The sequence below is a fragment of the Acetobacterium wieringae genome (assembly GCF_026646375.1).
In the GTDB taxonomy this organism is placed as follows: domain Bacteria; phylum Bacillota; class Clostridia; order Eubacteriales; family Eubacteriaceae; genus Acetobacterium; species Acetobacterium wieringae_A.
In genome coordinates this window covers 288357-346027 of the sequence record NZ_JAIPPU010000001.1, presented here as the reverse complement: position 1 = coordinate 346027, position 57671 = coordinate 288357, and the positions used below count along the sequence as shown (strand labels likewise).

The following is a 57671-nucleotide window of genomic DNA, read 5'->3' as shown; positions in this document are numbered from 1 at the left end:
TGAATATTGCCAGTATTGAAAACTTAAAAAAAACCTATGGGGTTAAAACCCTTTTTCATGATATTTCTTTTTCTATCGCCGATACCGACAAGATCGGGGTGATTGGGGTCAACGGATCCGGTAAAACCTCACTGCTTAAGATTATCGGAAAGCTCGATAGCCCCGATGCCGGTGCGGTTAAGTTTTTCGGCACCAAGCGGGTCGAAATTCTACCCCAGGATCCCGATCTGGACCCTGATACCACGGTGCTTTCCCAGGTCTTTTGTGCCACCTCACCGGAAATGAACCTGGTTCGGGACTATGAAGCCACGCTGGCGGTGCTTGATGATTCGCCGGAAGATGCTGTTCTGCAAAAACGGCTGCTGTCACTGTCTCAGCGCATTGATGACGAAAACCTCTGGAATCTCAAATCCCAGGTCGAAACGATCCTGTCGCAACTCGGTATTCACGACTATCATAAAAAAATCGGCCAGCTTTCCGGTGGCCAGCGCAAACGGGTGGCCATGGCCTCGGCCCTGCTAAAACCGTGTGATCTGCTGATTCTCGATGAGCCGACCAATCACCTTGATAACGACACCATTGCCTGGCTGGAAAACTACCTGTTAAACCGCAAAGGTGCCCTGCTGATGGTGACCCATGACCGCTATTTTTTAGATCGGGTGGCGACCCGAACCATTGAACTGGACAAAGGTCAGCTCTATGAATACAGCGGCAATTACTCAGCTTTTTTAGAACAGAAAGCGATCCGCCGGGAAGCTCAAACCGCCATCGAAGCCAAGCGCCAAAACCTCTACCGCCGGGAACTGGCTTGGATCCGGCGGGGTGCCCGGGCCCGAACCACCAAGCAGAAAGCCCGAATTTTGCGTTTTGAAGAGATCAAAGAACAGTCCACCGATCTGTCCGAAAGCCAGCTGGAAATCTCAGTGGGCTTTTCCCGGCTGGGTAAAAAAGTCATTGAAATTGAGCATTTAAGCAAGTCCTTTGGCCCCCAGAAAATTATCAGCGATTTTTCAATGATTCTCGGTCCCAGCGAACGGATTGGCATCATCGGAAAAAACGGTTATGGCAAATCGACACTGCTCAATCTTTTGGCCGGAAAGCTTAAGCCAGATGACGGCACCATTACACTGGGGGATACTGTCAAGCTCGGTTATTTTTCCCAGGAATCAGAGGATATGGATCTGAGCCTCCGGGCCATTGATTATATTCGGGAGAAAGCCGAAGTCATGGAAAATTCTCGGGGTGAAACCGTCACCGCCGCTCAAATGATGGAGCTTTTTCTGTTTGATAAAAATAGCCAGTGGGTCTATATTTCCGAACTTTCCGGCGGCGAACGGCGCCGGCTCTATCTGCTGGGAATTCTGATGATGGCTCCTAACGTATTGCTGTTTGATGAACCCACCAACGATCTGGACATTGACACCTTGACGATTCTGGAAGCCTATCTCGACGAGTTCCAGGGTTCGGTATTGACCGTTTCCCATGACCGTTATTTTCTGGATCGTACCTGTGAACAGATTTTTTCTTTTGACGGCAAGGGTCAGATCACTACCCAAACCGGTAATTATTCGGATTTTATTAATAAGCACCCCTTAACCGGATTAAACACCAAAAGCGAAAACCCCAATCTGCCAGCTAAAAAAAACCAACCATGCCTCAGTGAAAAAACAAAAACCCGCAAGCCGGGGCTGACCTACAAGGAAAAACGAGAGCAGGAAGCACTGCTTCTGGATCTTGAAGCCAAAGATCAACGACTGGATTTTGTCACCCAGAAGCTGTCAGAAATCACCAGGGATTACACCGTCTTAGAGGAGCTGGCCAACGAGAAGGCTGTACTCGAAGATGAACTGCTGGCCATCATGGATCGGCTCGAAACCCTCGAATCTCTCGAAAAAGGCGAGTAAACGACTCCCAAATTGCTACCAGACCAAAATCGTGCTGATTACCGGGCGAGCAATGCTTACTCCTACGAACCAGAAACTGCAGGTTTGCAAAATTTTGACAATTTGATCATCTCAGTTTAAAATAACTACTTATATTATTAATCAAATAGGAAGGTAACATATGAAGATTATCTCGTGGAACGTCAACGGCATCCGAGCAGCCGCCCAAAAAGGCTTTCTGCCCTTTATTGAAGCAGCCAATCCGGATATTCTTTGCATTCAGGAAACCAAGGCCCATGACCATCAGCTGGAGGACGATCTGCTTAATATCCCCGGCTACTCTGCCTATTTTCATTCCGGTGAAAAAAAAGGTTATAGTGGCACAGCGGTTTATTATAAACGAGCGCCCCTGACCATCCGCACCGGTCTATCCGATCCAACCTTTAACAATGAGGGCCGCACGATTATTATGGAATACCCGGATTTCATCCTCTATAATATCTATTTTCCCAACGGTCAGAAAGATGATGCGCGGCTTGCTTATAAAATGGACTTCAACCGCTGCCTGCAAAAAGATGTGAACGAACTATTAGCAGCTGGTAAAAACGTCATTGTCGGTGGGGATATCAACATCGCCCATCGGGAAATTGATTTAAAAAACCCCAAGGAAAATGCCAAGCGCTCCGGTTTTCTGCCGGAAGAACGGGCCTGGATCGATGATTTCCTCAGTATCGGCATGATTGACAGCTGGCGGGTGCAACATCCCGAAGAAATCAAATACAGTTGGTGGTCCTACCGCTTCAATGCGCGTGCCAACAACGCCGGGTGGCGGATCGATTCCTTCTTCGTGTCCAAAAACCTGATGCCCCAAGTTATTGGCACCGATATTCTCGATGACGTAATGGGTTCTGATCATTGCCCCATTGTCTTAACCCTAAAATGAAAAAAGCACCCGCTGGGTGCTTTTTTCTCGTCGCTATCTAATTTATTGACTTCAGTTTCAACCGGGCTACGGCTTCCCGGGCGGTGTCCCATTCGTTATAATAGAGGGTCTCGTCTTTCATAATTTCCTGTTTTTCATGGCCTTTCCCGGCCAGCACCAGCACATCGCCCGGACCGCACAGGGTGGCACCATAATAAATCCCTTCCTGGCGGACTTCAACCGTGGCAACCTGATCGGTTTTCTCCCGAACCCCCGCCACCACCGCATTGATAATATCCATCGGGTTTTCACTGGCAGGATTGTCCGAGGTGACCACCACCATATCGGCATAGGTGCCAGCGATCCGGCCCATGATCGGCCGCTTTTCCTTGTCCCGATCACCATTGCATCCAAAAACTAATACAATCCGACCCGTAAATATTTTTCGCACCGACTGGAGCAGTTTCTCCAGCGAATCCGGCGAGTGGGCATAATCAATGACCACATCAAAGGGCGCTTCCACATCAAGAATTTCCATCCGTCCTTCAACCCCCGGCATTATCGCCAGGGCGTCCCGAATCACAGCCATCGGCACCCCTTCTTCCACAGCAACAATGATCGCCGCCAAGGCATTATACACCATGAACTCACCGGGAATATTTAAAAACAGCTTTTCTTCCGCCGCTGGGGTAACCAGCGTAAATTCCGTTCCCTGTGCGCTAAAAAGCAGATCTTTGGCATAATAATCACGATCCGCTTTTAAGCCATAGGTGATCACTGGCGCCGTCGATTTTTCCGCCAGCATTTCACACAGCTTCCGGCCCCAGGGGTCATCGCCATTGATTATATTGGCTTTTTTTACCTGAAAAAAGAGCTTGGCTTTGGCTTCGAAATAATTTTCAAAGGTTTTATGATAATCCAGATGATCCTGGGTCAGATTGGTAAAAATACCATAATCAAAATCCACCCCATTGACCCGATCCAGCGCCAGACCATGGGAGGAGACTTCCATAAACAGGTGACTGCAGCCGCCATCCTTCATTTCCTTGATGATCTCCTGGACTTCCAGCGATTCCGGGGTCGTTCGGCCACGATTATCGACCACCTGGTCGCCAATCAGATTATGGATGGTGCCAATCAAACCGCATTTCTTACCGTCGCTTTCAAAAATATGCTTAAGCATATAGGTCAGCGAGGTTTTGCCATTGGTTCCGGTAATCCCGGTGACCAGCATCGACTGCGATGGCTTCCCGTAAAAGCAGCTTACCAAGATACCCAGCGCATAGCGGGAAGCGGCGACTTTAATGTAGCAGACGTCCGGCTGATAGTCAGCCAGATCATTTTGATAAACTACGGCAACCGCACCGCCATCGATGGCATTACCGATATAGCAATGACCATCTGTGACGTAGCCAGGGATGGCTACAAACAAACTGCCGGGGACGACTTCCCGTGAATTATAGCAAATTTTTTTTATCTCACAATCCGGAAGACTGTTTCTTATTTCGATTATTTTTAGTTCGTTTAATAATTGTTCCAGTTTCATTGGTTTTCCTCTCTTGTTTATCATCCGTAAAACTCATTTATTATTATACTGTTTTCCCATTTGTCTGTCTACACCTGTATGACTGTCGGGAGTCAGCCCTTTGGCGCAACAATCTGCGGCAGCACAAAATAAAAAGAGAGACACGTTTTTCGTATCTCCCGAGTAAGTCAATCAAATCCGCATTTTTACATTTTAAACATATTGGCACAGGATGCCACGACACATTCCACTCCAAAATCGTCCTTCGTCACTTCCTGTCCCGGCTCAATCACGGCCACCCGGTGATCCCATTTAAGCGACAGAAACATTTCCAGGATTTCCACATCGCCCTGGGTGATTACAAAATCCAGTTTCAGCACCTGGCTTAGGTGGCGGGCACAATGAATCCACTCATCCAGATTATAGGCACCTGAATCAATCATCATCAGGGACTTGTAGTTTTTAAACATAATTTCCATGATCATTTCAGCCCGCTTGGGTCCATATTTGTTGATGGCATAATGATATTCTTCTTTTAAAGACTTTTTCCCCATCATCCAACCGCGGGTGATAAAGTAGGTTTCACCCCGGATCGATTTGAGTTTCTCCTTATTATGAAGCAGAATCTGGATACAATCCTCAGAGCGCAACAGCGCCAATCGGGCATGGTCACTACGCAATCCGATTAGGGCCTTGCCGCAATTCCCGTAGCTGAGCAGAATGGTGTCGTATTCCTGATGACGGTTGATCTCTTTTTGCAGTTCCTGATTTAGCATATCCGGGTTGTTATGAAGTTCTGCACTCATCCAAATGGTGTCATAATTGATGCCGGTATTCTTCATCGCCAAGCTCATCTCGTCCTGAATCATTCCACACGCAATTAATAAGATACTTTCTTTCATCCCATACCTCAGTTATTCATAACTAATCGAAGGAAGCGACTGCCTCCAACCCTGAATCGTCACCGGTAAAGTACATAAGACCCCATCCAATGGGGTGATCTTTTTCGTCCATCAGCTTCTGTTCCACCACCAGCACCGGATCACCTTCCATGATATCCAGCACCTGACTAACTTCGCCGGTTGCTGCCATGGCCCGAATCTTCAGCTTTTTGGTCATCGCAAAAATGGAGTTCTTTTTGGCCACCATTTCCGGAAAGGTCGCATAGCGAATCTCTTTCTCGACAATCGGAATGCCCCGGTAATACGGAATATACTTAACATCAAAGGCCTTTACCACCCCATCGCTGACAAATACCCGTTTGACCACGATGACATGTTTGTTTTCGGGGATTTCCAGGTTAAATCCCACCTCGTAGCTGGGCTTCACGACGTTGACTTCAATCAGTCGGATTTCTTCACCTTTTTTTTCAGTCGTCATCATTTCATCAAAATGAAGGGTGTACGAATCCAGATTCGGCTCACAGACATAGTTACCTTTACCTGGTATTGAGTAAATATACCCTTCATTGACAAGTACTGCCAACCCTTTTCTGACAGTCATGCGACTGACATTAAATTCTTCACAGAGAAGATTCTCAGATTGTATGGCATCACCCGGTTTAATTTCTTCACTGGTTATTCTATTTTTTATTGCATCGACTATTTTTAAATATTCGGGGGATCCCATTTCTCTACCACCTTGGTCTATTTTCTATTTATTGTTTTTTTCCGGTTTTTTCAATCATCCATAATTTGCATTTTTCTACCCCAGTCATCACATCTTTAGTGGCAAAATCGGCACCAACTATCTGAGCTGCCTTTTCATCAATGACAGCACCACCGATAATGACCCGATAATCATCCCGGATGCCCCGGTTAACCAATTCACAGACTACCGCCCGCATTTCATAAATGGTTTCCTGCTGCATACCACTCATGCCAATGATATCCGGTTTGACGGTTTCAATGGCTTCGATGACCTGATACAGCGATACATCTGTCCCTAAATCAATGAGTTCGAATCCGGCGGTTCTGGCAAAGGAACCAAAAATATTTTTGCCAATGTCGTGACAATCTCCGAACACCGAAAAAAGCAATAGTCGCCCGATCTTATTTTTAGGGGTTACCTTGGTAACTTCTTTTAATTCTTCCAGCTCCATCACTTCCTGAAAAATGATCCCGGCAAAAATCAAATCCGCAATAAAATAATCACTGGTTTCGTATAATTTACCAACCCGTTCCATTCCGGTTTGGAGCCAATTAAAAATATCAATTGGTTTAAACCCTTTTCGAATAGCAATCCGTACCAGTTCCAGGGTTCGATCCTCATATAATCCTTCGATGGATCTTACAATGCTATGTTTCATAATTTAAGTTCCACTCCCTATAAAGGTGTAAATTGAATACCACCGCTAAATTTATCAACCTGGCTTTTTCTAAATGATCACACCTGGAATTTCTAATTTAATATTTTTCAAAGTCCTTTTAATTATAACCTAAATTATTTTTTTTGATAATGGTATAATTGATATTTATCATACAAATTTTTATTTCTTTAAATTTAGAGGCCTTTGCTCTTCTCTAATGAAGAGCAAAAGTTACTAAACTGTGACGTTTTATGCCGCTGTTTTTTTAGCATAGATAAAATGATAGCAAGCGGGAATGATAATGGCCCCACCAATAATATTTCCCAGCGTAACTGGAAGAATATTGTTCAGGAACGCCTGAGCCCAGGTTATATCTGCACCGCAGAAGATTCCCATGGGAATAAAGAACATGTTAGCTACACTATGCTCAAAACCGGACAAAACAAAGAGCATAATTGGGAACCAGATCGCAAAGATCTTACCGATGATATCTTTGGCCCCGGATTGCATCCAAACCGCCAGGCAAACCAGCATGTTACAGAAAATCGCCCGGATAATCACTGGCATTAACGGAATCGCACATTTAGCTTCGGCAATACCAATGGCTTTTGCGGTCATTGCTTCGCCATAGAGACCACTTTGTGACATTAAATAAGCCAGTAAAACAGATCCTACCAGATTAGCTGCCCAGACTACACCCCAGTTACGCAGCATCGCACCAACCGTAATTTCTTTTTTAAATACCGATAAGGTCATCAGATTATTACCGGTAAACAGTTCGGCACCACACATGACCACCAGCATCAGGCCAACCGGGAAGACGCCGGCGCCGATGTATTTGGCAAAAGTGGCTTCAAAACCAGTACCAGCACCAGAAAGAATGACTGTAAAACCATAAGCACCGAAACCAATAAAGACGCCGGCAAAAATGCCCAATACAATCATTTTACCAATTGACAGCTTGGCTTTATTATTACAGCCATTTACCATGTTCTCGCAGATTTCTGCGGGACTAAAAAAATTATTCACCCTCTCCTCCTAAGCATAAAGTTTTCCGATTTTGATGAAATCGTTTGTCGAAATTATACCATACTTATATCGACCTGTATATACAAATATCTACAAATCTTTTAATTTAACGTGAGAAAAGATGTATTTTTTCAATCAAAAGTTATTGTACTCCCTTCTCGTGCAATTAAAAAAGGATAAAGATCAGAGCGATGCTCTTTCTTTATCCTCATATTTTCATTTTAGTTTGGGGTTATTAAGACTTAGACCCATCCCTGGCAGATTTTAACACCTTCTGCTGCATTGGTAGTAAATTGATCAGCACCCACATATTCACAGGATTCTTTAGTAACCGGATTTCCGCCAATGATAATTTTAGCATCGATGCCAGCAGCTTTCAAAGCATCGACCGTTTCTTTCATCGAATCGATCGCCAATGTTAAGACCCCACTCATCCCAATGATTGCCGGTTGACACTCTTTGGCTTTTTCCACAAAGATTTCTGGCGCTACATCGATCCCCAGATCGATCACTTCAAATCCCGCTGCTTCTGACATGCTTTTGAAAATATTCTTGCCGATATCATGCAAATCGCCATGAACCGTACCAATCACGATCGTTCCTGCAACTGTCGAATCATCACCGCCTAACACCGGTTTTAGAACATTTATTGCTTCGGTCAACAATTCGCCGGCGAAGATCAGATCGCCAACAAAGTACTCACCTTTTTCAAAAAGATCACCGACCAGCGCCATCCCCCCCTGACAGGCGGCAACCGCTTCCTGTGCTTCCGCTTCAGTAGGATTTGTCGCTACAAAATCATTGAGTAGATCCATTACCTCTTCTTCTTCTAAATCTCCAACCGCCTGTGTCAAAACCTTTAAGTCCAGCATTTAAATACCCCTTCTTTTTTAGAAAATCAGTTCATGAAAACTTGTGTGACTTGTGTGTACATGTTTATTCGTATAGTACACTATTTTTTGACAATTGTCAAGTAAACGCTATCACCTGTTCAATAAAAAATAGAAGGGGCACTATCGCACCCCTTTAATTAGACAACTTTTATGGTTATTATTTGGCAATTCGAACTTTTGACACTTTCAACGGCGGAATTTTTGCAATTGGATCGACTGTACCACCCGTCAGACAGTTCGCTCCGACATCGCCATAATGGAATGGCATGAAAAGATTATTTTCCATGATCCCTTCATTAAAACGAGTTTTCGCTGAAACGCTTCCCCGTGGAGAGGTAACACTAATGACATCACCTTCTGCGATACCATATTCCAATGCTTTTGCTGGATTGATTTCCACAAACGCATCACCGGCAATCTCTTCAATCCCTGGTGAACGTTTAGTCATGGTTCGAGTATGATAATGCTCAAGAATTCGGCCAGTCATTAAAATAAGTGGGTATTCTTCATCGGCCTGATCTTCTGGCGGGATATAGTCCGCAATCATAAAGGCACCCAGACCTCTGGTGAATTTTTCGGCATGAAGGAATTTTGCGCCTTCAGAGTCTTTACTTAAACACGGCCATTGAATCCGATCGCCATTTTCCAGTCGTTCATGAGAAACCCCTGCATAATTTGGGGTTACCGATGCAATCTCGTCCATTATTTCTGCCGCACTGGTAAAATCAAAGCCTTTGACGTCCATTGCCTTAGCAATTAATCCAATGATTTCCCAGTCATTTTTTGAAACCCCTGGGGCATCAACAGCTTTTCTTATAAGCTGAATCCGGCGTTCGGTATTGGTGAAGGTTCCATCTTTTTCAGCATAAACATAAGCCGGTAAAACAACATCGGCAAATTCAGTAGTTTCCGTCTGGAAAATATCCTGAACAACGATGAAATTGGCCTTCTCCAGAGATTCTCTGACATGATTGGTGTTAGGATCAGAAACCATCGGGTTTTCACCCATGATGTATAGGAATTTAATCGTGCCATCCCCAACACCATTAATAATTTCGGTTAAAGTTTTTCCAGCGTTCTGAGGTAATTTTAATCCCCAGGCTTTTTCAAACTTATCAATCACTTCCGGTACTGCTGTTTTTTGATAACCTGGCAGATCTCCTGGCAAGGCTCCCATATCACAGGCACCCTGAACATTATTCTGGCCACGAAGCGGATTTACACCACAGCCTTCCCGACCAATTTTTCCGGTCAGCATTGCCAGATTGGCCGTGGACATAACCCCATCCGTACCGGTGTTAAACTGAGTAACACCCATAGAATAGAAGATACCGCCACGATCTTTTGTTGCGTAAAGAACTCCTGCTTTTCTCATTTCTTCAGGGTCAACACCACAAATTTCGGCACATTTTTCGACAGTGATTGTATTCATGAATTCTAAAAATGCTTCATAGCCTTCGGTTCGTTCATTGATAAAAGTTTTATCTTCGAGGCCGGCATCTAAAATAGCACGCATTAGTCCATTAAATAAAGCAACATTCGTTCCTGGTTTGATTTGTAAAAAAACATCCGCGTAGTTTGCCAGTTCGATCTTACGGGGTTCGGCAACAATCAGAGTTGCCCCCTGAGCTTTCCGTTGTTTTATTTTAGCACCGATAACAGGATGTGTCTCAGTTGTGTTTGATCCCGATACGAGCATCACATCCATCATGGCGATTTCCTCAATACTGTTGGTCATTGCGCCACTACCAAAAGATTTAGCCAGACCAGCAACCGTGGACGCATGACACAAACGGGCACAGTGGTCGACATTATTGGTTTCACCCACGGTTCTGATGAACTTCTGGAATACATAGTTGTCTTCGTTAGTACAGCGGGCCGATGATAATCCGGCTACAGCCTGTGGCCCTTCAGCTTTTGCTTCTTTTAACTTTTTAGCAACTAATGAAATGGCTTCTTCCCAGGTTGCTTCCTGCAATACCCCATCTTTTCGGATCAAGGGTGTTGTTAATCGATCCGGACTGCCTACGAAATCATAAGCAAATCGACCTTTTACACAGAGTAAATTATCATTTACATTTCCTTCGGTACTAAATACATCAGTAATTTTATTATCAATTACTTTTAAATTCAAGGTACAGCCGACTCCGCAATAAGGACAGACAGTCTGTACATGTTTTGCATAACTAAACGGTTTAAACTTCTTAGGCGCTAATGCCCCGGTTGGACATACAGCAATACAATTTCCACAGCTGACACACTCTGTTGTTTTACCTCTTGGCAGATCATTAACAGTTTTAATAATGTTATCCTTTTCAGGATCGAATGCAGCTAAGACGTGATTACACTGCAAATAATCACAAGCTTTTATACATCGACCACATAAAACACATTTGCTGGGCTCATACGTATAAAATGGATTTGAGTCATCAATTGGTCGATCCGCATATCCCTCTGTTTCCACTGCCTTGTATGTATCATAGTCAATCAAATTAGCATTGTTTTCGACAAAGAAACACGCCTCATACTTGTAACAAGACATGCAATCAAATTTATGATCTGCCATCAATGCTTTCATTGCTTTACGTCGCTCATTTCTAACAACAAATGTATCGGTATTAACCACCATACCTTCAACCACTGGAGTTGAACAAGCTTTTTCAAATTCTTTAGAACCCTCTACCTCTACCACACACATCCCGCAGGTTCCCTCAGGAGTGAAATCTTTAAAACTGCACAGGGTTGGAATCTCAATGCCCACGGAACTTGCCGCCTTTAAAATTGTTGTTCCCGATTCGACACTGACACTTTGCCCATTAATTATTAAATTAACCATATTTTTCCCCTTTCTTTGAGTAAGTCAATTATAATTGAAAAACCCTCGTTTGTCATTGATACTTTTTTAACATCAAGTGTATTTAGGGATTTTGGTTTCTATCAGAGTTTGTCGTGTTTAAAACGCCTCACGCCCCCATTATTCATCATTTCAACTCTGACCGAAGGTTAATTTAACTTCTCTGATAAACAGGATCGATTTCCATTTTTTTTCTTTTTTCCTTCTATATCGATTAAGCTGTACTTTATTGTACTCAACTTGAATCATTCAACGAAAACCGTTTTTTTAACTTTATCCAAAGTGCTGATGTCTTTTTTATTCAAATTTTCCAGCAACTGTTTAATTCTACCAAATTATGATACTTTCATTTCTAAAACCACCTTCGAATTGTTGTTTACTTTCAAAACGCAACCACTCCAGTAATTCCGTCAGTAAACGAATCAACTAAAAAACTACTAATTTGCGAGTACGATAACTAAGTAAAGGATTAATTTAGTAAATACAGTAAAACATCAATGACAAATCTCAGAATATAGAATATAATAAAAATCTAAACCCAGAACAATTTATTTTTGGTTTACTCAACAACTGCTCCCCATTTTATTCCAAAAGGCGTTTACCAGAAAACAAATAGCTACCGAAAGGCATAAATAGTTTATGGAAAAAAAAACGATCATGGCGAAAACAAAGACTGCTGCAATTCTGGTGGGTGGATTAAGTCAGCGGATGGGATACGACAAAAAGAAATTGCGGATTGGTGGCGAGAATATTTTAAACCAGATCGTCAAACAGCTTTCTATAGACTTTGATGATATCATTGTTGTCGGTTGCCACCGCGATGATATTCCTGATATTTCTGGTTTAAGGGGAGTTTATCCGGACGCCCTGAAGCAATCGGCATCGCTAGTTGGTATCTATTCAGGACTTTTGCTTTCTAAATCAGAATTTCTCTATGTCACTGCTTGTGACATGCCATACCACAATAGCGATTATGTTAAATACATGGCCAGTATCATTCACAACAATCCCCATATTTTGGGCTGTGTGACTCGCTTTGACAAGTGGATTGAACCATTTAATGCTTTTTACAGTGTCGATCTGATCCCCCAAATCCAAAGCTTTCTTTACTCTGGCCGAAAAAGTATTTACGAGTGTTTTGAAACCGAAAATTTGCATTATATTGACGAAGCTGTTGCGCAAAGTTATAGTCCAGGTTGGGAAATGTTCAGTAATCTGAACACCCCGAAAGATTTAAAAACGCATATCCGTCGTTCTAAAAATGCTACAACAGAATAATCTTAACCATTAATCTGAATATCTGGCAAATTTAACAATCCTGATTCCTGACTTTGAAAACCAACCACGTATTAATTAAGGGGTAGAACAATGAGCTGCGTTATCAAATTATCTAAGAGCGTTGAAAAGGGACGTCCTGTTTCTCTTGAGCCATCAGGATTTTTTATCAAGGATTTTGGTGTCGAGGGTGACCGACATGGTGGTAAGAATCTACGACAGGTAAGTTTTTTCGGGATAGAAAGCATCCAAAAAATGGAACAACTTCATCTCTCCGGTTTGTGCACCAAACGTTTTAATGAGAATGTCATTACCGAAAATATTGAACTCTATAAACTGCCAATCGGAACTCTTTTGAAAATTGGAGAAACAATCCAGAAAATTACCCAAGTTGGCAAAAAGTGCTTCGGCTGTGAGATTTCTGATAATAAAGAGATCTGCTCGCTGGCAAATGAGGTCGTCTTTACTGCTGTCATTAAAAGTGGGGTCATTAAAATTGGGGATTCTATCGAAATCCTTGACCCATAAAACTGGTTAATATAAGCCTTGAGGGTTCGCATCGTTTCAACCGTCACTTGACTGCCCTCTTCCTTCAGATTCCCCGTCGCCGGGGATAACCTCCTTGCCTTAAGTTGTGCACTTGGCACTACCTACCCCTACTCGGGACTTTCACCCGTTAGATTGCGCCCATGCCAGGCGCACCACAACAAAAACACCGATCGCCATCACGGCGATCGGTGTTTTTGTTGTGATGCTATTTTACCTTCTGCCAGCTCCCCCGATACCGGAGAATCCGGGTGGTATTTAAAATAGTCAGAATGGCGGCACCAACATCAGCAAAAATTGCCAGGTACATCTCACCCATGCCAAAGAAGGTCATGGTCAGGACCGTAATTTTAATCCCCAGTGCCAGGACAATATTTTGAATCATAATCCGGCGGGTATATTTGGCAACGTCCACCGATTTGACAATATCCATGGGATCGTCCTTCATCAAAATGATATCGGCCGCCTCAATGGCAGCGTCTGAACCCAGAGCTCCCATGGCGATCCCGGCATCAGCCATGGCCAGAACCGGGGCATCGTTCATGCCGTCTCCGACAAAGATGGTTTTACCATCCGAATTGTCAGCCTTGATTTGCTCAAAGGCTGTCACCTTGTCCTGGGGCAGGCAATCGCCCATCACTTCATCAAGCTGGAGCTGCTGACCGATCTGGTTGGCAACCTGGGCATTATCCCCACTCAGCATCACGGTTTTTTTGACGCCCAGTTTCTTTAGCTGTTGCAAGGTGACAAAGGTATTATCTTTGACCTTGTCCCCCAATACCAGGTATCCGGCCAGTTGCTTATTAATGGCAATATAGACAATGGTACCCGCTTCATCATTTTCGGCCAGCGCAATCTGATGATCGATCATCAGACTCTTGTTGCCGGCCAGAATCACCTGATTGTCCACTTCCACCCGGGTACCTTTGCCGGGAATTTCGGCATAATTTTTTAACCGGGTTTCATCAACATTAATTTGGGCATGGGCCGTAATTGCCTTGCCAATGGGGTGGTTGGAATAGTGTTCCCCGGCAGCTGCGGCCGCTAACACTTCTGCTTCGCTAAAGCCTGGAGCCGCTACAGTTTTGATGACCTTGAATTCACCCTGAGTCAGGGTTCCGGTTTTGTCAAAGACAAAGACATCTGCCTGATAAAGAACATCCAGATAATTTCCACCCTTAATCAGCACCCCTTCCTTGGAAGCCCGGCCAATCCCACCAAAATAACTGATCGGAATCGATAATACCAGGGCACAGGGACAAGACACCACCAGAAAGATCAGGCTCTGGTAAAACCAGGTTTCCCAGGACGCACCGGGAATCAGCAGCGGCGGAATAATGGCCATAGCAACTGCTGAAAAAACCACAATCGGGGTATAATAATGAGAAAACCGGGTAATGAATTTTTCGGTTTTACCTTTTTTATCACTGGCTTCTTCAATCAGGTGCATAATTTTCATGGCCGTTGAGTTTTCGTAGTCTTTGGTCACCAACATCTTCAGCACCGCATTACCATTGATCATCCCGCTGAGGATTTCATCCCCCTTTTGGACCTTCCGGGGATAGGATTCACCCGTCAGCGGTGAGGTATCCAAATGGGAAATCCCTTGCAGGATGATCCCATCGGCAGGGATTTTTTCGCCGGGTTTGATCACCAGCACATCACCCACCTTGACTCGTTTAGCATCAATAACTACCTCACCTTCGGGGCCGACCTGATTGGCAGTAATCGCATTAAAGCTGATCGTTTCAGCAATCGAACGGCGGGCATTGTCGACAGCCCGATCCTGGAAATATTCGCCGATGCCGAAAAAGATCATAACCCCAGCAGCTTCCGGCCATTCGGTTAAAACCAGGGCCCCAAAGGTAGCGATGGTCATCAGAAAATTTTCATCAAAGATCTGACCCTGTCCGATATTACGAAAGGCCAACAGAATCACCCGATACCCGGCCAATAAATAGGCCCCCAGAAAAACTCCAATCGTGACCACTTCCAGATTATCGGGCAAAAACGCCTGAAACACGAAACCCAGAATAAATAATCCAATGGCTGTAATCAGTTCCAGTTTCTGCCGTTTATCCATATCGCCCAGAGCTCCTGCGTGGGAATGCCCTGCGGATTGAGATTTCTCACCCGAATGATGGGCATGTTCGTGACCATGCCCATCACAACCACAGGGTTCGACTGCAGCCGTTGATTTACGATTTTTGGAAACCACGACATGGGGCTCCAGCGAATGCACCAGTTTGACAATGGCATCATAGGTTTCGTCCTGAGCAAATCCCTCCCCTTCATCAATCACCAATGATCCGGTGGCCAGAGACAGACTGACTGCCTGAACATTTGGCATTTTACCAACCAGTTTTTCAATTTTTCCGGCACAATTGGCACAGTTAAGTCCTTCTAAAAATAGCTTCATGCTGATACCCTCTTTCAATAACTCCTAATGATGGCTTAAATGGGTGATGGTTAAGAGGACAATCACTTCCACGTGGGCATCATCCAGATGATAAAATTTCATTTGACCTTCTTTTCGATAACTGATGATCCGTTTGTCTTTAAGAATTCGCAATTGATGGGATACCGCCGTCCGGCTGACATCCACCAGGTTGACAATATCGTTCACACACAACTCGCCATTTTCAAACAGCGCCGAGACGATTTTTATGCGGGTTGGATCACCCAGCACCTTAAAAAATTCAGCCACCTCAAACAAGGTTTCTTCGGTATGATCGTTTTTCAAAACTTTATTCATTGCCTCTCCTCTGTATGTGAACACTTGCTCACTTATTAACATTATCGTAGCACATTCCGGTGCCCGAATCAAGCCTTATTTTTAAACACTTTTCAACTTAATAAAGATTGACAATTGTCAAAAATAATGATAATTTGAACACATATAATATTTCAGCTGATTTCAACGCAAAAGGATAAAGGTCGCGATAAATGAGTGATGCCAAAGGACTATTGGACGAACGATTGATCCGTATTGAAAAAGCCGTAAATCTGGAAAAACCAGACCGGATCCCTATTTTTGCCTTAAACAGCCCGGAAGTGGCGGTGGACTATTGTGGTCAACACCTGAAAACAGCCACCTGGAATCTGGAGATTCTCCGGGAATGCCTGCCCGTTTACTATCAGGATATGAAGGTCGATGCCGCCTTTGCGGCTTTTTTGCGCTGTCCGGGAATGTACACCATCATCGAATCCCAAAATTTCGTACCCAATAAAGATGGCTTCATGCAGCATCCTGAAGTCTGCGGTATGCTGCCCAGTGAGTATGAAGAGCTGATTAAGGATCCCTTTAAAACCCTGGTAGAAAAGGTTCTGCCCCGGCAGTACAAAGCCTTTGCAAAACCCGGAATGCTGGGCGGACTCAACCTGGCCAAAGGCGCCCTTAGTTATCTGCGCCACAGCCAAATTCTAAAGGAAATTGACGCCCATTGCCGTGATACAGCGGAAGTTCCGATTATTTCTGACAATATGATCGAAGCCCCCTTTGATTTTCTGGCCGATCAGCTCCGCAGTTTTATGGGCATTTCAGTGGATATGCACCGCTGCCCCGAACTGGTGGAACAGGCCTGTGAAGCTCTGTTTCCGCTGATGCTACGCTGGGGGGTGACCAGCTATTCCGGTCCGCCAAAAAGAATCCCTGCTATTTTTATGCCCTTGCACATGCCGGCTTTTTTAAGTCCCCAGCAGTTTGAGCGTTTTTACTGGCCGACCTTCTCCCGACTGGTCAATACCCTCACTGGGCTGGGTTACACCGTCGCCTTATTTATTGAGGGGAATTGGGCGAAGTTTTATGATCATCTGGCCAGTCTGCCCCCCCATGTGATCGGAATTTTTGAATACGGCGACATGAAGACGATTAAAGAAAAGGTCGGTAAAACCATGTGCGTCATGGGCAATTATCCCATTGAAGTCCTAAACTCCCACCCCACCGCAGAATGTATTGATATTGCCAAAAAGATGATCGATGCCGGCGCACCCGGCGGCGGCTATATCTTTACCACCGGCAAAGCAATTATCCGGGGCAAAGGCCTGGATCTTAATAAACTCCAGGCGGTTCATCAATATGTAATCGATCACGGAAAATACTAGCGAGGTATGATATGGAAACCATCGACTCTGAATATCTGAACTATTTTAAAACCCATGCGGCCCAACATCCGGAATTAACCGAAGCGGATGAAAGCATTATGGCGGATCCCTGGGACATTAACGAAGACGTCCTATTGGGTTATGTATTATCCTTATTAATCTAACTCGATACAAGTCACAGCGCCAACTAAGAATTGGCGTCAAACAACAAAAAACAGGGATGGCTCAGCCATCCCTGTTTTTTGTTGTTTGACGCCGGATTTTTCCCCGAATCTAAAAAGATCGGAGCAATTCAATTTCTTTTTGATAATCCTGATCTACTTCCTGGGGCGTTTCCAGAAAAAAAGGCAGGTCTTTCAGTTGGGGGTGAGTGACAATCTGCTTAAAGGCATTAATCCCCAAGGTTCCCAAGCCAATCTTTTGATGGCGATCTTTGTTGCTGTTAAACGGCATCATACTGTCATTTAAATGCAGGCATTTGAGATAGTTCAAGCCAATGATCCGTTCAAAATCTTCCAGTACTCCCTCCAAGTTTCCGACGATATCATATCCTCCTGAGTAAACATGACAGGTGTCCAGACAGACCCCTATCTTATCGTTTAATTCGACCTGATCGATGATCATTTTCAATTCGTCAAAACTTCTGCCAATTTCAGTGCCTTTGCCGGACATGGTTTCCAACACCACGGTGGTCTTCTGCTCAGGCCACATTTCCTCATTGAGAATCTGGGTGATCCAGCTAATACCTTGCTCCACCCCTTGTCCGGTGTGACTGCCAGGGTGAAAATTATAAAGCTCACAGGGCAGCTCTTCCAGTCGCAGTAGATCTTCTTTAAATGCCATCCGGGCAAATTCCCGGGTTTCCGGCTTGGATGAACACATATTCAAGGTATAGGGGGCATGGGCCAGCAGCGGGCCAAAACACCGCTCCTCGATAATCTGCCGAAGTCCGGCCACATCTTTGGGATCAAGAGCCTTTGCCTTGCCGCCCCGGGGGTTCCGGGTAAAAAACTGAAAGGTATTGGCTTCAATTGCAACCGCTTCTTGACCGGCTTTGGTAAATCCACCAGCAATGGACAGGTGAGGTCCGATTATTAACATTTTTTGCCTCCTTCTATTTTTATTGCTATTAAATATCTTTTAATGAATTTAGTTTTCTTATTATTTTTTTATTATTCTCAAAATTCTACATTTCTTATATTTAACTTGATTATCTTCTCCGCTTAATATAAAATTGAGTCGACATAATTTACACTGAAATTTATTTTTGAAAGGAAAAAAGATGAATGATTTTTTAAAAATGTCCAAAACACTGGGAATTGTTGTTGCTGTCCTGATGGTTATCCTCGGCGGTCTGATCTTTTTTGCGCCAATGTTCGCAGCCCAAATGATTATGTGGTTTTTTATTGCCGGTCTGTTTATTTTCGGTATTTTTCACATCATTATTTTTACCAAAAGCGAAATCAAAAATGGCTGGAGTCTGACATCCGGTATCATGGCAGTCCTACTGGGGATATTATTGATCTTCTCAGATCCATTGTCCCGGGCCAGTACCTTAGCCTTTATGTTGGCGTTTATTGCCTTATCCACCGGTATGAATCAAATTGCAGCTTCTTCGGCAATGAAAAAAAATGGGGCCACCGGAACCGGTTGGTTGCTGGCATCGGGAATCATTAATATCTTCTTATCGGTTTTCCTGATTTTCAACCCCTTTGTAATGCTGCTGGGTTTTGGCATCATCGCTGGCGTTTACCTGATTTTTGGCGGCATCGCTCTCTTTGCCGAAAGCATGTCCACCCATTTCTAATCAGTCAAAGGATGTCTCCACGGAGACATCCTTATTTTTTTATCCCAAAGCCACATCCAGAATCATCATCAAGGTGAAACCGAACATAACACCGATGGTGGCAATATCACCCTCATGACCCAACCGTGCTTCCGGAATCAACTCTTCTGCCACCACATAGATCATGGCACCGGCGGCAAATGCCAGGGCGAAGGGCAGCATCGGGGCGATAAAGACTACTGCCGCTGCCCCAATCACCGCTGCAACGGGCTCCACCATACCAGAGAATTGACCAATCAAAAAGGCCTTGCGCCGGCTCATGTTTTCACGCCGCAGAGGAATCGATACCGCTGCTCCTTCCGGAAAATTTTGCAGCCCAATCCCCACAGCCAGTGATACAGCCCCAGCCAGGGTCATTGCCGGAGAACCGGAAGCCAGACCACCAAAAGCCACCCCCACCGCCAGACCTTCGGGAATATTATGAAAAGTAATTGCTAAAACCAGCAATACACTGCGTTGCCAGGAGGTTTTAATTCCCTCCCGGTGGTTGGTACCGGGATGAACATGAGGCAGCAGGCGATCCACCAGCCAAAGAAAAAAACCGCCCCCCAAAAAGCCCAGGGACACAATCACATAAGCTGGCAAGGGGCTTCCTTCGGCCATCTCAATGGCTGGGGCCAACAGTGACCAGAAGCTGGCGGCAATCATCACCCCGGCGGCAAAACCCAACATGGCATTTAATACCTTAATATTAATTTCTTTGAAAAAGAAGACCATAGATGCCCCTAAAGCAGTGACAAACCAGGTGAACAATCCGGCAAATAGAGCCAGCAAAACTGGTGGATATTCCAATAAAAAGTCCATTGACTCGTTTCACTTCCTTTCGTTAAAGTGGCTAATTTAAATCATTCTAATTTATTATCAAGTATACTATAAAGCGGCGTCAAAAATCCATGCTTTCTTTATAAAAGGGTTTCTCTCAAATTTCTTGTCTGGTTTTGCAAATAAACCTTGTTTATTTGGCTTCCCGCTCCTATAATTAATTTATCAGTCGGCATCGGCTGAAATAACGCTGAAGAAGGTAATAACAATGAAAAAAAGCGAATTAATTACAGTCTTTAACACGGTCCAGGAAAAGTTTGAAGACGCCATCACCGAAGAATTTTTTCTGCAACGACTCAAACCTTATGCTGATGAAGATGGTTTTGTCGATTACCACAAACTGGCAATGTTCGCCCACAACGAATCATTGGCTTCTGCAAAAGGTTTCTTCTTTGAAGTCCTTTCAGAAATTTTAGTCGACGACGATGATGTAGTTCTCGAAGAAGAGCTTGACGAAATCACCAGCGACACCCCCGAAGTAACTCCAGAATAAGAACTGAGTAATTTTCTACTGCAGTCTTTACCCGCAGTTATTAAATTATCCTGATTTCCCTTAATGCCCAGGCAGAAATACTTTTTTGTCCGGGCATTTTTTTAGCTAAACACGAGTCAGCTTGGCAGTAATCCCCTGTCATTCGCCGAAGGATACTCCCAGACTTTTGGCCACCTGAATCAACTCCGAATCGACGTCCACTTGTTTATTCTTGCCGATCACCTCTTCTAACGGGGCATAGGTCATCTTGCCATCCTTAAGTGCTACCATACTTCCAAACTTACCTTTGGCAATCAGCTCCACCGCTGCCACCCCGTAACGGGTCGACAAGAGTCGGTCATAAGCCGAGGTAATGCCGCCCCGCTGAAGATGACCCAAGACCGTACTGCGAATTTCATGATCCGTGATTCGTGCTTCCAAAGCCATGGCCAGCTTATTGCCAATGCCTCCGAGACGCACCGGATCCGGAGAGTCACTGACAATTTTGGCGATTGTCAGCTCCCCACCCTTTTCCATGGCCCCTTCGGACACCACAATGATGCTAAAGGGCAGGCCCCGCTGGCTGCGTTCATTCATTTTTGTGACGATGGCATCCAGCGAAAACGGTATTTCCGGTATCAGAATCACATCGGCAGAACCGGCAATCCCCGCGTGAAGAGCAATCCAGCCGGCATTTCGGCCCATTACTTCCAGAATCATTATCCGATGGTGGGACTCTGCTGTTGTATGCAGCTTATCCAGGGCATCCACCACCACATCCACCGCTGAATTAAAACCAAAGGTCACATCCGTTTTAGATAAATCATTATCAATGGTTTTAGGCACCCCAATAACCTTGACTCCTTTCCTGGCAAAATCTCGGGCACTGGTCAGGGTACCGTCCCCGCCGAGAACCACCAGAACATCCACCCCTTCTTTCTTCATATTTTCTACCGCCACATCGGACACATCTTTTCTAACACACTGGCCGTTTTCTTCCACCTGGTAGTCAAAAAGATTATCCTTATTTGAGCTGTAAAGGATGGTTCCTCCTTTGTGGAGAATTCCCGATACGCTATGGGCGTCCAATTTGATAAAGTCATTATTGTATAACCCCCGGTACCCAAACTTATAGCCAATCACCTCGTAACCGTAATTGGCGATTGCCGCTTTGGTTACTGCCCGAATCACCGCATTTAAACCGGGACAGTCACCCCCACCTGTTAGCATTCCAATTTTTTTTACCTGATTGTTCATTGTTTTGCTCCATTTCCTGGGTAAATAAATTTAATCTGCTCAAACCAGCCGTCTTTCGTTTCCATCAACCAGCCCAATGCAAGATCGGGATCTTCATGCAACTCTAAAATCGCATTGATCCCTTCGATTGTTATCATCTCATACTGATATTATATCGGAGCAACCAAAAAATTACAAAGATTATCGGGAATAATTGTATAATTTTTGTTCCATGCTAAACAAAAAACCATCCACATGATTGGGATGGTTTTTTATGTAAATTCAACGGGCAAAAATTCTGCAGATTAGACTGATACCAAAAGCAATCAAAGAAAAAATGACGACAATCATTAAAAATGAGGTCATCAGAACATTATATCTCAGCATATCAACAACCAGAATGGATTGAGACAAACCAATGGCATTGAGAATCAGCAAGATCAAAAATATAAAAACCAGGCCCTTGAAGGCGCCCTTGATATCGGCCGGACTCAAGGAGATATGGGAAGATATACAAATCGCTAAAAACAAAAACAGGTAAAAGCGACCATTCTTAAAATTCTCACCGGCAAAAAGCAGCTGCAGTAATTCCCAATAGGCACTGAACAGCTCACTAAATGAGGCCACGCTCAAGGTTTCGACCGCCAGACTCTGGGTCACCACTCCCATAAAACTTTCCAGCACCTGGGGTAGCAACAACGCCAGCAATGCCATGATTACCAGCAGTCCACCAAAAATCGGGGCAATTCCAATAAAAAAATTCCCCACCTGATGGTAGATATTTTTAGGATTATAAGCATGATTGACGTACCCCATCACCCCATCCCGATCTGGTCGCTGAAACAATTTGATGGCGGTGATTTTATGACCAAAGACCAGCGCCATCAAGGCGTGGCTGAGCTCGTGAACAGGGGTTCCAACGATCCCGGTGACCATGATGGCGTTTCTGCCCAAGCCCTTGTTAAAATTGCGATTGGATTGTGTTTCCAATATTCCCAAAAGTAGTCCGGCAAGAATAATGACCCCAGTTAAATAAAGGGTTTCCAGACCGGTTTTAGCAAACAAATCGATAATATACATCTTTTTTCCTTTTGATTCTGATTTTTATGCTCCCGCCCCCCCTTTGCCAGGTAGACGAAAATTTTAACCATTATACCGAAAAAAGATTTAGAATTTCATTAGACGTATCCACTACCGGCATATCCGGAATTTTATTGTGTATCTGTGATTATTACGGTCTTTCCTGGGTATACATTAGAGCAGCAAAGCACAGTCAGGCTATTGCATTATCGATAAAACAATAACCTGCTGTTTGCGGAAAACTCATTCGGAATGAAAAAGAAAGGATAAATAAAATGAAAAAAAACAGATTTTTACTCGTGTTCTTTGTATTATTGTCGGTATTTCTATTTGTCGGTTGTGGTGGCAGCAATAATACCGCCAAAACCGATGAAGGTACTGGCAACGGCGAAAAAAGCGCCACCCTCGATGAAAGCCTCAGTGGCGCAGCGCTCCTGAAAAGCTTGAATTTTAACTATCCAGACTCTCTTAAAATGACCACAAAAACAGTTATGACCGACAATCTCAGCACCACTTCCACCACCTATACCAAAGGGGACAATTTCCGGATGGAAATGGAAATGCCGGAGATTGGCAAACAGATCACCATCTACAATGCCGCTGAAGGGGTGACCTACCAGTATACCGAAGGACAGACAACCGGATTTTCATTTAAAGATCAGGAAATGACCACCGATCTGGGCGACCTGAACCTGGATGAAGGCGTCACCAGCATTGACGACATTACCGACATTTTCCCGGATAACGTGGTAGCCCGGGTAGAAACCCTGGACGGTGAAAAAGTGATCTATATTGAAACCACCGAAAACGATCCTGAAAACGGGGTAATGGATATGCACATGTGGTTTTCAACTAAATATGGCGTACCGCTGAAAACCGAAATTCTCAGTAATGGCACGGTCGTGATGAGCTCGATCGTCACTGATATTTCCGCCGATGTTATTGCCGACAGTCAGTTTACCCCGCCATCCAACGTTGTCTTCACTGATTTCTCATCGATGAACCTGGATGATCTCACAGCTATCCCCGAACCCTGATCGTGACTGAATCCATTAAACTGCTAAAAGGCCTGGGCAACGCTCAGGCCTTTTGTTCGTCCAACGATCAGGGGCAGCGAATAAAATTTCAAACCCACAAACAGTCTGAACAGAAGGGGTTATTGACATAACAGTCGTATTTGGTATCTTCCACCAGACTACAACCACTGCGGAGATCGCAGTCAATGCAGGAAGGATACTGATTGTTGTAACCCGTGTTCCAGAAGTTCATTGTGAAGTTCTTTTTAAAAAAAGCTTTACTTTTTGTAAGGATTCAGGTAAAATGATCAAGCAGCAAAAAGTGATCTCGTAGCTCAGCTGGCAGAGCACTACCTTGACATGGTAGGGGTCGATGGTTCAAGTCCATTCGGGATCACCATTTATTTAGATAAAAAAGCCATTTACCTGATTAGGGCAAATGGCTTTTGTTTTACGTTAACTTCAATTTTCCGAATTTAAAAATATCTCTTCGACCTTTCAGGTTGGGTACATCCCCTGGGAGCAAGATGCTCGCTGCCAGGAAATGCTTTCATGTTTATCTCGCTTTAAACTAGCACATCATCACCAGCGCTATTAAAAAGTTGTTTCCGCTGTCAGGGTAAAGTAATTCCGTTTAATATAGAATTCATTATAGCTGATCGGCATGTTATCTTCCATGGAAATGATATTCTGAGATACCAGAAAACAACAGTCGTCATGATCAAGCTGCAGGTTTTCCCGAACTTCCAGAGGGGGATGAACGATATCGATGTTGAGTATTTTTTTATGCTGGAACTGCAGTTTCCCCTTTTCCATCAGCCCATGAAAATTAGCAAAGTTGATCACGTCTTCCACAATCGGATTTCCCTTCTGATAGGGTAGAAAAATCGACGCATATTGGATCACCTCATCTTTTATTTTGGTGGCTTTCTGAATTTTAATGACCTTTTCAAAGGAACCGATCTTCAATTCCCGCATCAGTTTCCGACCCGGGGTAATAACGCCCACACTGACCAGCTTGACTTCTTCGACTTCCCCCTTCAGGCTGTCGATTTCATCAAAAAAGAATTGGTACTGATTGGCCGTGGGTTCACAAACATAGTTTCCCTTGCCGGGGATGGTGTAGATATATTTTTCATTTACCAACAAAGCCAGACTTTTGCGCAGGGTGGTTCGGCTGACATCAAACTGCTCAGCCATTTCGTTTTCCGATGGCAATAGATCTCCGGGTTTCAAAATACCTTTTTCAATTTTTCCTTTGATATCATTGACAATATCAAGATATAGAATTTTTCTCATTGTCCATCACCCATTCACTTCAAAAGCCATTGCTTGCAGATGCTGACCCCTTCGATGGCATCACTGGAGTAGTCATCGGCACCTACATATTTGGCATAATCGGTTCCCGCCAGAGCACCTCCTAAAATGATTTTCAGATCTTCCCGGAGCCCCTGGACAACGATTTCATCAATGACTTCCTTGATGTTTTCTACTACTGAGGTGAGAATTCCGCTGATCCCCAGAATAGCGGGTTTTTCTTTACGAATAATTTCGATAAACCGTTCCGTGGAAACATCAGTACCCATGTCAATAACTTCAAACCCTTCAGCCCGGAGCATACTGATAAAAATGTTTTTTCCGACATCGTGGATGTCGTCAAATACCGTACCCACCACGATCTTACCCAGGCTACGACCATCAATCAGTTGGGTGCTGTCCATGCCCATCATGCTCAGCAAGTTAGATACCAGTTCCCCGGCCATAATCAGATCGGCGATGTAGTACTCCCCTTCTTCATAACGAACCGCCACCCTCTGTAGAGCAAAATTCAGTTGATTGGCAATTGATTTCTTGTCTTTTCCGCTTTCCAGTTCTGCAGCCACTAGAGCCATCGCCCGTTTTTCGTCAATTGCTTCTACCGCGGCAATAATTTTTGTCTCCATTTTTCCCACCTGTATATTAAATCTAAGATTTGTGATCGTTTACCCGGTCTTTTTCAGACTGGCCTGTTATTTCATGTGTCTCATTTTATCACGGAATCCGACTTTTGTCTTTAGCTGACCTTGATATTTTTTAATGGCTTTTTAATGGTTTCAAGTGTATAATCAGGACGAAAACATTTACATCATAATTTGAATTTTAAAGATAGAGGTCGATATGAACGGTTATACAAAAATGCAATTACAAGAAAATCAAAAATATCTGGAGCTGTTATCTCAAAATTTCCCAAATATTACCAGTGCTGTTGGCGAGGTGGTCAATCTCAAAGCGATCCTCAACCTGCCCAAAGGAACCGAACACTTTCTTACCGATATTCATGGTGAACACGAAGCCTTCAATCACGTCATGCAAAACGCTTCTGGTGCCATTAAGCGCAAGGTACATCAGGAACTGGGCAACACCATTGCCTTTGAAGAACTGGAAGAACTATCTACCCTGATTTACTATCCCGAAGAAAAAATTGATCTGATAAAAAAAGAACGGAGTCGGGAATCTCTGGATAATTGGTATAAACTGACCATTTACCGGCTGGTTAAGGTGTGCCGGGCGGCGGCTTCAAAATATACCCGTTCCAAGGTTCGCAAAGCGCTTCCTAAAGACTTTGCCTATATTATGGAGGAACTGCTTCAGGAAGACGAACACCGTTTTAATAAACGGGAGTATTACCATGAGATTATTGAGAGCCTGGTCAGTCTGGAACGAGCCCAACACTTTATCGTGGAGATTTCCGGGGTGATCAAACGGTTGACCATTGATCACCTGCATATCATCGGCGATATTTATGACCGGGGTGCCGGTCCTGACGAGGTCATGGATACTCTGATGCGCCATCATTCACTGGATATGCAGTGGGGCAACCACGACATTCTCTGGATGGGCGCTGCTGCCGGCAACGCCGCCTGTATCGCCAACGCCGTCCGAATTGCCCTGCGTTATGCCAACATGGATGTGCTGGAAAACGGCTACGGCATTAACCTGTTACCACTTGCTTCATTTGCCAACCGGGTTTATGGTGACGATCCCTGTACCAAGTTTACTCCCAAAATTTCTGATAGCCACACCGTCTCTGATCAGGAAACAGCACTAATGGCCAAAATGCACAAGGCCATTGCGATGATCCAATTCAAGCTTGAAGAATGCATGATCGACAACCACCCCGAGTACAACATGGCTAAACGGCAGCTGTTGCGCCGCATTGATTTTGACAATAACACCGTCGATGTTGAGGGGGTTGTTTACCAGCTTAATGATACCAATTTTCCCACCCTGAATCCGGCTGATCCCTGTGTCCTGACTGAAGAAGAAACGCTGGTGATGGATCGTCTTGTTTATGCTTTTCTACACAGTGAAAAGCTTCAGAAACATATCCGTTTTATGTATGCCAAGGGCAGTATGTACAAGGTCTTTAATGACAACCTGCTTTTTCACGCCTGCGTCTTACTAAATGAAGACGGCAGTTTTAAAGCCAAAGAGATCGCCGGGAAAACCTATATCGGCAAAAGTCTGATGGACAAGTTCGACCAGATGGCTCGGGAAGCCTATTTTGGCAAAACTGACCAGGATGAAAACCCCACCCGCACCGACTTTTTGTGGTTCTTATGGTGCCATGAGGATTCACCCCTCTTCGGCAAAGACAAAATGGCCACCTTTGAACGTTATTTCATCGATGACAAAGTGCCCCATAAAGAACATCACGCACCCTTCTACCTGCTGATTGACGACGATGACGAGCTGGCCCGAAAAATTCTGATCGAATTCGGGGTTGACCCGGATCATGGTCACCTGATCAACGGCCATATTCCGGTGAAAGCCACCTCTGGTGAAAGCCCGATCCGGGCCAAGGGGAAACAACTGGTCATTGACGGTGGTTTTGCCCGGGCCTACCAGAAAACCACCGGCATCGCTGGCTATACCCTGACCTACAATTCCTATGGGCTGATTCTGATCAGCCACGATCCTTTTGAATCCGTAGAAAAGGCCATTTCTGATGGAGTCGATATCAAATCCACCCTGATGGTGGTGGAAAAAACCACCGAACGAAAACGGGTTCGCGACACCGATACCGGCAAAGCGATCATGGCTCAGGTTGAAGATCTGGAAATGCTGATCACTGCCTACCGCAAAGGCCTGATCAAGGAGAAACAATATTAAAGTGAAGAACATAAAACCCTTGCTGATGCACTCAGCAAGGGTTTTATTATTTTTATCATGATTTAGAGGAAAACACTTAAGATAGCTCTTTCAAGTGAAATTCTTCCGGGCTTTATTTCTAGAATAAACCAGCAATTACGCCGTTTTCATCAACATCAATTTTTTCGGCTGCCGGTACTTTTGGCAGACCAGGCATTTTCATGATTTCTCCGGTCAGAGCGACAATAAAGCCAGCACCGGCTGAGATATTAACCTGACGTACCGTGATTCTAAAGCCAGTTGGACGACCCAGTTTGGTCTGGTCATCGGTTAAGGAGTATTGGGTTTTAGCCATACAGATTGGCACCTTGTCAAAGCCAAGGGCTGTCAATCGTTCCATTTCTTTGGTTGCTACTGGGGTAAAGTCAACACCGTCTGCGCCGTAAATACGGGTGGCAATGGCTTCGATTTTAGCTTTGATTGGCATATCCAGTTCGTAGCAGTATTCGAAGGTGCCTTCACTTTCGTCAATTAAACGAACCACTTCTTTGGCCAGTTCTTCTCCGCCTTCGCCGCCTTTTGCCCATACCTGGGAAATGGCCACGTTAACGCCCAGTTTCTGGCATTCGGATTTGACCAGTGCCAACTCGGCTTCGGTATCCAGTGGGAATTCATTGATGGCAACAACCGCTGGCAACTTAAAGACCTGGGTGATGTTTTCAACATGTTTTAACAGATTTGGCAGTCCGGCTTTTAAAGCGTCCAGATTTTCTGCGTTCAGATCAGCTTTAGCTACGCCACCATTATATTTAAGGGCGCGGACAGTGGCTACGATGATAACGGCATCCGGTTTTAAACCAGCCATCCGACATTTGATATCGAGGAATTTTTCAGCGCCAAGGTCGGCTCCGAATCCACCTTCGGTAACCACGTAGTCAGCAAAATGCATAGCCATACGGGTTGCGATGACAGAGTTACAGCCGTGAGCGATATTGGCGAAGGGTCCACCGTGGATAAAGGCAGGTGTGCCTTCCAGGGTTTGTACCAGGTTTGGTTTTAAGGCATCTTTTAACAGGGCTGCCATAGCGCCGTTGGCTTTTAACTGCTCAGCGGTGATGGGTTCTCCGGCAACGCTGTAACCAACGATGATGCGTCCCAGTCGGGCTTTTAAATCAGAGATGTCACTGGCCAGACAGAAGGCTGCCATAACTTCAGAAGCTACGGTGATGTCAAATCCATCTTCACGGACAACGCCGTCTCCGGATCCGCCTAAACCATCAACGACATTTCGCAGTTGACGGTCATTCATATCAATACATCGTCTCCAGGTGATTTTCTTGGCGTCGATTTTCAGTTCGTTTCCTTGTTTGATGTGGTTATCCAGCATTGCTGCCAGTAAATTGTTGGCGGCTCCGATGGCATGGAAGTCACCGGTAAAGTGAAGGTTGATATCTTCCATTGGCACAACCTGAGCGTATCCGCCACCTGCGGCTCCACCTTTGACACCAAATACCGGTCCTAAGGATGGTTCTCTCAAGGCTACCAGGGTATTTTTTCCAATTCGTGATAATCCATCGGCAACCCCGATTGTGGTGGTCGTTTTTCCTTCACCGGCTGGTGTTGGATTGATGGCAGTGGTCAGGATTAACCGGGCTTTTTTTCCGGTTGTTTTCTTTAACAGGTTATAGTCGACCTTTGCTTTATACTTCCCGTATAAATCCAGATCGTCTTCTGTTAAACCCAATTTCTTTGCTATCTCACGAATATCCTGTGGTGTAGCTTCTTGTGCAATCTCAATATCTGATTTAAATCCCATTTTTTCTCCTCCAATACTTTGATAAATATTTAACAACTACTATAAGTTTAACCGATTCCATAACAAAAATCAAACAATAGTTATGATAAAATTTTACTATTATTTTGAACTTATTCCCAGTTTTAATTGTTAATCATGTATCATTTTTTACTCTAGATGCTTTTGTCTCATCTTTTTATCCAAAACTGTGTATCTATTCTCTATTATTAAATTTTATTTTCATTTTTATATCAATTTTTTTACAAATACATCATTTTATATTCTTTGAAAGCGTTTTATTCATATTTTTGTAAATATCACAATTCTTACAGCTTCTGATCTTCCCATCCTTTCCGGGTAAAAGAAAAACCGCCACCAGACCATAAAATAATCCGATGAAGGCGGTTCTTTTACTTAAGCATCAGCTCCAGTTGACACAAAATGATATCGTCCTGATTAACAATATCAATTCGATACTGGTTTTCCCCCAATTTCTCACCGAGCGCCCGGACCTGATCGCCGTAAAAGCATTGGGCCTTATAAATCATTTTGGCTTCAGCCAGGACCTTGCTTTTAACCACCTCCAAGGGCAGAACCTCAATGGCCCAGGCCAGATATTTGACATGGTTGACATGCTGATTAAAATCAATATCGAGAAACCGTACCGAGAAACACTTTTCCAGATCAACGTGATTAATTTTAAGTAGCTTCTTAAAGATCGGTTCCCCTTTATCAAAACACTCATAGGCATCCATCTCCGGATGCTCGTCGATACGCTCCATTTTTTCGGTCTCCCGGTTAATCAGCAACCACTGAGTATCGGCGGTAACCTTAACCACGCCACTTGCATCCTCGACGGTGAACCGTCTTGTGGCACAGAATTTCTCCATCCCGGTCGCCCGGGTCGTCACCGTCACCTCATCCTGGTAGCGGGGATAATCGTAGAAGCGAATCGCATATTTGACCAGAAACCAGGCCAGATTGTTTTCCTTTAAGTAATCCCCACCCAAACCCAACTGATTACCCTGGTTGGTGGAGGCTTCCTGAAAATAGTTCATGGCAGTGGTGGGCAGCATTTTCTCGGTGGAATCCGATTCGTAACAGGCCACCCGCTTTTTTTCCTGATAGACAAGGCTCATAAGCTGCTCCTATAAAAAATTGCGGCGATACAGACTGATTCCGTCAAGGCTCCAATTGGCTTCAGTGAAGCTTCCCGGTTCCACCCGGTTGAGGGCCTGTTCCATGGTATACATCCGGGCATCGATCATGTCAATGTGATGGAGCAGTTCTGCTTCCGGAAACATTGGCCGTTTGGGACTGCCAAATTCCGGCTGGTAATGATGGGAAAGAATCATGTGTTTAAGCATCATCAGAACCTCCGGATCGGCGCCCAGAGACTGACCGACCAGCTCCAGTTCGACAATTTCCTGGGTGATGTGCCCCAGCAGTTTGCCCTCAGGGGTATAATCGGATACCGATCCGTTTTCATCCGAAACCATCTCATTGATTTTTCCGATATCGTGAAGGATGATGCCAGCATACAGCAGATCCCGGTTGATCAAGGGATAAATTCCCGCCAGACTCTTGCCGATACGGAGCATCGAATAAATATGATAAAGCAATCCGCCCTTAATGGCATGATGGTGCTTTTTGGCGGCTGGAAAATAGCTCAGAATCTCGGTTTGATCACTAAAGATTTTACTGGTGATGGCAGCAATGTCAGCATTGGTAAAATCATCAATCGTATCATTGATATAACCCAGCATTTCATCAATATCCACCGGTACGGTTTCAATGAAATCATTGATGCTCACCTCATCTGATTCATCGACCAATCGCATTTTTTCGACGATCAGCTGTAGCCGGTTGTTGAATTCCTGAACCTTCCCCTTTATTTTTACCAGTTTGCCATTGGTGAAGATTTCCTCTTCCTCCGGTTTTACGTCCCATTTCTTCCCATCGATTTCGTCAAAATCGGCATCATTCAAGACCATATTAAAATAGCGACTGCCATTGGTAGCGGTTTTGGTCATCTGCGACTTTATAAAGAGAAAGCCCAGATAATTTTGCCCCTTCTGTACTGACTTGATTTTCAATTTATTCTCCTCTTGTTTTTTTATTTACACTGCTCTGGAAAAGCTTTTTCATAGGCAGCCAGACCATGCTTTAATACTTCCATACTCTTTTTCATATCCTCGCCATTAAGCACATAGGCAATCCGAACCTCATCAGCCCCGTCCTGGGGGTTTAAATAAAAATCATTGGCCGGGGATAAGAGCACTGTTTCACCCTGATCGTCAAAATCAGTGATCAGCCATTCGATAAAATGACTGGCCTCTTTAATGGGTAGCTTGGCCATAAAGTAAAATGCCCCCCGGGGTTCTTTGCAGATGACACCGGGGATTTCCTGAAGGGCAGCGTAAACGATCTCCCGTCGGCGGGTATATTCCTTTAAAACCCCATCAAAAAAATGTCCATCCAGCTTCAGCAGCGAAACCGCTCCAATCTGATCGATTGTCGAAACCGACAGTCGCATCTGGACCAGTTTTTTAAGCTGATTCATCAGGGTTTTATTTTTGGAGACAATAAAACCAATCCGTGCGCCACAGGCGCTGTAGCGTTTGGAAATACTGTCAATCAGAATAAAATGCTGGGCCAGTTCGTCATACTGGGCCGGACTCAGATAGTCCTGACTGTCATAAACAAACTCCCGGTAAACCTCATCAGAAATCAGATAGAGATTGTGTTTGATGGCCAGTTTCACCATCACCTCAATTTCTTCCCGGGAAAAAACCTTACCGGTGGGATTCCCGGGATTGGTCATCAGCAGCGCCTTGGTTCGGGGTGTAATGGCTGCTTCAATCACCGCCGCCGCTGGCAGGGCAAAGCCGTCTTCAGCGTAGGTTTTAAAACCAACCAGGTTAACATCGGTGGCCGCCGCCATTTCCTTGTAAATACTGTAGAGCGGTTCGGCGGTGAGGATTTCATCCCCGGCATTGCAGATCCCGATAAAGGTAAACAACAAGGCCTCGCTGCCGCCATTGGTGACAAAAAGATCACCGACGTCGTAATGAAGACCCAGCCGCCGGTAATAATCGCAGGCTGCTTGCCGAAGCTCAATAATCCCCTCCGGAGCCTGGTAGGATAAGACTTCCTGATCAATACAGTTAACACTGTCTAAAAAACCGGCCGGGGTTTTAATATCCGGCTGGCCGATGTTTAAAAAATAAACTTTCTTGCCCTTTTTCTGGGCCTCATTAACCAGTGGATAATATTTTAAAAGAGCGGGTTCCCCCATTTTTTGGATGCGCTGAGATGTTTTCATTTTTACTCCTGTTTGTTCGTACTATCACAATGACTCTTAAAAAAATTATAAGCTTTATCGCTGGAAATTGCAAATATCTGAAGCCCATTTAATTGTACAGTTTTAAAAATCGTGTTAAACTGATCATAATATATTATACTACCGGAGGTTTTATGAAACGATCAACGCCAAACATTCCTCCTGTCCTAGCGTTCACCGAGGATTTTTTATCCCTGCTGGCCTGGGCCCGGGACGAAGAAGTGGATATTGAAGGCCAGCATTTTAAAGATTTAACCTTTAACAACGAAGATTTTTCCCATCTCTCGTTTCGGGAATCACTTTTTGAAAACTGTGATTTTTCTGACTGCAATTTTGAAAAAATCGACGGCCGAGATCTGCGTTTTAAGTCCTGCAGCCTATCCAACAGCAGTTTTGCCGAGGGTTATTTCAATCGCTGTGAGTTTTTTGCCTGTAAGTTGGTGGGTGCTGATTTTTTTCAGGCTCAGCTGGAAAATTTTCTGGCCACGGACTCCAGTTTTCAATATGCCAATTTCAGCAAGACCAAACTCAAAACCCTGGCAATCTCCCAATGTGATTTTAGCGAAGCCACCATTTCCGAGTGCAAACTTACCCAAATCAAATTGGACGATGTTAATTTCAGCCAAACCAGTTTTTTTAAAACGCCCCTCAAAGGACTGGACTTCACCTCCTGCCAGATTGATGGCCTGATCGTCTCCATTGAAGCATTAAGCGGGGCCGTAGTCACCACCTTTCAGGCCGCCGGACTGGCTAAGTTAATGGGTTTGATTGTCCGCTCATAACACACGAAAGAAAGGTCGCTTATGGAAACCATCCCAGCTAAAAATATGCTGACCCGAACCAAAAATAATTTCTGGTTCGGCACCGACTATAACATGAATATCTACCGGGGCTGCTCCCATGGCTGTATTTACTGCGACAGCCGCAGCGACTGCTATGGGATTGACGCCTTCGACCAGGTTCGGGCCAAAGAAAACGCCCTGACCATTCTGGAAGATAACCTGCGCCGCAAAACCTTAAAGGGCGTGGTGGGTACCGGCGCCATGAGCGACCCCTATAATCCCATGGAAAAGAAACATCAGCTCACCCGTCAGGCTCTGGAGCTATTTAAACGCTATGGTTATGGGGTGGCCATTGCCACCAAAAGCCCGCTTGTTACCCGGGATGAGGATCTGCTCTTAGCAATTCAGAAGCGATCACCTGTGATTATCAAAATTACGATTACCTGTGCCGACGATGCGCTTGCTAAAATAATCGAACCCCAGGTCGCTCCCAGCTCCGCCCGTTTTTCAGCCATTAAAGCGCTATCGGATCACGGTATTTTTACCGGCATTCTGCTGATGCCGATTCTCCCCTTTATCAATGATACCCTGGCAAACATTAAGGCTATTGTAGCTTCCGCGGCCGAGCAGGGCGCCAAGTTTATTTATCCCGCCTTCGGGGTGACCCTGCGGGATTCCCAGCGCCTTTATTTTTATGATCAGCTGGATGCCCATTTTCCTGGCATCAAAAAAGAGTACCTCCGTCACTTCGGCAATGCCTACAGCTGCGCCAGCCCCCAGGCCAAAAACCTCTGGACGATCTTTACCAGAGAATGCCAGCATTATGGGCTACTCTACAAAATGGAGGACATTGTCGGCCGTTACAAACTGGAGCACGGTAGCCAGCAGTTGTCATTTTTTGATTAGGTTCCTTGTACTACAATTAAAAATTGATTGCTGCCAGCCAGCCTCAAAAGGCCTTTTCACAACCAGCAGACAATCACAGCCTGCTTTTTTTACATGTCATAATGCAATATATATTTGACTTTTTGTTTTTTATAGTATACTATACGTCATGTAAGGAGTGATCAGATGAAAAATATAAAATTGAAAGTAGCCCGGGTTGAAAAAGACATTTCACAGGCCGAACTGGCCACACGGGTCGGCGTCACCCGCCAAACCATCGGGATGATTGAAACCGGTAAATTTAACCCATCTTTACAATTATGCATCGCCATCTGTAAAGCGCTGGGAAAAACGTTGAACGATTTGTTCTGGGAGGAAAACGACAATGAAAAAAATTAAAAAAGTGGTTGATGAGCGCCAGGAACTGGAATTATATAAAATCGAGCATGTTTGTTTCTGGATTGTTTTCTGGCTGTTGCTTGGCAGTATTATCGTTCAGTCGATGTTTCTCAATGCCCCTTTTAGCCAATGGGGATTTGAATGGGCCATCTTTATTATCTGCTGTGGCGGGGTCATGGTCGGCTGTTACAAAAAGGGCCAATGGGATTTCTACAGTAAACCCACCACCAAAAACTACCTGATCTACAGCCTGATCGGCTCCGGTGCTTTTGCCGTCATTTATGCCATTACGATGTATCTAAATCACGCTTATTTAAAAGACAATTTGCTGGCCCTGGGCGCTCTGACGGCCTTTATCTTTGCGATGCTGTTTGCCCTGATCTTTATCGCCCTGTTCGTTTCCGGCACCCTGGTAAAAAAACGCCAGAAAAAACTGGAAAACCAGTTTAGTGATGATGATTTGGAATAGCTTTTCTCTTAAGCCCAGTCCTCCTGATTTTTCGGGGGTATGACGGTCAAAAAAGATAACCCAGTACCGACAATTGTTAGATCATGTTGTACGCATCGGAGCGGACACGGCGATAGCCTGTCCGATTCCGCAGCGAACAACAGATTAACAATTGGTCGGTACGGTAGTTTATCGATAACCTTACCCCTGATTTTATCAGGGGGTTTTCTTTTTGATCCGCGCCTTTTTGCCACCTTTCGTTCCAAACAACCGGTCATTATTCTTAAACCACCAAATTTCTGCAATCGTTTTTTCATCGAATTAGTGTTAATTCAGTCGCACTTTTTTATTTCTGTGCTATACTACAACTAATTTACACTGGATTTCGTATTATAAGATTTAATCATAAGAGGTAAACAAATGAAAGAAAATTTAAACCTGATGGCGGTCTTTTGTGATGACAAAGGCCAACTGGCCCGCTTTGATGAGATGTCGAATTTTGTCTTCTTTTCCAAAGAAGCAGCCCACTGGCGTCCATCCGAACGGATCCCTTTTTCTTGTGATCTATCGGGTGGTTTGGCTTCAATCCGGGAAAACATCAGCCAGATGCTGGGAGCCTTCAATGACTGCCGGATTATTATTGCCCGATCAATCAGCGGCGTCCCCTATCAGATTTTTGACCGTTCCGGCTTTGTTATCTGTGAATCTGAAGATTTTGATCTGGAACTTTTAGACGCCATCCAGGCCGATCTGATTCGCCAGAATGAGCAAGCACAGGCCGATGCTATTTTATTAACCCGGACTCCGGTAGAAACCGAGATCCCCGGGTATTACTATTTTGATTTAACCGAGGTACAAAAAAAACACCCGGAGCTCAGTTCAAAAGCAGCGCTGTTGCCGTTTTTAAAAGAAACGCCCTTTTATGCCCTTAATCTGGTTTGCGATCATATCCCGCCATGGTTTGAACACCAGTTACCGGCAATGCAACTGCAATACCGGGTCGAAAATAAAAAAAATTCCGCTACGCATGTGGTTATTACCCATGTCGTCTGTGAATAGAAGGAGCTTATTATGTCAACCTGCCAAACTGAAAAATATGGTACCCTCACGGGAATTACCTATTTAGAAACCTATACCGATGGTTCTCCCAAAGGCTGTGCCTTCGACGAACCCAATACCATTAATACCCCGGTCGGGATGCTGATCCCCCACCATGGCCCTGCCAACCTGAGAAATCGGGAAGGGCTGGCTCTGGAATTTTTCAAAAGCGGCCAGATTAAAAGTATCGATCTGGAAAACGCAACCGAGGTGATCACCTCTCTGGGAAACCTGTCTGCCGAACGGATCAGCTTTTATGAAAATGGCCGAATCCACCGTTTGTTTCCCTTAAACGGTCGGATCAACGGCTACTGGACCGAGCATGACGAATACGCGCTGGCCAAACCAATATCCTTTAAGCTGGCGGTGGGGGCCTTTTCCGCCAAAGTCGTGAGTCTCTGCTTTTATGAAAGCGGGGCGCTAAAGAGTCTGACCATGTGGCCTCAGGAAACCATCGAAATCAATAGTCCCGATGGGCTGGTAAAGGTGCGCTACGGTTTCTCCTTATATGAAAACGGAAAATTAAAAAGTTTTGAACCCGCCCTGCCAGAGCCCATTGTCACCCCCATCGGGATTGTGATCGCCTATGACAGCAACGCTCATGGCATTAATTGTGACGAAAATTCAGTGAACTATTCCCCCGCCGGAGAAATCCGCTCCCTGATTACCGGCAACAACGGTTTGATGATCACCGCCCCGGAAGGCAAGCAGTTCGTCCAGCCGCTAATGAAACCGGGCACCCTGGATCCGGAGGTACTTGTTCCCGAACCAATGACCATTGTTTTTAGTGATGGCAAAATGGAAATCATTCAGGATAATATTGTAACAGTTGATTTAAAAACCGCCACCGTCCGGGCCATACTGGTTCATGATCCGATGAAAAAATCCTGCGGCGACTGTTCTTCCTGCTCCAGCTGTGGCTGATCGTTTGGGTAATATTTAAGGATCTCTTAAGTTTTATTTAAGCAAGAATTTGTCAATTGTTTCAAAATACATTAGCAACCCGTGAAAATGATTTCATCCTATCTGACAGTTCATAAACGCATCAGCAAACTAAAGTACAATCCCGGTTTGGGCTCAAAAAAAACAGTCGCACTACCAGCCAATTCTTAAACCCATTTCACTTTGAAAAGGGTTTACAAGCGAAGCAGCTTGACTTATCCCTTAATTCCATGGATAATAAGCCCATAGAAAACAATGCAATACGGATTTGACAAAGACAATGTGGTCTCAGCTCCTTACAATTGGGTAAGTGCTGAGACCTTTTTGTTACCCTCACATCCACCCCTATTTAGACAAAGAGGTCTTAATTTGCTGCTCAATCAGGGCGGCCGATTAAGACCTTTTCGTTTATGCAAAACAAAATAAGTTTTTTAGACAAGGAAGTCTTACCATTTACACTGTTGTGAAAGGTCAAGACTTCTTTCTTTTTGCTCAAAGACTTGCATTGGATCTTAAAATTTTTCACACTCAGGAGGAACAGATTATGAGACAAATCGCTATTTATGGAAAAGGTGGTATTGGTAAATCAACCACAACCCAGAACCTGACAGCCGGACTTGGCTTAATGGACAAAAACATTATGGTAGTCGGATGTGATCCAAAGGCCGATTCAACCCGGTTGTTGCTTGGTGGTCTGGCCCAAAAAACCGTTTTGGATACCCTTCGTGAAGAAGGCGAAGAAATCGAACTGGAAGCGATTTTAAAACCAGGATTCCGGGGCATTCAATGTGTGGAATCAGGTGGACCGGAACCCGGTGTTGGCTGTGCTGGCCGGGGGATTATTACTTCCATCGGGATGCTCGAACAACTCGGTGCCTACACCGACGATCTGGATTATGTCTTTTATGATGTATTAGGTGACGTTGTCTGTGGTGGTTTTGCAATGCCGATCCGCGAAGGAAAAGCGCAGGAAATCTACATTGTCGCATCGGGCGAAATGATGGCCTTATATGCAGCCAACAATATCGCCAAAGGGGTTCAGAAATACGCTTCAAGTGGTGGCGTTCGACTTGGTGGGATCATCTGTAACAGTCGTAATGTTGATGGTGAAAAAGAACTGGTTGATGCCTTTGCCAAAGAGCTGGGCAGCCAGATGATCTACTTTGTACCCCGGGACAACATGGTACAGCGGGCCGAAATCAATAAAAAAACCGTTCTGGAATTTGATGACACTGCCAATCAGGCTCAGGAATACCGTAATCTGGCGGCAGCGGTTGACAGCAATCAGATGTTTGTGGTACCTACCCCAATGCACCAGGATCGTTTGGAAGAACTGTTGATGGAACACGGCCTGATGGACATTTAGTCGGTACGTTAAGATTAATGCTTTAAGAGCGAAAGGAAGGTTTTACATATGTTAATGGTACGCGCAATTATCAGACCTGAAAAAACAGGCGTTGTTTTATCCGAAATGTTATCCGCTGGCTTCTCAGCTGTAACAAAACTGGATGTATATGGACGAGGAAAACAAAAAGGTATCAAAGTTGGGGACGTTTATTATGATGAAATCCCCAAAGTCATGCTACTTTGTATTGTCAAAGACGAAGACAAAGATGATGTTGTTAAAATAATTATGAAAAATGCAAAAACTGGCAAGGAAGGTACTTTTGGAGATGGTCGTATTTTCATTTCTCCAGTAGAAGAAGCGTATACAATCAGTACTGGAACAGCCGGCCTGTAAAAGGAGGAATTGATATGAAAGAAGTTATGGCGATTATCAGGCAGAATAAAGTGAACCAGACCAAAGAAGCCCTTGTCAATGAAGGGTATCCTGCTTTTACCTGTTTAAAGGTACTTGGTCGCGGCAAAAAAAGTATTGATTTATCAATCATCCAGGATATTGTTGAAGCCGGTGAAATGCCTGTCTCATCCATGGGTGAGGCATTAACCGAATCATCCCGTTTAATTCCGAAACGATTTTTTACCGTAATCTGTGAAGACAAGGATGTCAGCAAGGTTGTTTCCATTATTATTGACAACAATCAAACCGGTAACCCCGGCGATGGTAAAATTTTCGTCATCCCAATTGAAGAGTCCATTCGGGTACGAAGTGGCGAAAAAAATGCGGATGCATTTTAGAAAGAGGTGATTTGAATGGATTCTAGAGATAAAGTACTCGATAAATACAGCTCTAAAATATATAAAAACCGAAAAGAACATGTCATTGAAATTGAAGGCGGTGAACCACAGGTCATCGCTGCTGATACCCGGGCGATACCCGGAATTATGACCAACCGTGGCTGTTGCTACGCTGGATGTAAAGGGGTTGTTATCGGCCCATTAAAAGATGTTGTCAACATCGTTCACGGCCCCATCGGCTGTGCTTACTACACCTGGGGAACAAGACGAAACAAAGCCAAGGGTGATGAAAATATCAAAGACTTTACCCAATACAGTTTTTCCACCGACATGCAGGAAACCGACATTGTCTTCGGGGGTGAAAAAAAACTACGACAGGCCATTAAAGAAGCGGTTGAAATCTTCAACCCGGAATGTATTATGATCAGCTCCACCTGTCCGGTTGGATTGATCGGTGATGACATCCATGCCGTTGCCGCTGAATCTGAAAAACTCTACGGCATCAAGGTGCTGGCCTTCAGTTGTGAAGGGTATAAGGGCGTCAGCCAATCCGGCGGTCACCATATTGCCAACAACGGTTTGATGAAATACATTATCGGTACCGGTGATGCTGAACCTCAGAAATACTCGGTCAACCTTTTAGGCGAATACAATATCGGTGGTGACGGCTGGGAAGTTGAACGGATCTTAAAGCGCATCGGCTATAACGTTGTCTCGGTAATGACTGGTGACGGCAGCTATGATCATCTTAAAAATGCCCATACAGCCGATCTGAACCTGGTTCAGTGCCATCGTTCAATTAACTATATTGCTGAAATGATGAAAACCAAATACGGCATGGACTGGATCAAAGTAAACTTCATCGGTCTGGATAGTATTAAAAAATCTTTGGTAGATATTGCCACCTACTTCGATGATCCAGAATTACTAGCTCGAACCGAAGCGGTTATTGCTGAAGAAGAAGAAGAAATTGCTGTTGGCATGAGTTACTACAAATCGATGCTGGATGGCAAAAAAGCCGCTGTTTATGTCGGCGGATCGCGAACTCATCACTACATCAATCTGTTAAAATCGTTGGGGGTAGAAGTCATCCTGGCTGGCTATGAATTTGGACATCGTGATGACTACGAAGGTCGGGATGTTATTCCCACAATTAAAATCGACGCCGATTCCAAAAACATTGAAAGTATTACCGTCACCAAAGACGATGCAAACTACAAAACCTTCCATACCCCGGAAAAACTTGAAGAGCTAAAAGCAGCTGGTGTTCCGCTGGAAACATATGACGGCTTATGGTCTGATATTTCCGAAGGTGCCATTATTACCGATGACTTTAACCATTTTGAAACCGAAGAATTTTTAAAACTGCTAAAACCTGATATTTTCTTCTCGGGGATTAAAGACAAATTTATTGTTCAAAAATCAGGCGTTCCCTCACGACAACTACATTCCTATGATTACAGCGGTCCCTACGCTGGATTCAGAGGAGCACTCAATTTCGCCAAAGACATTACAATGGCCACTTATACCCCGGTTTGGAATATGGTTCAAGCCCCATGGAAAAGTGAACCCACGTTAGTTGGCAGCTTAGGAGGTATGGAATAATGTTAGAATTAACCCCAAAAAAATTATCGGACCGATCCACCTTACGAATCAATCCGATAAAAACATGTCAACCAGTCGGTGCGATGTACGCAGCCCTGGGTGTTCACCAATGTATGCCCCACAGCCATGGCTCTCAAGGATGCTGTTCATTTCATCGGATGTTTTTAACCCGGCACTTTAAAGATCCTGCCATTGCATCTTCCAGTTCATTTACCGAAGGCGCATCCGTATTCGGCGGTGGTTCCAACCTAAAAACGGCTATTAAAAACATTTTTGATATTTACGACCCCGAAATCATTGCGGTTCATACCACTTGTCTGAGTGAAACCATCGGTGATGACCTGAGTGGTTACATCCAGGATGCCAAAGTACCAGAAGGCAAATTGGTCGTTCACACCAATACGCCAAGCTATGTTGGTTCACATATTACCGGCTATTATAACATGATTTCCGGATTTATTAAATATCTATCTGAATCAACCGGCGAAAAAAATGGTAAGCTGGCCCTCTTCCCCGGCTTTGTTAACCCTGGCGACATGCGGGAAATGAAACGGCTGATGAAGCTGATGGGCACCGAGTTCATTATGCTGCCCGATACCAGTGGCGTTTTAGATGCCCCAATGACCGGCAATTACACCATGTATCCCAAAGGCGGCACCACCATTGCTGATATCCGGGATCTGGGCAACTGTGAAATGAGTCTGGGCTTAGGCGAACTGACCTCTGAATTTGCCGCTGACACCCTGGAGAAAAAATGCAAGGTGCCTTACAAAACCCTGCCACTGCCAATTGGCGTCGAAAACACCGATGCTTTCATTATGGCTTTGAATCAGTTCTCTAAAAATGAAGTACCTTATGAAATTGAAGAAGAACGGGGCCAGTTAATGGATATCCTCTTGGATTCTCATCAATACACCCACAATAAAACCGTGGCGATTTTCGGCGATCCCGACACCGTTTTGGGGATGGCTCAAATCGCCCTGGAAATGGGGATGATCCCCAAGTACATGGTAACCGGTACTCCCGGAGCAGCCTTTGACCGAAAGGCTGCCGCTTTACTGGAAAAATTCGGCGTCGAAGGCTGTACCGCCAAACAAGCCGGTGACCTGTTTGAACTTCACCAATGGATTAAAAATGATCCGGTTGACTTATTAATCGGCGGCACCCATGGCAAGCAAGTTGCCCGTGCTGAAGACATCCCGCTGGTTCGTGTTGGTTTCCCGATCATCGATCGTTATGTCCATTCTTACCTGCCGATCGTCGGCTACAAAGGTGCCATCCGACTGGCTGAACTGATCCTCAACGCCCTCATGGACCGTCAGGATCGTGACTGTGAAGATGAAGATCTGGAAATGGTAATGTAGTTTAGATAAAGCCTGGCTTTTAAAAGCTAACGTAGTACCGACAATTGTTATATCGTGTTGTGTGCCTCAAGGCGAACAGTTGCAACATAAACTGATAATTATAGCATCACTGAAATGCAACTGTACGAATTGCGCGCATACAACTGATTAACAATTGGTCGGTACGGTAAATTAGAACATCCACTAGGGGAGGTTTTCCTCCCCTTTATTTGAAAGGAGGCTGTACAATGAAAAATGATGCGGCAATTTTACCAGAAAGAGCCCAGTCGATCCGTTTTTCGGAATGCAGCGGCGACGGCATCAAGTGTGAGTCAGCAAGTGTCTCTGGGGCAGTCAGTCAACGGGCCTGTGTTTACTGCGGCGCCCGGGTTGTCTTAAACCCCATTACCGACGCCTTCCATCTTGTTCATGGCCCGATTGGATGTGCCAGCTACACCTGGGATATCCGCGGCAGTCTATCCAGCGACGAAGAAGGCTACCGGAACTCGTATTCCACTGATCTGCGGGAAACGGACGTGATTTTCGGCGGCGAAAAGAAACTGGTGGCCGCCATTGATGAAATCATGGCCAGTCATGCCCCCAAAGTCATTTTTATTTACGCCACCTGTATTGTCGGCGTCATCGGTGACGATATCGATGCTGTCTGTCGCAACGCCGAAGCAAAGTACGGTATCCGGGTCATCCCTGTTAAATCCCCGGGCTTCTCCGGAACCAAGAAAACCGGCTATAAAATGGCCTGTAATGCCATCATGAGCCTGATCACCCCAGCGGTTTTACCTGAAAAAACATGTGGCGTCAACATCCTCGGCGACTTTAACCTGGCCGGGGAAATGTGGATCATCAAAAATTATTTAAGACGCATCGGTGTCGAAGTCGTTGCCAATATTACCGGCGACGCCAAAGTTGAGGATTTAAAACAAGCCCCTTCAGCCCAACTCAATTTGGTGCAATGTGCCGGTTCAATGACCTATCTGGCCAAACAGATGGAAGAAGCCTTTTTAATTCCTTTTATTAAAGTCAGCTTTTTCGGCGTCACTGACACCTCCGATTCGCTGATGCGGATAGCCTACGCGGTCGGTGATAAAGAGGTCATCCAAAGAGCTAAAGCTTTTATTGAAGAAGAAAAAAATAGAGTCATCCCTCTTTTAAATAAATACAAAAAAAATCTTGAAGGAAAAAAAGCGGCCATCTATGTTGGCGGCGGCTTTAAAGCAATCTCCCTGATCCGACAATTCAACGAATTTGGCATGAACACCGTGATGGTGGGCACTCAAACCGGGAGCAAGGATGATTACGAAGTCATCTCGCATCTGGTCGACGAGGATGCCGTCATTTTAGACGATGCCAATCCGGCCGAACTGGAAGCCTTTATGAAGGAAATGGGAGCCGATATATTAGTCGGCGGCGTCAAGGAACGGCCGCTGGCCTATAAACTGGGGGTCGCCTTCTGTGACCACAACCATGAACGGAAGCATCCTCTGGCGGGCTACGAAGGCACCCTGAACTTCGCCTCAGAAATCAACCTGTCGATGAACAGTCCAGTCTGGGAAATCATAGGAGGTATCAACAATGTCTAAAAATTTAGTCAACCTAAATGTTAATCCCTGTAAAATGTGCATGCCAATGGGAACCGCCAATGCTTTTTATGGCATTCAGAAATGTATGAATATCCTCCATGGATCCCAGGGCTGCAGCACCTATATCCGCCGTCACATGGCTACGCATTACAATGAGCCGGTGGACATTGCCTCCTCTTCCCTGACTGAAGAAGGTACCGTCTACGGCGGCGAGAAAAATCTGATCATCGGCCTGGAAAATCTGATCAAGCTCTATCAACCCGAAGTCATCGGCGTTTCGACCACCTGTCTGGCTGAAACCATTGGCGAAGACATTGAGTTTATCATCAAGAATTTCTACGCAGCTCATCCTGATGAGACCGTAAAAATTATTCCGGTCAAATCTGCGGGTTACGGCGGCACCCAATTTGAAGGGTTCACCCGGGCACTCCGGGCGATTGTCTCCCATGTCGAGATGGACACTGCCAAACATAATAAGATCAATATCGTCACGACCATGCTTTCTCCGGCGGACACCCGTTATTTAAAAGATGTGCTGGATCAGTTTGGACTGGAATATATCCTGCTGCCGGATCTTTCCGAAAATCTCGACGGCGTCCACCAGAGCTCTTATTATCGGCTGCCGATGCATGGCACTCCGATTTCGGAAATTCAGAAAATGGCGGGAGCCCGGGCTACCATCGAACTGTCCGACACCATCAAGCCTGACGAATCTCCGGGAGTTTACCTCTACGAAAACTATGGTGTCCCCTACAAACGGCTGAACCTGCCGATGGGTCTCCGGGATACCGATGCCTTAATGGAGCTCTTATCCGAACTGTCAAAAAAAGCCATTCCTGAGGAAATCGACAAAGCAAGAGGGCGTTATCTTGATGGCATGGTCGACTCCCATAAGTACAATGCCCTGGGTCGCATCGCCATTTTCGGCGAACCCGATTTTGTCGTTTCGGCAGTCCGCCTCTGTTGTGAAAATGGCGTGATGCCCGTGATTGCCGCCACTGGTTCTGCTTGTCCCCAGCTCAAAGAAAAGATTGAAGCCGAGCTTTCCAAACTGGCCGATGTGCTTTTTGTTGACAACTACGTGATTTTAAATGATGTGGACTTTGAAACCATTGAAGAAGAAGCCCTGCGCTTGGGCGCCAACCTGATGCTGGGAAATTCAGACGGTCGCCGGATTGAAGAAAAACATCAGATTCCTTTGATCCGCTGTGCCTTCCCGATCCATGACCGCATCGGCGGCCAGCGGGTTCGAACCTTGGGCTACGAAGGCTCCCAGGTACTGCTGGATCAGATCACCAACACCATTCTTAAAACAGTGGAAGGGGGATTCCGGGAAACCCTCTACAACACCTATTATAATGAAGGACCCAAATCCAAATACGGATTAGAGCCGGAAACGGAGGCACAAATGAAAGTGTTGGAATACAAAAAAACAACTGACCCACTAATCCCGCAGGCGCAGACCATCGAAGAAAAAACCGCCAACCACCCCTGCTATAGCTGTGGCGCCTCCCAGAAAAACGCTCGGATGCACCTCCCCATCGCCCCTAAATGTAATATTCAGTGTAATTACTGTGTCCGTAAATTTGATTGCCCCAATGAGAGCCGTCCCGGTGTGACCACCGATATTCTTTCCCCCGAGGCCGCTTTTGAAAAATTTAAACTGGTGAAAAAAAAGGTGCCCAACCTGACCGTCGTTGGCATCGCCGGCCCCGGCGATGCGCTGGCAAACTTTGAACAAACCCGAAAGGCCTTGACCCTGATCCATGAATATGACCCCAATGTTACCTTCTGCGTTTCTACGAACGGCTTAATGCTTCCCTACTATGCCAAGGAGCTGGTCAAACTGGGGGTATCCCATGTTACCGTTACCGTCAATGCGGTTGATCCGGCTATTGGCGCCAAAATCTACAAACATGTGGATTTTATGGGCAACCGCTACCATGGCGAAGCCGCTGCCTCAATTCTTCTGGCCAACCAGCTTTCTGGGATCAAGCTCCTGATCGATGAAGGGGTGATTGTCAAAATCAATACGGTCACCCTGATGGGAATCAATGACGGGCACATCGAAGAAGTGGTCAAAACGGTAAAAGATATGGGCTGCTTTATCTCCAATGTGATGCCCCTGATTCCTGTGAAAGGGTCTGCTTTTTACGGCCTGAAAATTGCCACCAACCACCAAATCAATGCGATTCGTGATAAGTGCGGTGTTCATCTAAAACAAATGTATCACTGCAAACAATGCCGGGCCGATGCCATCGGCAAGTTGGACAGCGACATCTCCCTGGATTTCCGGGAAAATGAAGCCAAAAGTGAAACAGAGACTCTGGTGGCCCCAAAGGGATTGCGCTTTGCGATCACCTCCAAAGGCGGGATGCTGGTGGATCAGCATTTCGGCCAGGCCACTGAACTGTATATCTATGATTATCTTGACGATGAGGTTCAGTTTAAAGAAAAACGGGTGATCGGCAAGTATTGTAGCGGCGAAGAAGAATGTGCCGAAAAGGAAGATAAGATCGGTACCATTCTAAAAGCCTTAAATGATTGCAACGGGGCCATCACCATGCGCATCGGTGACCTGCCCACCAAACGGTTAGAAAGCAAAGGCATCAAAGTCTTCTCAACCTACGACCGCATTGAAGATGCCGTTAAAACCGCAGCTCAGGAAATGTTAAAGTCCGAACTGCGCACCGCCGGTAATTTCTAGCATTGCTCTACCGTACCGACCAATTATTATCATCTATCTAAGTCAAATTAAAGAATTTTGTAACTCGAACTGACAATTGCTCAGTGTGCGGGCGATCACGGATCGCCCCTACATTAAATCTTTAATTGACTATATAATTAAAATATAAACGATCAGGAGGAATTTAAAAATGGTTAGTCCTAAACATCATATTTTTATCTGCACCAGCTGCCGGATCAACGGTACCCAACAGGGGTATTGTTTTCAACAGGATTCAGTGAAAATCCTGCAGACCTTTCTTGAAGAAATCGACGAGCGGGAATTATCCGGTGACGTCATGTTAAACAACACCGGCTGCTTCGGCATCTGCGACAAGGGTCCCATCGTGGTTGTTTATCCCGAAGGCGTCTGGTATGGCAAGGTAACCGTCGACGATGTGGAACGGATTATGGACGAACACATCGAAGGCGGCAAGGTGGTCGAAGACCTGGTTATTTAGCTCTTTACTTTGAAAAGAATCAGGCTACTTTAAACCTGGGTACAGCGCATTGACGCAGTACCGACAATTGTTACATCATGTTGTTTGCATCGGGGCGAACAGGTTGATAAACCTGTCCGATCCTTCGCAAAGGCAACGAGCAAATCACAAGCTTGCTTGTAGTTGGCGACTGCCTGCGACCAGAGCGAAAGAAGCGGAGCGGATTTCGCTCGGCGCAGCAAACAACAGATTAACAATTGGTCGGTACGGGATTTCATGGCCAAACTTTTAAAAGCAAACAAACGAAAGCGGGGTAGGCAAATGGTTACTATTATTGATCGGACCTTGACAACCTTTAATACATCCGGGATGACCGGCCAGGATCTTAACCATTTCTGTGACCTGCTTTTTACCTGTGGCGTCAACAAAATCGAATTGACCCCGGACCTGGTTAACCGGCTTAATTTTCCTCTCACTGCTGCCGGTTTAAAACAATGGTTGGGGGAACGACGTTTTTTTCTGACCCGGATTCTTCCCGAATCGCTCGCTTCGGCTGGCCCAGGGACGAAAGAACCGAAAGCCCTCTGGAAACTGGAGCCAAATGAGCTGGTGGAAAAAAATATTCCCGTTGGCAAATTACATTCTTGTCACCACCAAAAGATCCGGATCACCGGATTGGAAGACCTGATGACCCGGGATTATTCAGAAGTTTTTAAGGCCCTGCTGGACAGCGGCATTGACACTCTGGATCTCTGCCCCGGCAATCACCACCATTGTGCCACTGCCATCGCTCTGGAATGGCTATCGGCTGGCGGACAGAGTATCAGTTGCGGTTTTGCCAACCATCATCACTTCCCGCCGCTGGAAGAAGTGCTGATGGGGCTAAAACTAAGTCAACCGGACTTGTTTACCGGTGACTTATCTGTTTTAAGTGAGTTGCGTGACCTTTATGAAAAACTGTCCGGCCAGCCGGTTGGCAAAATGAAGGCGATCATCGGAACCGATATTTTCAAGGTCGAATCCGGTATTCATGTCGATGGGGTATTAAAAAACCCCAATACCTATGAACCCTTTAGTCCCCAAAGCGTTGGCAACCAGCGGGAAATTGTCCTGGGCAAACACTCCGGCCGCCAAAGCCTGTTGTATAAACTAAACGATTCGCAATTATCCGAGTCAGCCGCCCATAGCATTTTAAAGCATATCAAATTCCGCTGCACCCAGTTAGGCCGAAACCTGTCCGATCGGGAACTGCGAACCCTTGCCAGAGAGGTGCAAAATGACAAACAGATATATTGTTGATACGACCTTAAGAGACGGTGAACAAAGCCCCGGAATCGCCTTTTCGATCCGTGAAAAAATCACCATCGCCAAAACTCTGGATACCCTGGGGGTTGCCCGGATCGAAGCCGGTACCCCGGCCATGGGCAGAGAGGAATGCCGGGCCTTTGAAAAAATCAAGCTGACCTGTCAGCAGGCAAAGATTATTGGCTGGAACCGGATGAACCGCTCTGATATCAGCCAGTCCATCGGCTGCGGCGCCGACATTATCCATGTTTGTGTCCCGGCTTCGGATCTGCTGATTCGTGAAAAGCTGCGCACCACCCGATCCCAGGTACTTAAAACCCTAAGTGCCTGCGCCGCCGCTATCCATGCCGAAAAAAGAGAACTGACCATCGGTTTGGAGGACGCCTCCCGGGCCGACTGGGATTTTGTCGTTTTACTGATTGAAACCGCCCAGCAACTGGGGGCCACCACCCTGCGTTTTTCAGATACCGTGGGGATCATGTCCCCCAGTCTCTGCAAAGCCACGATCAGCCGGATTCCTGACAACATTGACATTGAGGTGCACATGCACAACGATTTGGGCATGGCCGTGGCCAACTCCATCCAGGGGCTCCGCTGTGGTGCCAAGTATGTCGATACTACCCTCTTCGGCATCGGCGAGCGGGCCGGTAACTGCAATTTGGAACATCTCCTGATCGCCACCCAGGGTCAACTGGACTTCGGTATCAACCTGGACGAACTGCAGTGGCATCAAGCCGATTTAAAACCGATTATTTACAAAAATAACCCGGGGCGTATGCCTGATCGAATATCCGCCCACTAAAAAAAACACCTCGCGGTGTTTTTTTACGTCTTATAATAATTACACTTCACCAAAACCACTGCCGACGAGTGCCACCAGGGTTTCCACGGCCAGCATTTCATCCTCACCGACGGCAAAAATTTCAACCACATCGCCCTGACCAATCCCCGTTGCCATAATACTCAAGAGCGATTTGGCATCGCCCTCTTTGGGATCGTCGCCCAATTTTTTAATTCGCATATCTGCTCTGAATTCTCCGGCCTTCTGACAAAACTCCGCCGCTGGCCGGGCGTGTAAACCGCTGGGATTAATAATCGTAACTGTTTTGCTGTGCATACTTCTTACCTGTTAATGAATCTTTCATTCCTTTCCATTATTCGTTTATTCGTTCCCGTCATCAACATGTTCGATTCGTCTTCTTATTATCTTCCCCTTTTTAGCTAAAATAAACAGGCTTACAGATAGTTGGTCATTTCTTTCAGCGAGTCAAAAACACAATCCGGAACCACCGCTGAATTCGCTACGTCCGCCATTTTTGTCTCCCCAGTCAGCACCAGAAAGCCCTTGCCGCCGTTATTGACGCCGGTGGCCACATCGGTATAGATGCGATCGCCAACAAAGGCCACGTCCTCTTTTTTATGCCCGGTAGTGGCTAAAATCATCTCCATGGTTTCGGGAAAAGGCTTGCCTAAGTATTTGGGTTCCACTCCGGTGGATTTGGTAATCAGAGCACACATGGCACCGCAATCGGGGATAAAACCAGTTTCGGTAGGACAGACCAAATCCAGATGGGTGGATAAAAAAACTGCGCCATTATTAATAAAGGTGCAGATTTTCTTAAGCTTTTCATAGGTCAAGGTGGTATCAAAGCTGGCCACTGCCACATCTGGCTGCTCTTGGACCAGCTTGATGCCGTGCTTTTTAAAACTCTCCTCCAGCAGTGGCGTGCCCATCAGATAGACCGATTGTCCGGGATAAAAGGTTTTTAAATAGTTTATGGTCACATCCCCTGAGGTAATAATCCGGTCGGCTTCCACAAAGCAGCCCATTTTCTTCAGTTTTTCCTGATAAAAGCTGGGCCCCCGGGATGAATTATTGGTGATAAAAATAAAATCTTTTTGATGGCTTCGGAGCGCTTCGATAAAGTCCAGTGCCCCATCAATTAGACCGTTACCCAGATAAAACGTTCCATCCATATCCAGCGCAAATAATTTAACATCTTTTAAGGCTTCCTCTTTTGACAACATCATTTTCAGTCGGCCCTCTCGATTTCTGGAGTCCCAAATCCAATTTTATCCACTTGTTCAAAAGCGTCATCGAATTCCAGCAATTTTTTTCCGCATTCCACATCAGTAACCAGGACATTAATGAAACCACCTTTGATGGCACCCTGAATCGCCCGGGCTTTTTCAGAACCACTGGCCACACCAATAGAATGAGGAACCCGCCGAAGTTTCTTGATGTCAACCCCAATCACACAATTATCAGACTCAAACGCTTCAGTGCTGCCATTGATATCAAAAAACTGCATACAGACATCACCCACCACATTTTTTTGGCGCATGGTTTCCATGTCTTTTTCATCGTAATAACCGGTCGACATAATCGCCGATCCGCGATTGGGAACGCCGATCCCAACCACCGCTACGTCAAGGCCATCACCCATTTTAATGATCCGCTTAATATCCGGCTCCTTCATTAATTCTTCTTTGATCTTGACTCCAGACACTCGGGCCGGGGCGTGGAGCAAGTAAGAAACGCCGCCAAAAGCCTTGGCCAAGGCCTCCACAATGGTATTGGAGTGGAGCTCCATGCCCAGATGTCCGATCCCACCGATGAGGGGGATAAACGTCACCCGCTTTGAGGTTCCCTTTGATATAAAACGATAGATCTGACCAATGGAAGAACCCATCGAAACCCCGATAATCGTATCATCTTTAATTAACCGCTCGAGATAGTTGGCAGTCGCTTTTGCCAACTCATCCTTCTGATCCCGGCTATCCTGTTTTACATCCACGATGAAAACTTCTTTTAAACCATAACGACTCTCCAACTTTTTTTCCAGATCGACATAATTGTTGCCAAAAATCGGATCGATAATAATTTTGACAATCCCTCGCTCCTTGGCATTCTGAAGAATCCGGGACACCGTTGGACGAGAAAGACCCAATTCCTTGGCAATCAACTTTTGATTGATATCCTGGTTATAGTACATCTCACAGATTTTCACCATTAGACGTTCATCATCAACTACTTTCTTCATTCCCTCACCTCGCTATCTGTACTTTTTTTTATATTCATTTCTGAAATTCTGTAACTATTCCTTTATTATAATATTATCAATGAAAATGTCAATCCTTTCATTTGTTTTTGTAAAAGAGCACGTTTAAAAGAGCCCCCGATATTTGCATTCGTAAATATCGGGGGCTCTTCTTAAAATTCTAGACAGCATTTTTACAATGCTATATCACCGCGTTCTCCAGTTCTAATCCGAATACATTCCTCCACCGGCTTAATGAAGATTTTTCCATCACCAATTTCACCGGTTCGCACCACACTCATAATCAACTGAATAATTTCTTCTACCTTATCGTCAGCTACCACAATTTTTATTTCAATTTTGGGAATCATGTTCATCATTACCGAGGTGCCACGGTTATGCGCTACCCACCCATACTGATTACCACATCCCAGCACTTGCCGGATATTCATACCATTGACCTTTGCTGCCATAAAAGCATCTTTAAGGGGTTCCAACTTTTCCGGACGAATAATCGCTTCGATCTGTTTCATTTCTTTATCCTTTCGTATTAGAATTACCGTCTTCTGCTATTTTAGTCGATAAGCTACTATTGGTCAATTCCAGAAAAAGCGGGATAACCTTCCTCACTATGTTCACTGATATCCAAGCCCAGGGCTTCGGCTTCCGGAGCAACCCGGATCGCCATGACCTTTTTGAGGACTAACATAATTACTGCGGTCATTGTTCCCGAATAAAGCACCGCAATCAGCAGCGCAATCAGCTGAGCCACAAATAACTGGGTGTCACCAAAGAACAACCCATTCCATTGAGCAACCGGATTGATGGCCGTTTGAGCAAACAGCCCGGTGGCAATAACTCCCCAGATCCCACTGATGCCATGACAGCCAAAAGCATCCAGGGTGTCATCATAGCCGAATTTAACCTTAACCTTTGTTAAAAAGAAAAAGCAGATTGGGCTCACAACAGCACCAATAAACAAGGCCGCTTCGGTAGGTACAAAGCCAGCTCCGGGAGTGATGGAAACCAAGCCGACGATCGAGCCGGTTATGGCACCCATAACCGTCACTTTTTTATATGCTACCATTTCAACCAGCATCCAGGTTAGCATCGCTGCTGCCGATGCCAACAGGGTGGTCACTACTGCGTGTACCGCCAATGCATTGGCCGCCAGAGCTGAACCACCATTAAAGGCAAACCAACCGACCCAAAGAATCGCACCTCCGATGACAAACAGCGGAATATTATGAGGATGATAGGATTTAATACCATAACCTTTACGGGAACCCAGAATAATACAGGCCACCAAACCGGAAATCCCTGAACTGATTTCGATAACAAAGCCTCCGGCAAAATCAACCGCACCGAGGCCGGCAATCAAACCGCCCTGACCCCAAACCATATGAGCCATTGGATAATAAACCAGCAACATCCAAAACGTTACAAAAATAAACAATGCCGAAAACCGCATTCTTCCTGACAACGAGCCAACCACAATCGCTGGAGTAACCATACAGAATACCAGTTGAAAAATTGCAAAGAGCTGGCCCGGTATACTGTCCGCATAGGGTCCTGGTGCCGATGCACTGATGCCCCTAAAAAACGCATTGCTTAAATCACCGATCACGCCAAGACCGCCAAGATCAGAACCAAAGGATAGGGAATATCCCACCGTATACCACATCACTGTTGCCAGTCCGCAGCAAAACACCACCGACATGATCGTATTAAGAACATTTTTCCGTCGCACCATCCCTGCATAGAATAATGCCAGCCCTGGGGTCATAAAAAACACCAGCATGGTACAAATCAGAATAAATGTTACATCTCCTGAATTAATCATAATTTCCTCCGTAATTCACTTTTTTTGTTATTTATGCCTATCACTGATTAGGGTTCAGTGATTATCTGATCAACCCACTTTAAAACCCGCGTTTATGGCCGGCCGCTATGCTTATCGCCTTTGATAAGTTGATTGAATTATCTGATGAATCAGTAATTCAGGCGCTCAACGCAAAAAAAGACAACAACAAAAAAACTGTTATCGTCTTTGATCATCGCAATTCAGATCCGGTTCATTACTGGGTCGATTCTCCTCATTGACAATCGACTGAACCTTTTCGCTATTATTTAAGGTTGATGCTACTATTTAATTTTAGCTGACCCTTTTCCGGCTCAGCAAATCGAATTATAGCATTACTCAACCCGTGAGTCAATCCTAGAATTTTAAGAATCACTAACCTGTCAGTTATTTAAAATAAAAAAAAGACGACTATATTTAAATATAATCGCCTTAGTTCGCTTCCTTAACTTTAAAGTGCAATGTCGCCGCGCTCGCCAGTTCTGATCCGAATGCACTCTTCCACTGGTTTGATAAAAATTTTACCATCACCAATTTCACCCGTTCGGACAATATCCATAATTAATTTTACAATTTCTTCAACCTTATCATCGGCTACCACAATCTTTATTTCGATTTTAGGAATCATATTCATCATCACTGAGGTTCCCCGATTATGGGCCACCCAGCCGTATTGATTCCCGCATCCGAGAATCTGCCGGATATTCATTCCATTAATTTTTGCTTCTAAAAAGGCATCCTTTAACGGTTCCAACTTTTCCGGACGGATAATTGCTTCAATCAGTTTCATACGTTTTCCTTTCTTTTCTGACTGAGAAGTCATACTCTTGTAGCTCCCCAATCGTATTTCACTATCCTATTATTGATCTATTCCTGAGAAAGCCGGGTAACCTTGTTCGCTGTGTTCGCTGATATCCAAACCCAATGCTTCAGCCTCCGGCGAAACACGGATGTTCATGACTTTTTTAAGAACGAGCATTATGACTGCAGTCATCACGGCTGAGTAGATGACAGAAATACCTACAGCCATCAATTGTGCCACAAATAATTGGGTGGCACCGAAAAACAATCCGTCCCACTGCGCAACCGGATTGATGGCTGACTGAGCAAACAGACCAGTCGCTATACCACCCCAGATTCCACCGATTCCATGGCAACCAAAGGCATCCAGCGAATCATCGTAGCCAAACTTCTGTTTGATCTTTGTCATAAAGAATAAGCAAATTGGACTAACCAAGGCACCAATCACTAAGGCCGCACTAAATGGTACATATCCGGAACCTGGGGTAATTGCCACCAATCCGATTACTGCACCTGTCACCGCCCCCAGAACCGTCACTTTTTTATAAAGAATCGATTCCATCACCATCCAGCTTAGCATAGCAGCAGCTGATGCGATCATTGTATTGCCCATCGCCTGAACCGCCAGTCCATTCGCCGCCAGCGCTGATGCCCCATTGAAAGCGAACCAACCGACCCAAAGAATCGCACCACCGGTGAAAACCATTGGAATATTATGCGGATGGTACGCTAGAATACCATAGCCTTTTCGTTTGCCAAGAATGATACAGGCAATCAAACCCGATACTCCGGAACTGATGTGGATAACATTTCCGCCAGCAAAATCGACAGCTCCCAATCCAGCGATAAAACCGCCTAAGCCCCAAACCATATGGGCCAATGGGTAATAGACCAATAATAACCATATCGCAATAAATACAAACATTGCAGAAAATTTCATCCGGCCTTCTAAGGCTCCTACCAGAATAGCTGGTGTAATAATACAAAACATCAGCTGAAAAATAGCAAACAAAGCACCTGGTATATTGGCCGCATAAGGTCCGGCTTCGGTGGCACTGACCCCGCTAAAAAAAGCATTACTCAGATTTCCGATAACACCCAGTCCACCAACATCTTCTCCAAATGAGATTGAATAGCCGATGGCAAACCACATAACAGTCGCCAGTCCGCAACAAAACAATACCGACATTAACGTATTAATGACGTTTTTTCGACGAACCATCCCACCATAAAATAATCCCAGACCGGGCGTCATAAAGAATACCAGCATTGAACCAATCAGAACAAATGCGACATCACCAGAATTAATCATATTAACTTCCTCTTTTCTTAAATAATTTTGATTCGATCATTTTATTATGACAATCTTTTCTATAAAGCCATCTTCTTATGCAATTTATAATTTCAGTCATTTAAGTATTCGCCTAATGTTCTTATTACACTGGCAATCCACTCTCGTATGCGCATTCAAATGATAGTCAGAGACAATCTCTTCAAATAAAAGACGATAACATTCATGACTGTTATCGTCCTTGATAAATTAATTCAACTACTTAAGCAAGAAAAAAAGGTGATAACAGAAACTTCTGTTATCACCTTTGATAAGCGCCTTAAATCCCAGGTATCAATTTAATAGCTCGGTCTTCTTTGACTTCTATTAAGCTTACCCTTAAGATGTTTTTGATTATAACACCATAAAAATCCACTGTCAATGTGATTTTCATAAATTTTCAATACAAACGGTTTTCACTTTACTGCCCCGCCGTCACAACCACATCTTTTGTCTGACTTTGCCCATTCCGTTCAAAGGTCACACTGACCTTTTCCCCAGCATTAACTGCATAGAGAATTTCTTTCATTTTCAGCATGGTATTGGTTTTGACGCCATTAATCTCTTTAATGATGTCCCCCGCAGCCAAGCCTGCATTGGCAGCCCCACCACCTTGTTGTACCGAAGCAATATAGATCCCCTCGTTAAAATTGACATCACTGTCAGTCAGATAGTAATCAGCAATAGCCCGATCATAGGCGGTAATACCCATCACAGTGGAATCAAATTTGCCAGTTGAAACAATTTCATTGAGAATCGGTTTTAAAATATTGATTGGAATAGCAAAGCCCATTCCTTCCCCAGTGGTTAGTTTATAGGTATTAATCCCAATTACCTCACCGTTTTTGTTAACTAACGGGCCCCCACTATTTCCTGAATTAATTGACGCATCGGTTTGGATCAGATCTTCTGCCAGCCCATTTTCCAATGGAATGCTCCGATTCAGTGCAGATATGATTCCCGCCGTGACGGTTCGCTCAAAATTTAGTCCCATCGGATTTCCAACCGCTACTGCCAGTTCTCCAACAACCACATTATCCGAATCTCCCAATTCCAACACCGGCAAATCCTTGGCATCAATTTTGATAATGGCCATATCCAGCGTCGCATCCGACCAGACCAGTTTGGCATCATAGGTATTCCCATCTGCCAGCGAAACCTTTAACGCAGATACATCATCAGAGGCCACATGCTGGTTGGTAGCAATATACCCATCACTGGTTAGGATGAATCCAGAACCAACACCACTCGCCTCCTGCGGTCCATAAACAGTCATAGACACTCCGGTTGTTTCAATCCCCACCACTGATGGTGGCACGGTTTGGGCGATAGCTTCGACTACCGTGTCCGCCGAACCCTGGTTGACTATAATCTCGTTCTTGGCGCCTTGGATCACACTATTATTGTCGAAAAAAAAGTTGACACCTAGAAGCAGCACCCCAACAATTACGCCACCAATAATGGCTCCGATCATGCCGATGATCAGGGAGTTCGGTTTTTTTTCTTTTTTCAGATCGTCGTTCATCGTTTCACCTCAATCTTAGTTGAAGTTCGTTATAGATTAATTGCCTCACTCACACAGCTTCGCTTTGCCACTGAAAGCTTCACATCTCCATCCAATACCACACCGGAACCAGTAAGAATCCGGGCTGTGGTTTCATAGGCCAACAATGGATAGTTATTTTCCTGACTAAGGTGGGCCAGCACCAGTTGCCGGGTACCTTCCTGTACCAGTGCCAACGCCAGATCTCCGGCAGTTTCATTGGACAGATGGCCAAAATCACTTTTTATCCGCTGTTTAAGGTAAAATGGATACGATCCGGCTTCCAGCATTGAAACATCATGATTCG

General features: G+C 45.0%; 56 protein-coding genes and 1 tRNA gene (2 of these 57 cut by a window edge). 27 read left to right on the top strand and 30 right to left on the bottom strand.

Annotation, left to right across the window (positions count from 1 at the left end; genetic code table 11):
- Together Q7P33_RS01550 and Q7P33_RS01545 are read left to right on the top strand one after the other, a co-directional pair.
- Positions 1-1904 carry the 3' portion of an ABC-F family ATP-binding cassette domain-containing protein gene (locus tag Q7P33_RS01550; protein ID WP_303866732.1) on the top strand. The gene continues 1 nt to the left of window position 1, outside the view, so the window shows 1904 of its 1905 coding nt (coding positions 2-1905); the start codon is cut by the window's left edge — 2 of its three bases fall inside, at positions 1-2; it ends in the stop codon at positions 1902-1904.
- 160 nt (positions 1905-2064) lie between these two features.
- On the top strand, positions 2065-2826 hold the full coding sequence (locus Q7P33_RS01545) for an exodeoxyribonuclease III (protein WP_303866730.1): 762 nt from the start codon (positions 2065-2067) through the stop codon (positions 2824-2826).
- Between the two features lie 37 nt (positions 2827-2863).
- Here Q7P33_RS01545 and Q7P33_RS01540 read toward each other — a convergent pair whose 3' ends face one another.
- The 7 genes from Q7P33_RS01540 to fdhF form a co-directional block, all read right to left on the bottom strand.
- Positions 2864-4375, bottom strand: coding sequence for a UDP-N-acetylmuramoyl-L-alanyl-D-glutamate--2,6-diaminopimelate ligase (locus Q7P33_RS01540; RefSeq protein ID WP_303866727.1), 1512 nt, complete (start codon positions 4373-4375; stop codon positions 2864-2866).
- A gap of 161 nt (positions 4376-4536) precedes the next feature.
- A complete protein-coding gene (locus Q7P33_RS01535; RefSeq protein WP_303866725.1) occupies positions 4537-5232 on the bottom strand; it encodes a DUF1638 domain-containing protein in 696 nt (231 codons plus the stop codon).
- Positions 5233-5254: 22 nt separating this feature from the next.
- Complete coding sequence (locus tag Q7P33_RS01530) at positions 5255-5959, bottom strand: GntR family transcriptional regulator (RefSeq protein WP_070370445.1); 705 nt, start codon at positions 5957-5959, stop codon at positions 5255-5257.
- Positions 5960-5987: 28 nt separating this feature from the next.
- Positions 5988-6638 carry a B12-binding domain-containing protein gene (locus Q7P33_RS01525; RefSeq protein ID WP_070370444.1) on the bottom strand — a complete coding sequence of 217 codons (651 nt, stop codon included), beginning with the start codon at positions 6636-6638 and terminating at the stop codon, positions 5988-5990.
- A gap of 249 nt (positions 6639-6887) precedes the next feature.
- Positions 6888-7667, bottom strand: coding sequence for a formate/nitrite transporter family protein (locus tag Q7P33_RS01520; protein WP_303866715.1), 780 nt, complete (start codon positions 7665-7667; stop codon positions 6888-6890).
- Positions 7668-7909: 242 nt separating this feature from the next.
- Positions 7910-8539 (bottom strand): B12-binding domain-containing protein, encoded by a 630-nt coding sequence (locus Q7P33_RS01515; RefSeq protein ID WP_303866713.1) that lies wholly within the window; start codon positions 8537-8539, stop codon positions 7910-7912.
- A gap of 178 nt (positions 8540-8717) precedes the next feature.
- Positions 8718-11396, bottom strand: coding sequence for a formate dehydrogenase subunit alpha (gene fdhF / locus Q7P33_RS01510; protein WP_303866711.1), 2679 nt, complete (start codon positions 11394-11396; stop codon positions 8718-8720).
- A gap of 675 nt (positions 11397-12071) precedes the next feature.
- Here fdhF and Q7P33_RS01505 point away from each other — a divergent pair.
- A complete protein-coding gene (locus tag Q7P33_RS01505) occupies positions 12072-12692 on the top strand; it encodes a molybdenum cofactor guanylyltransferase (protein WP_303866707.1) in 621 nt (206 codons plus the stop codon).
- 90 nt (positions 12693-12782) lie between these two features.
- A complete protein-coding gene (locus Q7P33_RS01500; protein WP_303866705.1) occupies positions 12783-13217 on the top strand; it encodes an MOSC domain-containing protein in 435 nt (144 codons plus the stop codon).
- 226 nt (positions 13218-13443) lie between these two features.
- On the opposite strand, the gene Q7P33_RS01495 is transcribed toward Q7P33_RS01500, so the two are convergent.
- Complete coding sequence (locus Q7P33_RS01495) at positions 13444-15654, bottom strand: heavy metal translocating P-type ATPase (protein ID WP_303866703.1); 2211 nt, start codon at positions 15652-15654, stop codon at positions 13444-13446.
- Positions 15655-15678: 24 nt separating this feature from the next.
- Complete coding sequence (locus Q7P33_RS01490) at positions 15679-15990, bottom strand: metalloregulator ArsR/SmtB family transcription factor (RefSeq protein WP_303866701.1); 312 nt, start codon at positions 15988-15990, stop codon at positions 15679-15681.
- 191 nt (positions 15991-16181) lie between these two features.
- Here Q7P33_RS01490 and Q7P33_RS01485 point away from each other — a divergent pair, with 191 nt between their 5' ends.
- Both Q7P33_RS01485 and Q7P33_RS01480 read left to right on the top strand, forming a co-directional pair.
- The gene (locus tag Q7P33_RS01485; protein WP_303866699.1) at positions 16182-17339 is read left to right on the top strand and encodes a uroporphyrinogen decarboxylase family protein; all 1158 of its coding nucleotides are present in this window, start codon (positions 16182-16184) and stop codon (positions 17337-17339) included.
- 11 nt (positions 17340-17350) lie between these two features.
- Positions 17351-17503 carry a hypothetical protein gene (locus Q7P33_RS01480; RefSeq protein WP_187389322.1) on the top strand — a complete coding sequence of 51 codons (153 nt, stop codon included), beginning with the start codon at positions 17351-17353 and terminating at the stop codon, positions 17501-17503.
- A 109-nt stretch (positions 17504-17612) separates the two neighbouring features.
- Here the strand turns inward: Q7P33_RS01480 and Q7P33_RS01475 are convergent, their stop codons facing one another.
- Positions 17613-18440 carry a deoxyribonuclease IV gene (locus Q7P33_RS01475; RefSeq protein WP_303866694.1) on the bottom strand — a complete coding sequence of 276 codons (828 nt, stop codon included), beginning with the start codon at positions 18438-18440 and terminating at the stop codon, positions 17613-17615.
- A 181-nt stretch (positions 18441-18621) separates the two neighbouring features.
- Here Q7P33_RS01475 and Q7P33_RS01470 point away from each other — a divergent pair, with 181 nt between their 5' ends.
- Positions 18622-19146 carry an HdeD family acid-resistance protein gene (locus Q7P33_RS01470; RefSeq protein ID WP_303866691.1) on the top strand — a complete coding sequence of 175 codons (525 nt, stop codon included), beginning with the start codon at positions 18622-18624 and terminating at the stop codon, positions 19144-19146.
- A 39-nt stretch (positions 19147-19185) separates the two neighbouring features.
- Here the strand turns inward: Q7P33_RS01470 and Q7P33_RS01465 are convergent, their stop codons facing one another.
- Positions 19186-19989, bottom strand: a complete 804-nt coding sequence (locus Q7P33_RS01465) for a ZIP family metal transporter (protein WP_303866689.1) — start codon at positions 19987-19989, stop codon at positions 19186-19188.
- A gap of 226 nt (positions 19990-20215) precedes the next feature.
- Here Q7P33_RS01465 and Q7P33_RS01460 point away from each other — a divergent pair, with 226 nt between their 5' ends.
- Positions 20216-20500, top strand: coding sequence for a hypothetical protein (locus Q7P33_RS01460; protein WP_303866686.1), 285 nt, complete (start codon positions 20216-20218; stop codon positions 20498-20500).
- Positions 20501-20638: 138 nt separating this feature from the next.
- Here Q7P33_RS01460 and Q7P33_RS01455 read toward each other — a convergent pair whose 3' ends face one another.
- The 3 genes from Q7P33_RS01455 to Q7P33_RS01445 all read right to left on the bottom strand — a co-directional run bounded on the left by Q7P33_RS01455 (position 20639) and on the right by Q7P33_RS01445 (position 22795).
- On the bottom strand, positions 20639-21736 hold the full coding sequence (locus Q7P33_RS01455) for a 6-phosphofructokinase (RefSeq protein WP_303866684.1): 1098 nt from the start codon (positions 21734-21736) through the stop codon (positions 20639-20641).
- The gene (locus tag Q7P33_RS01450; protein WP_303866683.1) at positions 21733-21873 is read right to left on the bottom strand and encodes a hypothetical protein; all 141 of its coding nucleotides are present in this window, start codon (positions 21871-21873) and stop codon (positions 21733-21735) included. Before Q7P33_RS01450 ends, Q7P33_RS01455 begins: the two co-directional genes overlap by 4 nt.
- 124 nt (positions 21874-21997) lie before the next feature.
- Entirely contained in the window at positions 21998-22795 is a 798-nt protein-coding gene (locus Q7P33_RS01445; protein ID WP_303866680.1) for a hypothetical protein, read from the bottom strand.
- Positions 22796-23070: 275 nt separating this feature from the next.
- Between Q7P33_RS01445 and Q7P33_RS01440 the strand changes: the two genes are divergently transcribed.
- Positions 23071-23832, top strand: a complete 762-nt coding sequence (locus tag Q7P33_RS01440) for a hypothetical protein (RefSeq protein ID WP_303866678.1) — start codon at positions 23071-23073, stop codon at positions 23830-23832.
- Between the two features lie 88 nt (positions 23833-23920).
- Here Q7P33_RS01440 and Q7P33_RS01435 read toward each other — a convergent pair whose 3' ends face one another.
- Complete coding sequence (locus Q7P33_RS01435) at positions 23921-24064, bottom strand: hypothetical protein (protein WP_303866676.1); 144 nt, start codon at positions 24062-24064, stop codon at positions 23921-23923.
- 71 nt (positions 24065-24135) lie between these two features.
- Here Q7P33_RS01435 and Q7P33_RS01430 point away from each other — a divergent pair.
- Positions 24136-24211 (top strand) — tRNA-Val (locus Q7P33_RS01430).
- Positions 24212-24405: 194 nt separating this feature from the next.
- On the opposite strand, the gene Q7P33_RS01425 is transcribed toward Q7P33_RS01430, so the two are convergent.
- Together Q7P33_RS01425 and Q7P33_RS01420 are read right to left on the bottom strand one after the other, a co-directional pair.
- The gene (locus Q7P33_RS01425) at positions 24406-25110 is read right to left on the bottom strand and encodes a GntR family transcriptional regulator (protein WP_303866673.1); all 705 of its coding nucleotides are present in this window, start codon (positions 25108-25110) and stop codon (positions 24406-24408) included.
- 14 nt (positions 25111-25124) lie between these two features.
- A complete protein-coding gene (locus Q7P33_RS01420) occupies positions 25125-25754 on the bottom strand; it encodes a B12-binding domain-containing protein (protein ID WP_303866670.1) in 630 nt (209 codons plus the stop codon).
- 232 nt (positions 25755-25986) lie between these two features.
- Between Q7P33_RS01420 and Q7P33_RS01415 the strand changes: the two genes are divergently transcribed.
- Positions 25987-27963, top strand: a complete 1977-nt coding sequence (locus Q7P33_RS01415) for a fructose-1,6-bisphosphatase (protein ID WP_369693273.1) — start codon at positions 25987-25989, stop codon at positions 27961-27963.
- 118 nt (positions 27964-28081) lie between these two features.
- Here the strand turns inward: Q7P33_RS01415 and Q7P33_RS01410 are convergent, their stop codons facing one another.
- The 4 genes from Q7P33_RS01410 to Q7P33_RS01395 all read right to left on the bottom strand — a co-directional run bounded on the left by Q7P33_RS01410 (position 28082) and on the right by Q7P33_RS01395 (position 33062).
- Positions 28082-29758, bottom strand: a complete 1677-nt coding sequence (locus tag Q7P33_RS01410; RefSeq protein ID WP_303866664.1) for a formate--tetrahydrofolate ligase — start codon at positions 29756-29758, stop codon at positions 28082-28084.
- A 389-nt stretch (positions 29759-30147) separates the two neighbouring features.
- Positions 30148-30876 carry an acyl-[acyl-carrier-protein] thioesterase gene (locus Q7P33_RS01405; RefSeq protein ID WP_303866661.1) on the bottom strand — a complete coding sequence of 243 codons (729 nt, stop codon included), beginning with the start codon at positions 30874-30876 and terminating at the stop codon, positions 30148-30150.
- A gap of 9 nt (positions 30877-30885) precedes the next feature.
- Positions 30886-31833: a 3'-5' exoribonuclease YhaM family protein gene (locus tag Q7P33_RS01400; protein ID WP_303866658.1), complete on the bottom strand. Its 948-nt coding sequence runs from the start codon at positions 31831-31833 to the stop codon at positions 30886-30888.
- 20 nt (positions 31834-31853) lie between these two features.
- Positions 31854-33062 carry a pyridoxal phosphate-dependent aminotransferase gene (locus Q7P33_RS01395; protein WP_303866655.1) on the bottom strand — a complete coding sequence of 403 codons (1209 nt, stop codon included), beginning with the start codon at positions 33060-33062 and terminating at the stop codon, positions 31854-31856.
- A gap of 152 nt (positions 33063-33214) precedes the next feature.
- On the opposite strand from Q7P33_RS01395, the gene Q7P33_RS01390 reads away from it, so the two are divergent.
- From Q7P33_RS01390 to Q7P33_RS01315, 16 genes are all read left to right on the top strand, one after another.
- On the top strand, positions 33215-33862 hold the full coding sequence (locus Q7P33_RS01390; RefSeq protein ID WP_303866652.1) for a pentapeptide repeat-containing protein: 648 nt from the start codon (positions 33215-33217) through the stop codon (positions 33860-33862).
- A gap of 21 nt (positions 33863-33883) precedes the next feature.
- Positions 33884-34768 (top strand): radical SAM protein, encoded by an 885-nt coding sequence (locus Q7P33_RS01385; RefSeq protein ID WP_303866649.1) that lies wholly within the window; start codon positions 33884-33886, stop codon positions 34766-34768.
- Positions 34769-34933: 165 nt separating this feature from the next.
- Positions 34934-35146 (top strand): helix-turn-helix transcriptional regulator, encoded by a 213-nt coding sequence (locus tag Q7P33_RS01380; protein ID WP_148638414.1) that lies wholly within the window; start codon positions 34934-34936, stop codon positions 35144-35146.
- Entirely contained in the window at positions 35133-35615 is a 483-nt protein-coding gene (locus Q7P33_RS01375) for a DUF6773 family protein (RefSeq protein ID WP_303866646.1), read from the top strand. Before Q7P33_RS01380 ends, Q7P33_RS01375 begins: the two co-directional genes overlap by 14 nt.
- Positions 35616-36014: 399 nt before the next feature.
- On the top strand, positions 36015-36653 hold the full coding sequence (locus Q7P33_RS01370) for a Fe-only nitrogenase accessory AnfO family protein (RefSeq protein WP_303866644.1): 639 nt from the start codon (positions 36015-36017) through the stop codon (positions 36651-36653).
- 12 nt (positions 36654-36665) lie between these two features.
- Positions 36666-37616, top strand: coding sequence for a hypothetical protein (locus Q7P33_RS01365; RefSeq protein ID WP_303866641.1), 951 nt, complete (start codon positions 36666-36668; stop codon positions 37614-37616).
- A gap of 562 nt (positions 37617-38178) precedes the next feature.
- The gene (gene nifH, locus Q7P33_RS01360) at positions 38179-39000 is read left to right on the top strand and encodes a nitrogenase iron protein (RefSeq protein WP_303866639.1); all 822 of its coding nucleotides are present in this window, start codon (positions 38179-38181) and stop codon (positions 38998-39000) included.
- 48 nt (positions 39001-39048) lie between these two features.
- The gene (locus Q7P33_RS01355) at positions 39049-39375 is read left to right on the top strand and encodes a P-II family nitrogen regulator (protein ID WP_070370205.1); all 327 of its coding nucleotides are present in this window, start codon (positions 39049-39051) and stop codon (positions 39373-39375) included.
- Between the two features lie 14 nt (positions 39376-39389).
- Positions 39390-39773, top strand: a complete 384-nt coding sequence (locus tag Q7P33_RS01350) for a P-II family nitrogen regulator (protein WP_303866635.1) — start codon at positions 39390-39392, stop codon at positions 39771-39773.
- 15 nt (positions 39774-39788) lie between these two features.
- Positions 39789-41378 carry a nitrogenase molybdenum-iron protein alpha chain gene (nifD, locus tag Q7P33_RS01345; protein ID WP_303866633.1) on the top strand — a complete coding sequence of 530 codons (1590 nt, stop codon included), beginning with the start codon at positions 39789-39791 and terminating at the stop codon, positions 41376-41378.
- Positions 41378-42742 (top strand): nitrogenase component 1, encoded by a 1365-nt coding sequence (locus Q7P33_RS01340; protein WP_303866631.1) that lies wholly within the window; start codon positions 41378-41380, stop codon positions 42740-42742. Before nifD ends, Q7P33_RS01340 begins: the two co-directional genes overlap by 1 nt.
- 227 nt (positions 42743-42969) lie before the next feature.
- Positions 42970-44319, top strand: a complete 1350-nt coding sequence (gene nifE, locus Q7P33_RS01335) for a nitrogenase iron-molybdenum cofactor biosynthesis protein NifE (protein ID WP_303866629.1) — start codon at positions 42970-42972, stop codon at positions 44317-44319.
- Positions 44312-47026 carry a nitrogenase cofactor biosynthesis protein NifB gene (gene nifB / locus Q7P33_RS01330; protein ID WP_303866625.1) on the top strand — a complete coding sequence of 905 codons (2715 nt, stop codon included), beginning with the start codon at positions 44312-44314 and terminating at the stop codon, positions 47024-47026. The genes nifE and nifB overlap by 8 nt, the downstream gene beginning before the upstream one ends.
- A gap of 169 nt (positions 47027-47195) precedes the next feature.
- On the top strand, positions 47196-47504 hold the full coding sequence (locus Q7P33_RS01325) for a 2Fe-2S ferredoxin (protein ID WP_148638399.1): 309 nt from the start codon (positions 47196-47198) through the stop codon (positions 47502-47504).
- Positions 47505-47804: 300 nt separating this feature from the next.
- Positions 47805-48782, top strand: a complete 978-nt coding sequence (locus tag Q7P33_RS01320) for a hypothetical protein (RefSeq protein WP_303866617.1) — start codon at positions 47805-47807, stop codon at positions 48780-48782.
- Positions 48760-49590: a homocitrate synthase gene (locus Q7P33_RS01315; protein ID WP_303866614.1), complete on the top strand. Its 831-nt coding sequence runs from the start codon at positions 48760-48762 to the stop codon at positions 49588-49590. Before Q7P33_RS01320 ends, Q7P33_RS01315 begins: the two co-directional genes overlap by 23 nt.
- Before the next feature lie 39 nt (positions 49591-49629).
- Here Q7P33_RS01315 and Q7P33_RS01310 read toward each other — a convergent pair whose 3' ends face one another.
- The 9 genes from Q7P33_RS01310 to Q7P33_RS01270 form a co-directional block, all read right to left on the bottom strand.
- On the bottom strand, positions 49630-49905 hold the full coding sequence (locus tag Q7P33_RS01310) for an HPr family phosphocarrier protein (protein ID WP_303866610.1): 276 nt from the start codon (positions 49903-49905) through the stop codon (positions 49630-49632).
- 119 nt (positions 49906-50024) lie between these two features.
- Positions 50025-50819 (bottom strand): HAD-IIA family hydrolase, encoded by a 795-nt coding sequence (locus tag Q7P33_RS01305; protein WP_303866607.1) that lies wholly within the window; start codon positions 50817-50819, stop codon positions 50025-50027.
- Between the two features lie 2 nt (positions 50820-50821).
- Positions 50822-51832 carry a sugar-binding transcriptional regulator gene (locus Q7P33_RS01300; protein ID WP_303866604.1) on the bottom strand — a complete coding sequence of 337 codons (1011 nt, stop codon included), beginning with the start codon at positions 51830-51832 and terminating at the stop codon, positions 50822-50824.
- Positions 51833-52023: 191 nt separating this feature from the next.
- Entirely contained in the window at positions 52024-52362 is a 339-nt protein-coding gene (locus tag Q7P33_RS01295) for a P-II family nitrogen regulator (RefSeq protein WP_303866601.1), read from the bottom strand.
- Between the two features lie 56 nt (positions 52363-52418).
- Complete coding sequence (locus tag Q7P33_RS01290; RefSeq protein ID WP_303866598.1) at positions 52419-53672, bottom strand: ammonium transporter; 1254 nt, start codon at positions 53670-53672, stop codon at positions 52419-52421.
- Between the two features lie 469 nt (positions 53673-54141).
- Complete coding sequence (locus Q7P33_RS01285; protein WP_303866595.1) at positions 54142-54480, bottom strand: P-II family nitrogen regulator; 339 nt, start codon at positions 54478-54480, stop codon at positions 54142-54144.
- A gap of 69 nt (positions 54481-54549) precedes the next feature.
- A complete protein-coding gene (locus tag Q7P33_RS01280) occupies positions 54550-55803 on the bottom strand; it encodes an ammonium transporter (RefSeq protein ID WP_303866592.1) in 1254 nt (417 codons plus the stop codon).
- A 439-nt stretch (positions 55804-56242) separates the two neighbouring features.
- The gene (locus Q7P33_RS01275; RefSeq protein WP_303866590.1) at positions 56243-57346 is read right to left on the bottom strand and encodes a S1C family serine protease; all 1104 of its coding nucleotides are present in this window, start codon (positions 57344-57346) and stop codon (positions 56243-56245) included.
- Between the two features lie 29 nt (positions 57347-57375).
- A protein-coding gene (locus Q7P33_RS01270) for an MBL fold metallo-hydrolase (protein ID WP_303866586.1) crosses the window boundary here: on the bottom strand, positions 57376-57671 show its 3' end. 493 nt of this gene lie beyond the right edge of the window; only the last 296 of its 789 coding nucleotides appear in the window; its start codon lies off the right edge, out of view; its stop codon occupies positions 57376-57378.

What these genes read in the sequence shown, in the direction of transcription:
- Q7P33_RS01545 (WP_303866730.1), top strand. Translation starts at nt 2,065, where the DNA reads ATGAAGATTATCTCGTGGAACGTCAACGGCATCCGAGCAGCCGCCCAA.
- Q7P33_RS01540 (WP_303866727.1), bottom strand. Translation starts at nt 4,375, where the DNA reads ATGATAAACAAGAGAGGAAAACCAATGAAACTGGAACAATTATTAAAC.
- Q7P33_RS01535 (WP_303866725.1), bottom strand. Translation starts at nt 5,232, where the DNA reads ATGAAAGAAAGTATCTTATTAATTGCGTGTGGAATGATTCAGGACGAG.
- Q7P33_RS01530 (WP_070370445.1), bottom strand. Translation starts at nt 5,959, where the DNA reads ATGGGATCCCCCGAATATTTAAAAATAGTCGATGCAATAAAAAATAGA.
- Q7P33_RS01525 (WP_070370444.1), bottom strand. Translation starts at nt 6,638, where the DNA reads ATGAAACATAGCATTGTAAGATCCATCGAAGGATTATATGAGGATCGA.
- Q7P33_RS01515 (WP_303866713.1), bottom strand. Translation starts at nt 8,539, where the DNA reads ATGCTGGACTTAAAGGTTTTGACACAGGCGGTTGGAGATTTAGAAGAA.
- fdhF (WP_303866711.1), bottom strand. Translation starts at nt 11,396, where the DNA reads ATGGTTAATTTAATAATTAATGGGCAAAGTGTCAGTGTCGAATCGGGA.
- Q7P33_RS01505 (WP_303866707.1), top strand. Translation starts at nt 12,072, where the DNA reads ATGGCGAAAACAAAGACTGCTGCAATTCTGGTGGGTGGATTAAGTCAG.
- Q7P33_RS01500 (WP_303866705.1), top strand. Translation starts at nt 12,783, where the DNA reads ATGAGCTGCGTTATCAAATTATCTAAGAGCGTTGAAAAGGGACGTCCT.
- Q7P33_RS01495 (WP_303866703.1), bottom strand. Translation starts at nt 15,654, where the DNA reads ATGAAGCTATTTTTAGAAGGACTTAACTGTGCCAATTGTGCCGGAAAA.
- Q7P33_RS01490 (WP_303866701.1), bottom strand. Translation starts at nt 15,990, where the DNA reads ATGAATAAAGTTTTGAAAAACGATCATACCGAAGAAACCTTGTTTGAG.
- Q7P33_RS01485 (WP_303866699.1), top strand. Translation starts at nt 16,182, where the DNA reads ATGAGTGATGCCAAAGGACTATTGGACGAACGATTGATCCGTATTGAA.
- Q7P33_RS01480 (WP_187389322.1), top strand. Translation starts at nt 17,351, where the DNA reads ATGGAAACCATCGACTCTGAATATCTGAACTATTTTAAAACCCATGCG.
- Q7P33_RS01475 (WP_303866694.1), bottom strand. Translation starts at nt 18,440, where the DNA reads ATGTTAATAATCGGACCTCACCTGTCCATTGCTGGTGGATTTACCAAA.
- Q7P33_RS01470 (WP_303866691.1), top strand. Translation starts at nt 18,622, where the DNA reads ATGAATGATTTTTTAAAAATGTCCAAAACACTGGGAATTGTTGTTGCT.
- Q7P33_RS01465 (WP_303866689.1), bottom strand. Translation starts at nt 19,989, where the DNA reads ATGGACTTTTTATTGGAATATCCACCAGTTTTGCTGGCTCTATTTGCC.
- Q7P33_RS01460 (WP_303866686.1), top strand. Translation starts at nt 20,216, where the DNA reads ATGAAAAAAAGCGAATTAATTACAGTCTTTAACACGGTCCAGGAAAAG.
- Q7P33_RS01455 (WP_303866684.1), bottom strand. Translation starts at nt 21,736, where the DNA reads ATGAACAATCAGGTAAAAAAAATTGGAATGCTAACAGGTGGGGGTGAC.
- Q7P33_RS01450 (WP_303866683.1), bottom strand. Translation starts at nt 21,873, where the DNA reads ATGATAACAATCGAAGGGATCAATGCGATTTTAGAGTTGCATGAAGAT.
- Q7P33_RS01445 (WP_303866680.1), bottom strand. Translation starts at nt 22,795, where the DNA reads ATGTATATTATCGATTTGTTTGCTAAAACCGGTCTGGAAACCCTTTAT.
- Q7P33_RS01440 (WP_303866678.1), top strand. Translation starts at nt 23,071, where the DNA reads ATGAAAAAAAACAGATTTTTACTCGTGTTCTTTGTATTATTGTCGGTA.
- Q7P33_RS01435 (WP_303866676.1), bottom strand. Translation starts at nt 24,064, where the DNA reads ATGAACTTCTGGAACACGGGTTACAACAATCAGTATCCTTCCTGCATT.
- Q7P33_RS01425 (WP_303866673.1), bottom strand. Translation starts at nt 25,110, where the DNA reads ATGAGAAAAATTCTATATCTTGATATTGTCAATGATATCAAAGGAAAA.
- Q7P33_RS01420 (WP_303866670.1), bottom strand. Translation starts at nt 25,754, where the DNA reads ATGGAGACAAAAATTATTGCCGCGGTAGAAGCAATTGACGAAAAACGG.
- Q7P33_RS01415 (WP_369693273.1), top strand. Translation starts at nt 25,987, where the DNA reads ATGCAATTACAAGAAAATCAAAAATATCTGGAGCTGTTATCTCAAAAT.
- Q7P33_RS01410 (WP_303866664.1), bottom strand. Translation starts at nt 29,758, where the DNA reads ATGGGATTTAAATCAGATATTGAGATTGCACAAGAAGCTACACCACAG.
- Q7P33_RS01405 (WP_303866661.1), bottom strand. Translation starts at nt 30,876, where the DNA reads ATGAGCCTTGTCTATCAGGAAAAAAAGCGGGTGGCCTGTTACGAATCG.
- Q7P33_RS01395 (WP_303866655.1), bottom strand. Translation starts at nt 33,062, where the DNA reads ATGAAAACATCTCAGCGCATCCAAAAAATGGGGGAACCCGCTCTTTTA.
- Q7P33_RS01390 (WP_303866652.1), top strand. Translation starts at nt 33,215, where the DNA reads ATGAAACGATCAACGCCAAACATTCCTCCTGTCCTAGCGTTCACCGAG.
- Q7P33_RS01385 (WP_303866649.1), top strand. Translation starts at nt 33,884, where the DNA reads ATGGAAACCATCCCAGCTAAAAATATGCTGACCCGAACCAAAAATAAT.
- Q7P33_RS01380 (WP_148638414.1), top strand. Translation starts at nt 34,934, where the DNA reads ATGAAAAATATAAAATTGAAAGTAGCCCGGGTTGAAAAAGACATTTCA.
- Q7P33_RS01375 (WP_303866646.1), top strand. Translation starts at nt 35,133, where the DNA reads ATGAAAAAAATTAAAAAAGTGGTTGATGAGCGCCAGGAACTGGAATTA.
- Q7P33_RS01370 (WP_303866644.1), top strand. Translation starts at nt 36,015, where the DNA reads ATGAAAGAAAATTTAAACCTGATGGCGGTCTTTTGTGATGACAAAGGC.
- Q7P33_RS01365 (WP_303866641.1), top strand. Translation starts at nt 36,666, where the DNA reads ATGTCAACCTGCCAAACTGAAAAATATGGTACCCTCACGGGAATTACC.
- nifH (WP_303866639.1), top strand. Translation starts at nt 38,179, where the DNA reads ATGAGACAAATCGCTATTTATGGAAAAGGTGGTATTGGTAAATCAACC.
- Q7P33_RS01355 (WP_070370205.1), top strand. Translation starts at nt 39,049, where the DNA reads ATGTTAATGGTACGCGCAATTATCAGACCTGAAAAAACAGGCGTTGTT.
- Q7P33_RS01350 (WP_303866635.1), top strand. Translation starts at nt 39,390, where the DNA reads ATGAAAGAAGTTATGGCGATTATCAGGCAGAATAAAGTGAACCAGACC.
- nifD (WP_303866633.1), top strand. Translation starts at nt 39,789, where the DNA reads ATGGATTCTAGAGATAAAGTACTCGATAAATACAGCTCTAAAATATAT.
- Q7P33_RS01340 (WP_303866631.1), top strand. Translation starts at nt 41,378, where the DNA reads ATGTTAGAATTAACCCCAAAAAAATTATCGGACCGATCCACCTTACGA.
- nifE (WP_303866629.1), top strand. Translation starts at nt 42,970, where the DNA reads ATGAAAAATGATGCGGCAATTTTACCAGAAAGAGCCCAGTCGATCCGT.
- nifB (WP_303866625.1), top strand. Translation starts at nt 44,312, where the DNA reads ATGTCTAAAAATTTAGTCAACCTAAATGTTAATCCCTGTAAAATGTGC.
- Q7P33_RS01325 (WP_148638399.1), top strand. Translation starts at nt 47,196, where the DNA reads ATGGTTAGTCCTAAACATCATATTTTTATCTGCACCAGCTGCCGGATC.
- Q7P33_RS01320 (WP_303866617.1), top strand. Translation starts at nt 47,805, where the DNA reads ATGGTTACTATTATTGATCGGACCTTGACAACCTTTAATACATCCGGG.
- Q7P33_RS01315 (WP_303866614.1), top strand. Translation starts at nt 48,760, where the DNA reads ATGACAAACAGATATATTGTTGATACGACCTTAAGAGACGGTGAACAA.
- Q7P33_RS01310 (WP_303866610.1), bottom strand. Translation starts at nt 49,905, where the DNA reads ATGCACAGCAAAACAGTTACGATTATTAATCCCAGCGGTTTACACGCC.
- Q7P33_RS01305 (WP_303866607.1), bottom strand. Translation starts at nt 50,819, where the DNA reads ATGATGTTGTCAAAAGAGGAAGCCTTAAAAGATGTTAAATTATTTGCG.
- Q7P33_RS01300 (WP_303866604.1), bottom strand. Translation starts at nt 51,832, where the DNA reads ATGAAGAAAGTAGTTGATGATGAACGTCTAATGGTGAAAATCTGTGAG.
- Q7P33_RS01295 (WP_303866601.1), bottom strand. Translation starts at nt 52,362, where the DNA reads ATGAAACAGATCGAAGCGATTATTCGTCCGGAAAAGTTGGAACCCCTT.
- Q7P33_RS01290 (WP_303866598.1), bottom strand. Translation starts at nt 53,672, where the DNA reads ATGATTAATTCAGGAGATGTAACATTTATTCTGATTTGTACCATGCTG.
- Q7P33_RS01285 (WP_303866595.1), bottom strand. Translation starts at nt 54,480, where the DNA reads ATGAAACTGATTGAAGCAATTATCCGTCCGGAAAAGTTGGAACCGTTA.
- Q7P33_RS01280 (WP_303866592.1), bottom strand. Translation starts at nt 55,803, where the DNA reads ATGATTAATTCTGGTGATGTCGCATTTGTTCTGATTGGTTCAATGCTG.
- Q7P33_RS01275 (WP_303866590.1), bottom strand. Translation starts at nt 57,346, where the DNA reads ATGAACGACGATCTGAAAAAAGAAAAAAAACCGAACTCCCTGATCATC.